This window comes from Pseudomonas sp. S3E12 (assembly GCF_001702295.1).
GTDB lineage: Bacteria > Pseudomonadota > Gammaproteobacteria > Pseudomonadales > Pseudomonadaceae > Aquipseudomonas > Aquipseudomonas marginalis.
In genome coordinates, this window is the sequence record NZ_MBDT01000003.1 from 56,511 (window position 1) to 110,858 (window position 54,348).

57 protein-coding genes and 1 pseudogene (2 of these 58 running past the window's edge) are annotated in these 54,348 nt (G+C 62.1%); 25 read left to right on the forward strand and 33 right to left on the reverse strand.

Annotated elements, in window-relative coordinates; all coding sequences use genetic code 11:
- From BB029_RS02235 to BB029_RS02260, 6 genes are all read left to right on the forward strand, one after another.
- A protein-coding gene (locus tag BB029_RS02235; protein ID WP_065938087.1) for a LysR family transcriptional regulator crosses the window boundary here: on the forward strand, positions 1-592 show its 3' portion. The gene continues 272 nt to the left of window position 1, outside the view; 592 of the gene's 864 nt are visible here — the last part of the coding sequence; its start codon lies beyond the left edge, outside the window; the stop codon is at positions 590-592.
- Positions 593-838: 246 nt separating this feature from the next.
- Entirely contained in the window at positions 839-1,903 is a 1,065-nt protein-coding gene (locus BB029_RS02240; RefSeq protein ID WP_065938088.1) for a putative 2-aminoethylphosphonate ABC transporter ATP-binding protein, read from the forward strand.
- Position 1,904: 1 nt separating this feature from the next.
- A complete protein-coding gene (locus tag BB029_RS02245) occupies positions 1,905-3,611 on the forward strand; it encodes a putative 2-aminoethylphosphonate ABC transporter permease subunit (protein ID WP_065938089.1) in 1,707 nt (568 codons plus the stop codon).
- Positions 3,612-3,633: 22 nt separating this feature from the next.
- A complete protein-coding gene (locus BB029_RS02250; RefSeq protein WP_065938090.1) occupies positions 3,634-4,656 on the forward strand; it encodes a putative 2-aminoethylphosphonate ABC transporter substrate-binding protein in 1,023 nt (340 codons plus the stop codon).
- Between the two features lie 125 nt (positions 4,657-4,781).
- On the forward strand, positions 4,782-5,915 hold the full coding sequence (locus tag BB029_RS02255; RefSeq protein ID WP_065938091.1) for a TIGR03364 family FAD-dependent oxidoreductase: 1,134 nt from the start codon (positions 4,782-4,784) through the stop codon (positions 5,913-5,915).
- Positions 5,915-6,469: a phosphonate degradation HD-domain oxygenase gene (locus tag BB029_RS02260; protein ID WP_065938092.1), complete on the forward strand. Its 555-nt coding sequence runs from the start codon at positions 5,915-5,917 to the stop codon at positions 6,467-6,469. The genes BB029_RS02255 and BB029_RS02260 overlap by 1 nt, the downstream gene beginning before the upstream one ends.
- On the opposite strand, the gene BB029_RS02265 is transcribed toward BB029_RS02260, so the two are convergent.
- Together BB029_RS02265 and BB029_RS02270 are read right to left on the reverse strand one after the other, a co-directional pair.
- Entirely contained in the window at positions 6,466-7,833 is a 1,368-nt protein-coding gene (locus BB029_RS02265) for a DUF3482 domain-containing protein (protein WP_065938093.1), read from the reverse strand. The genes BB029_RS02260 and BB029_RS02265 overlap by 4 nt on opposite strands.
- On the reverse strand, positions 7,826-9,205 hold the full coding sequence (locus BB029_RS02270; RefSeq protein ID WP_065938094.1) for a DUF2868 domain-containing protein: 1,380 nt from the start codon (positions 9,203-9,205) through the stop codon (positions 7,826-7,828). The genes BB029_RS02265 and BB029_RS02270 overlap by 8 nt, the downstream gene beginning before the upstream one ends.
- 69 nt (positions 9,206-9,274) lie before the next feature.
- On the opposite strand from BB029_RS02270, the gene BB029_RS02275 reads away from it, so the two are divergent.
- From BB029_RS02275 to BB029_RS02285, 3 genes and pseudogenes are all read left to right on the forward strand, one after another.
- Complete coding sequence (locus tag BB029_RS02275; RefSeq protein WP_065938095.1) at positions 9,275-9,787, forward strand: dihydrofolate reductase; 513 nt, start codon at positions 9,275-9,277, stop codon at positions 9,785-9,787.
- Between the two features lie 83 nt (positions 9,788-9,870).
- Entirely contained in the window at positions 9,871-10,110 is a 240-nt protein-coding gene (locus BB029_RS02280) for a type II toxin-antitoxin system RelB/DinJ family antitoxin (RefSeq protein WP_065938253.1), read from the forward strand.
- Positions 10,100-10,385: pseudogene (locus BB029_RS02285) on the forward strand (type II toxin-antitoxin system RelE/ParE family toxin). Before BB029_RS02280 ends, BB029_RS02285 begins: the two are co-directional and overlap by 11 nt.
- Before the next feature lie 31 nt (positions 10,386-10,416).
- Here BB029_RS02285 and BB029_RS02290 read toward each other — a convergent pair.
- The gene (locus BB029_RS02290) at positions 10,417-11,808 is read right to left on the reverse strand and encodes an L-cystine transporter (protein ID WP_065938096.1); all 1,392 of its coding nucleotides are present in this window, start codon (positions 11,806-11,808) and stop codon (positions 10,417-10,419) included.
- Between the two features lie 242 nt (positions 11,809-12,050).
- On the opposite strand from BB029_RS02290, the gene BB029_RS02295 reads away from it, so the two are divergent.
- Complete coding sequence (locus tag BB029_RS02295) at positions 12,051-13,109, forward strand: hypothetical protein (RefSeq protein WP_027606122.1); 1,059 nt, start codon at positions 12,051-12,053, stop codon at positions 13,107-13,109.
- Between the two features lie 179 nt (positions 13,110-13,288).
- Here the strand turns inward: BB029_RS02295 and BB029_RS02300 are convergent, their stop codons facing one another.
- The gene (locus BB029_RS02300; RefSeq protein WP_065938097.1) at positions 13,289-13,876 is read right to left on the reverse strand and encodes a putative adhesin; all 588 of its coding nucleotides are present in this window, start codon (positions 13,874-13,876) and stop codon (positions 13,289-13,291) included.
- A 157-nt stretch (positions 13,877-14,033) separates the two neighbouring features.
- Positions 14,034-15,875 carry a dihydroxy-acid dehydratase gene (ilvD, locus tag BB029_RS02305; RefSeq protein ID WP_027606118.1) on the reverse strand — a complete coding sequence of 614 codons (1,842 nt, stop codon included), beginning with the start codon at positions 15,873-15,875 and terminating at the stop codon, positions 14,034-14,036.
- A 277-nt stretch (positions 15,876-16,152) separates the two neighbouring features.
- Between ilvD and BB029_RS02310 the strand changes: the two genes are divergently transcribed.
- Positions 16,153-17,886, forward strand: coding sequence for a DUF4153 domain-containing protein (locus BB029_RS02310; RefSeq protein WP_027606117.1), 1,734 nt, complete (start codon positions 16,153-16,155; stop codon positions 17,884-17,886).
- Here the strand turns inward: BB029_RS02310 and BB029_RS02315 are convergent.
- Positions 17,861-19,036, reverse strand: a complete 1,176-nt coding sequence (locus BB029_RS02315) for an MFS transporter (protein ID WP_065938098.1) — start codon at positions 19,034-19,036, stop codon at positions 17,861-17,863. The two genes, BB029_RS02310 and BB029_RS02315, sit on opposite strands and share 26 nt — an antisense overlap.
- Positions 19,037-19,243: 207 nt before the next feature.
- On the reverse strand, positions 19,244-20,440 hold the full coding sequence (locus tag BB029_RS02320; RefSeq protein ID WP_065938099.1) for a class I SAM-dependent rRNA methyltransferase: 1,197 nt from the start codon (positions 20,438-20,440) through the stop codon (positions 19,244-19,246).
- A gap of 187 nt (positions 20,441-20,627) precedes the next feature.
- Between BB029_RS02320 and BB029_RS02325 the strand changes: the two genes are divergently transcribed.
- Both BB029_RS02325 and mutM read left to right on the forward strand, forming a co-directional pair.
- Positions 20,628-21,440: an HDOD domain-containing protein gene (locus tag BB029_RS02325; protein WP_174556990.1), complete on the forward strand. Its 813-nt coding sequence runs from the start codon at positions 20,628-20,630 to the stop codon at positions 21,438-21,440.
- Between the two features lie 21 nt (positions 21,441-21,461).
- Positions 21,462-22,274, forward strand: a complete 813-nt coding sequence (mutM, locus tag BB029_RS02330) for a bifunctional DNA-formamidopyrimidine glycosylase/DNA-(apurinic or apyrimidinic site) lyase (RefSeq protein ID WP_065938101.1) — start codon at positions 21,462-21,464, stop codon at positions 22,272-22,274.
- Between the two features lie 71 nt (positions 22,275-22,345).
- On the opposite strand, the gene BB029_RS02335 is transcribed toward mutM, so the two are convergent.
- The 5 genes from BB029_RS02335 to BB029_RS02355 all read right to left on the reverse strand — a co-directional run bounded on the left by BB029_RS02335 (position 22,346) and on the right by BB029_RS02355 (position 26,940).
- On the reverse strand, positions 22,346-22,597 hold the full coding sequence (locus BB029_RS02335) for a YfhL family 4Fe-4S dicluster ferredoxin (protein WP_003195146.1): 252 nt from the start codon (positions 22,595-22,597) through the stop codon (positions 22,346-22,348).
- Positions 22,598-22,711: 114 nt separating this feature from the next.
- Positions 22,712-23,191, reverse strand: coding sequence for a pantetheine-phosphate adenylyltransferase (coaD, locus tag BB029_RS02340; RefSeq protein WP_003176711.1), 480 nt, complete (start codon positions 23,189-23,191; stop codon positions 22,712-22,714).
- A 114-nt stretch (positions 23,192-23,305) separates the two neighbouring features.
- Positions 23,306-24,901: a GMC family oxidoreductase gene (locus BB029_RS02345; protein WP_065938102.1), complete on the reverse strand. Its 1,596-nt coding sequence runs from the start codon at positions 24,899-24,901 to the stop codon at positions 23,306-23,308.
- A gap of 37 nt (positions 24,902-24,938) precedes the next feature.
- The gene (locus tag BB029_RS02350) at positions 24,939-25,484 is read right to left on the reverse strand and encodes a twin-arginine translocation pathway signal protein (RefSeq protein WP_065938103.1); all 546 of its coding nucleotides are present in this window, start codon (positions 25,482-25,484) and stop codon (positions 24,939-24,941) included.
- Positions 25,485-25,512: 28 nt separating this feature from the next.
- Complete coding sequence (locus BB029_RS02355) at positions 25,513-26,940, reverse strand: coniferyl aldehyde dehydrogenase (RefSeq protein WP_065938104.1); 1,428 nt, start codon at positions 26,938-26,940, stop codon at positions 25,513-25,515.
- Between the two features lie 146 nt (positions 26,941-27,086).
- Here BB029_RS02355 and BB029_RS02360 point away from each other — a divergent pair, with 146 nt between their 5' ends.
- Both BB029_RS02360 and BB029_RS02365 read left to right on the forward strand, forming a co-directional pair.
- Positions 27,087-27,758: a TetR/AcrR family transcriptional regulator gene (locus BB029_RS02360; RefSeq protein ID WP_065938105.1), complete on the forward strand. Its 672-nt coding sequence runs from the start codon at positions 27,087-27,089 to the stop codon at positions 27,756-27,758.
- 33 nt (positions 27,759-27,791) lie between these two features.
- Positions 27,792-28,646: a sulfurtransferase gene (locus BB029_RS02365; RefSeq protein WP_065938106.1), complete on the forward strand. Its 855-nt coding sequence runs from the start codon at positions 27,792-27,794 to the stop codon at positions 28,644-28,646.
- 57 nt (positions 28,647-28,703) lie between these two features.
- Here BB029_RS02365 and BB029_RS02370 read toward each other — a convergent pair whose 3' ends face one another.
- From BB029_RS02370 to BB029_RS02385, 4 genes are all read right to left on the reverse strand, one after another.
- The gene (locus tag BB029_RS02370; RefSeq protein WP_027606108.1) at positions 28,704-29,699 is read right to left on the reverse strand and encodes a hydrolase; all 996 of its coding nucleotides are present in this window, start codon (positions 29,697-29,699) and stop codon (positions 28,704-28,706) included.
- Positions 29,700-29,760: 61 nt separating this feature from the next.
- Complete coding sequence (rsmD, locus tag BB029_RS02375) at positions 29,761-30,378, reverse strand: 16S rRNA (guanine(966)-N(2))-methyltransferase RsmD (protein WP_027606107.1); 618 nt, start codon at positions 30,376-30,378, stop codon at positions 29,761-29,763.
- Positions 30,378-31,868, reverse strand: a complete 1,491-nt coding sequence (locus BB029_RS02380) for a pitrilysin family protein (RefSeq protein ID WP_065938107.1) — start codon at positions 31,866-31,868, stop codon at positions 30,378-30,380. The genes rsmD and BB029_RS02380 overlap by 1 nt, the downstream gene beginning before the upstream one ends.
- On the reverse strand, positions 31,861-33,216 hold the full coding sequence (locus tag BB029_RS02385; protein WP_065938108.1) for a pitrilysin family protein: 1,356 nt from the start codon (positions 33,214-33,216) through the stop codon (positions 31,861-31,863). Before BB029_RS02385 ends, BB029_RS02380 begins: the two co-directional genes overlap by 8 nt.
- Before the next feature lie 232 nt (positions 33,217-33,448).
- Here BB029_RS02385 and ftsY point away from each other — a divergent pair, with 232 nt between their 5' ends.
- The 4 genes from ftsY (at position 33,449) to rpoH (ending at position 37,499) form a co-directional block, all read left to right on the forward strand.
- Complete coding sequence (gene ftsY, locus BB029_RS02390; protein WP_065938109.1) at positions 33,449-34,828, forward strand: signal recognition particle-docking protein FtsY; 1,380 nt, start codon at positions 33,449-33,451, stop codon at positions 34,826-34,828.
- Positions 34,825-35,496 carry a cell division ATP-binding protein FtsE gene (ftsE, locus tag BB029_RS02395; protein WP_003213784.1) on the forward strand — a complete coding sequence of 224 codons (672 nt, stop codon included), beginning with the start codon at positions 34,825-34,827 and terminating at the stop codon, positions 35,494-35,496. The genes ftsY and ftsE overlap by 4 nt, the downstream gene beginning before the upstream one ends.
- Entirely contained in the window at positions 35,493-36,515 is a 1,023-nt protein-coding gene (ftsX, locus tag BB029_RS02400) for a permease-like cell division protein FtsX (protein WP_065923857.1), read from the forward strand. The genes ftsE and ftsX overlap by 4 nt, the downstream gene beginning before the upstream one ends.
- Before the next feature lie 129 nt (positions 36,516-36,644).
- Positions 36,645-37,499 (forward strand): RNA polymerase sigma factor RpoH, encoded by an 855-nt coding sequence (gene rpoH / locus BB029_RS02405; RefSeq protein ID WP_003176698.1) that lies wholly within the window; start codon positions 36,645-36,647, stop codon positions 37,497-37,499.
- 40 nt (positions 37,500-37,539) lie between these two features.
- Here rpoH and mtgA read toward each other — a convergent pair whose 3' ends face one another.
- Positions 37,540-38,262 carry a monofunctional biosynthetic peptidoglycan transglycosylase gene (gene mtgA / locus BB029_RS02410; RefSeq protein WP_065938110.1) on the reverse strand — a complete coding sequence of 241 codons (723 nt, stop codon included), beginning with the start codon at positions 38,260-38,262 and terminating at the stop codon, positions 37,540-37,542.
- 74 nt (positions 38,263-38,336) lie between these two features.
- Between mtgA and BB029_RS02415 the strand changes: the two genes are divergently transcribed.
- From BB029_RS02415 to trmB, 4 genes are all read left to right on the forward strand, one after another.
- On the forward strand, positions 38,337-38,717 hold the full coding sequence (locus BB029_RS02415; protein WP_065938111.1) for a DUF423 domain-containing protein: 381 nt from the start codon (positions 38,337-38,339) through the stop codon (positions 38,715-38,717).
- A 71-nt stretch (positions 38,718-38,788) separates the two neighbouring features.
- Complete coding sequence (gene thiS / locus BB029_RS02420; RefSeq protein WP_065938112.1) at positions 38,789-38,989, forward strand: sulfur carrier protein ThiS; 201 nt, start codon at positions 38,789-38,791, stop codon at positions 38,987-38,989.
- 60 nt (positions 38,990-39,049) lie between these two features.
- A complete protein-coding gene (locus tag BB029_RS02425) occupies positions 39,050-39,844 on the forward strand; it encodes a thiazole synthase (protein WP_065938113.1) in 795 nt (264 codons plus the stop codon).
- Between the two features lie 9 nt (positions 39,845-39,853).
- Positions 39,854-40,579: a tRNA (guanosine(46)-N7)-methyltransferase TrmB gene (trmB, locus tag BB029_RS02430; protein ID WP_027606098.1), complete on the forward strand. Its 726-nt coding sequence runs from the start codon at positions 39,854-39,856 to the stop codon at positions 40,577-40,579.
- Between the two features lie 79 nt (positions 40,580-40,658).
- On the opposite strand, the gene BB029_RS02435 is transcribed toward trmB, so the two are convergent.
- The 9 genes from BB029_RS02435 to BB029_RS02475 form a co-directional block, all read right to left on the reverse strand.
- A complete protein-coding gene (locus BB029_RS02435; RefSeq protein WP_010207241.1) occupies positions 40,659-40,982 on the reverse strand; it encodes a DUF3392 domain-containing protein in 324 nt (107 codons plus the stop codon).
- An 18-nt stretch (positions 40,983-41,000) separates the two neighbouring features.
- Entirely contained in the window at positions 41,001-42,140 is a 1,140-nt protein-coding gene (gene hemW / locus BB029_RS02440) for a radical SAM family heme chaperone HemW (RefSeq protein ID WP_218188792.1), read from the reverse strand.
- Positions 42,141-42,199: 59 nt separating this feature from the next.
- Positions 42,200-42,796 (reverse strand): RdgB/HAM1 family non-canonical purine NTP pyrophosphatase, encoded by a 597-nt coding sequence (rdgB, locus tag BB029_RS02445; RefSeq protein ID WP_065938115.1) that lies wholly within the window; start codon positions 42,794-42,796, stop codon positions 42,200-42,202.
- The gene (locus tag BB029_RS02450) at positions 42,793-43,227 is read right to left on the reverse strand and encodes a DUF4426 domain-containing protein (protein ID WP_027606095.1); all 435 of its coding nucleotides are present in this window, start codon (positions 43,225-43,227) and stop codon (positions 42,793-42,795) included. Before BB029_RS02450 ends, rdgB begins: the two co-directional genes overlap by 4 nt.
- A gap of 21 nt (positions 43,228-43,248) precedes the next feature.
- On the reverse strand, positions 43,249-43,869 hold the full coding sequence (gene metW / locus BB029_RS02455; RefSeq protein ID WP_017735309.1) for a methionine biosynthesis protein MetW: 621 nt from the start codon (positions 43,867-43,869) through the stop codon (positions 43,249-43,251).
- Positions 43,870-43,876: 7 nt separating this feature from the next.
- Positions 43,877-45,016: a homoserine O-acetyltransferase gene (locus BB029_RS02460; RefSeq protein ID WP_065938116.1), complete on the reverse strand. Its 1,140-nt coding sequence runs from the start codon at positions 45,014-45,016 to the stop codon at positions 43,877-43,879.
- Between the two features lie 126 nt (positions 45,017-45,142).
- Positions 45,143-45,730 (reverse strand): YggT family protein, encoded by a 588-nt coding sequence (locus tag BB029_RS02465; protein ID WP_065938117.1) that lies wholly within the window; start codon positions 45,728-45,730, stop codon positions 45,143-45,145.
- A gap of 25 nt (positions 45,731-45,755) precedes the next feature.
- A complete protein-coding gene (gene proC, locus BB029_RS02470) occupies positions 45,756-46,574 on the reverse strand; it encodes a pyrroline-5-carboxylate reductase (RefSeq protein ID WP_027606092.1) in 819 nt (272 codons plus the stop codon).
- A 33-nt stretch (positions 46,575-46,607) separates the two neighbouring features.
- Entirely contained in the window at positions 46,608-47,294 is a 687-nt protein-coding gene (locus tag BB029_RS02475) for a YggS family pyridoxal phosphate-dependent enzyme (RefSeq protein ID WP_065938118.1), read from the reverse strand.
- Between the two features lie 57 nt (positions 47,295-47,351).
- On the opposite strand from BB029_RS02475, the gene BB029_RS02480 reads away from it, so the two are divergent.
- Positions 47,352-48,386, forward strand: coding sequence for a type IV pilus twitching motility protein PilT (locus tag BB029_RS02480; protein WP_065938119.1), 1,035 nt, complete (start codon positions 47,352-47,354; stop codon positions 48,384-48,386).
- 139 nt (positions 48,387-48,525) lie between these two features.
- Here the strand turns inward: BB029_RS02480 and BB029_RS02485 are convergent, their stop codons facing one another.
- Positions 48,526-49,161, reverse strand: coding sequence for a C40 family peptidase (locus BB029_RS02485; protein WP_065938120.1), 636 nt, complete (start codon positions 49,159-49,161; stop codon positions 48,526-48,528).
- A 250-nt stretch (positions 49,162-49,411) separates the two neighbouring features.
- Between BB029_RS02485 and BB029_RS02490 the strand changes: the two genes are divergently transcribed.
- Positions 49,412-49,840: a TM2 domain-containing protein gene (locus BB029_RS02490; RefSeq protein WP_065938121.1), complete on the forward strand. Its 429-nt coding sequence runs from the start codon at positions 49,412-49,414 to the stop codon at positions 49,838-49,840.
- A 126-nt stretch (positions 49,841-49,966) separates the two neighbouring features.
- On the opposite strand, the gene BB029_RS02495 is transcribed toward BB029_RS02490, so the two are convergent.
- The 6 genes from BB029_RS02495 to BB029_RS02520 all read right to left on the reverse strand — a co-directional run.
- Entirely contained in the window at positions 49,967-51,238 is a 1,272-nt protein-coding gene (locus tag BB029_RS02495) for a dihydroorotase (RefSeq protein WP_065938122.1), read from the reverse strand.
- Complete coding sequence (locus tag BB029_RS02500; RefSeq protein ID WP_027606086.1) at positions 51,235-52,239, reverse strand: aspartate carbamoyltransferase catalytic subunit; 1,005 nt, start codon at positions 52,237-52,239, stop codon at positions 51,235-51,237. Before BB029_RS02500 ends, BB029_RS02495 begins: the two co-directional genes overlap by 4 nt.
- 24 nt (positions 52,240-52,263) lie before the next feature.
- Positions 52,264-52,770 (reverse strand): bifunctional pyr operon transcriptional regulator/uracil phosphoribosyltransferase PyrR, encoded by a 507-nt coding sequence (pyrR, locus tag BB029_RS02505; protein WP_065923847.1) that lies wholly within the window; start codon positions 52,768-52,770, stop codon positions 52,264-52,266.
- A 153-nt stretch (positions 52,771-52,923) separates the two neighbouring features.
- Positions 52,924-53,361 carry a Holliday junction resolvase RuvX gene (gene ruvX, locus BB029_RS02510; protein WP_005792259.1) on the reverse strand — a complete coding sequence of 146 codons (438 nt, stop codon included), beginning with the start codon at positions 53,359-53,361 and terminating at the stop codon, positions 52,924-52,926.
- On the reverse strand, positions 53,361-53,930 hold the full coding sequence (locus BB029_RS02515; RefSeq protein ID WP_065938123.1) for a YqgE/AlgH family protein: 570 nt from the start codon (positions 53,928-53,930) through the stop codon (positions 53,361-53,363). Before BB029_RS02515 ends, ruvX begins: the two co-directional genes overlap by 1 nt.
- A gap of 88 nt (positions 53,931-54,018) precedes the next feature.
- Positions 54,019-54,348, reverse strand: the end of a protein-coding gene (locus BB029_RS02520; RefSeq protein ID WP_065938124.1) for an energy transducer TonB. It continues 576 nt past the right edge of the window; 330 of the gene's 906 nt are visible here — the last part of the coding sequence; the start codon falls outside the window, past its right edge; its stop codon occupies positions 54,019-54,021.

Genomic DNA, 54,348 nt, shown 5'->3' on the forward strand with positions numbered 1-54,348 from the left:
GCTGAGGATTGCCGCCACGGCGCCGTACTACATCCTCGACCTGGTCAAAGCCTTTCGCGAACGCCTGCCGCAGGTGGAGGTGTCGGTGGAAATCGGCAACTCCCAGCAGGTGCTTGAAGCCTTGGATGACTACCGCGTCGATGTCGCTGCGTCCTCACAGTTGCTCGAAGACCCGCGCCTGATCCGTCGTGTACTGGGCACCGACCCGTTGGTGCTGGCGGTACACCGCAACCACCCACTGGCCAAGCTCGACCATGTGCCCCTCAGTGCCTTGGCCGGGCATACGTTGTTGATGCGTGAAGCCGGCTCCACCACGCGGCGGCTCACGGAAGAGATGCTGCAAGGCGCCGGCGTGAGCTACGGGCCGCTGCTGGAAATCGGCAGCCGTGAATCGATCCGCGAAGCGGTGTTGCGCAATATCGGCATCAGCATCATCGCCCGCCAGGAAGTGCCCCATGACCCACAGTTGCGGGTGTTGACCATCGAGAACGCGCCGCAGATTCCCGAGTACCTGTACTGCCTCAAGGAAAGAAAAGGCGCTCGTCTGCCGGCGGCGTTTCTGGGGTTGGCGCAGGAAATGTCGCCGATCTAAAGCCTTGTAGTGGCTTTGGGGACCAATCGGGAGCAAGCCCCCTCCCACAGGTGACCGCATTTCCATGTTGGAACTCGGTCAAGTGTGGGAGGGGGCTTGCTCCCGATTGCGGTAGACCAGGCAGCTCACCGCTAAGCGTCCTACACAAATCTGCGAATACCACTATCGCCGCCTTTTGCCTTTCTGCCACAAGAGGGACGCATTGCCTGCCTAGCATGGCCTTCATCAGTTTGATGAGGTGCCACCATGAACACAGCCCTGACCCAACCCGGCGCGCCGATGAACGTGCGCGGTATCCAGAAACGCTTCGGCGCCTTTACGGCGTTGGACAATGTGTCCCTGGACGTGGCTGCCGGCGAGCTGGTGTGCCTGCTCGGCCCTTCCGGCTGCGGCAAGACCACGTTGCTGCGCTGCATCGCCGGCCTGGAACGCCAGGACAGCGGCGAACTTTACCTGGGTGATCGAGATGTTTCCCTGCTGCCGCCCCAGGCGCGGGACTACGGCATTCTGTTCCAGTCCTACGCGCTGTTTCCCAATCTCACCGTCGAAGCGAACATCGGCTACGGCCTCACCGGCAGCGGTCGCGATGAAGTGCGCCAGCGCGTCGGACAGATGCTTGAACTGGTGGGGCTGCTTGGCAGTGAAAAGAAGTACCCCGGCCAACTCTCCGGCGGCCAACAGCAGCGGGTTGCCCTGGCCCGTGCCCTGGCACCGGCGCCGTCATTGCTGTTGCTGGATGAGCCGATGTCGGCCCTCGACGCCCGCGTGCGCGAGCATCTGTGCACTGAGCTGCGCCAGCTGCAACGGCGCCTGGGTATCACCACCCTGATGGTCACCCACAACCAGGACGAAGCCATGTTGATGGCCGACCGCATCGCCGTGATGAACAACGGCAAGGTCGAGCAATACGCCACGCCCCAGGAAATCTACGACCGCCCGGCCACGCCGTTTGTGGCGGAGTTTGTCGGCCAGGGGAACTGGCTGCCGTTCAGTCGCAACAGTGCCAGCCATGCCCAGGTCGGCGGGATGAACATGCGCCTGGCCGAGGATGCCGGCGTGGCCAGGTCCGGCCGGCTGTTCTGTCGCCCGGAAGCGATCAGCGTCAACCCGGCGGTGCATGAGGAGAACCTGTTCCCGGCCAAGGTCCGCGAGATCACCTTCCTGGGCAACCGCTGCCGCATGAGCTTTGAGCTGGAGCAACTGCCCGGCCATCCGCTGCTTGCCGAGCTGGCCCCGGAAGCCATGCCGCGCCTGGGCGCCCAGGACATCTGGGTAGCCTTGCCGCCGCGCAGCCTGCAGGTGTTTGCCTGAGATGGCCGCGGTCATGACTCTGGCGCGTCAAGCGTCACGCGCCGAAATCGGCGACCGTATTTTCGTGGTCGGCGGCAAACTGCTCTGGCTGGTGCTGCTGGGCATCGCCGTATTGCTGCCACTGCTGGCGATCTTCTGGCGCGGTTTCAGCAGCGAGGCCGGGCAGGGCGGTGGCCTGGTGGCCGCACGGGCGTTGGTCACCAGCGCCAACTTCCACTGGCTGCTGGGCAATAGCCTGAAAGTCTCCCTCAGCGTGGCGGCCATCGTCGTACCGCTGGCCTACCTGTTTGCCTACGCCCTGCAACGTACGTTGATACCCGGCAAGGCCCTCTGGCGCGGTATGTCGCTGCTGCCGTTGATGGCGCCGTCGATGCTGCCGGGGATTGCACTGGTCTACCTGTTCGGTAACCAGGGCCTGTTGCGCGGGCTGTTCTCGGACAACATCTACGGCTTCTGGGGCATTGTCCTCGGTGAGGTGATCTACACCTTCCCACATGCCCTGATGATTTTGCTGTCGGCGCTGTCCCTGGCCGATGCGCGCTTGTTCGATGCGGCCTCGAGCATGGGCGCCAGCCCTGCCCGGGCGTTCCGCAGCATCACCTGGCCGGCCACGCGCCAGGCGGTGTTTGCTGCGTTCTGCCTGGTGTTCACCCTGACCATCACGGATTTCGGCGTGCCCGTGGTGGTGGGTGGGGATTACCAAGTGCTGGCGCTGGAAGCCTACAAGGCGGTGGTCGGCCAGCAACAGTTCGGTCGCGGTGCGTTGATCGGCATGGTGTTGCTGCTGCCGGCGCTGTTCAGCTTTGGCGTCGACGCCTGGTTGCGCCGTCGCCACGGCGATGCCATGAGTGGCCGCGCCCAGGTCTTCCAGCCGGCGCCGTCGCGCCTGAGGGATAGCGCCTATCTGCTTATCGTGCTGCTCATCAGTGCCGTGTTGCTGGTGGTGTTCGGCATGGCGGTGTACTCCTCGCTGGTGAAATTCTGGCCGTACAACCTGTCGCTGTCGTTCAGCCACTACCAGTTCGAAGACACGGCCGGCGGCGGTTGGCTGGCCTATCGCAACAGCTTGACCCTGGCGTTGTGCACGGCATTGATCGGCAGCGTATTGATCTTCACCGGCGCCTACCTGATGGAAAAGACCAAGGGCCAGAAGGGCCTGAACCTGGCGCTGCGCATGCTCAGCTTTGTGCCGATGGCCGTGCCGGGGTTGGTGCTGGGCCTGGGCTACGTGTTCTTTTTCAACCTGAGCGGCAACCCGCTGCATGTGTTCTACGGCACCATGACCCTGCTGGTGGTGTGCACCATTGCTCACTATTTGACCACCGCACAGATGACCGCCACCACCGCGCTGCGCCAGCTGGACGCCGAGTTCGAAGCGGCGGCGCTGTCGCTCAAGGCGCCGCTGTATCGCCATTACTTGAAAGTCACGGTGCCGATCTGCCTGCCGGCGCTGCTGGACATCGTGCGCTACCTGTTTGTGTCGGCGATGACCACCGTGTCCGCCGCGATCTTCCTCTACAGCCCCGACACCATCCTCGCCGCCGTCGCCGTGTTGAACATGGACGATGCCGGCAATGTGGGCGGCGCGGCGGCCATGTCGACCCTGATCCTGTTCACCTCAGGCAGCGTTTCGCTGCTGCTGGCGTGGGCTTCACGTGGCGCCTTGCGCCGCTCCCAAGCCTGGCGCCAGACCGCGCCCGGCCAATAACCATCCCTGAAGGAGGTGCTCCATGTTCAAGCCCCTGGCGCTGGTCGCTGCCGTACTCACTGCATTCAGCCTGAATGCCTTCGCCAAGACCGAGTTGACCGTGTACACGGCCCTTGAAGCCGAGCAGTTGAAGACCTACAAAAAAGCCTTCGAACAGGCCAATCCCGACGTCGAGATCAAATGGGTCCGCGACTCCACCGGCATCATTACCGCCAAGCTGCTGGCCGAAAAAGACCGCCCGCAGGCCGATGTGGTATGGGGCCTGGCCGCGTCGAGCCTGGCGATCCTCGATCAGCAAGGCATGCTCGATAACTACGCGCCGAAGGACCTGGACAAGATCGGCAAGAATTACCGTGACGCCGCCAACCCACCGGCCTGGGTCGGCATGGATGTGTGGGCGGCAACCATTTGCTTCAACACGGTCGAAGCCGAAAAGCAGGGCCTGACCAAGCCGGTGAGCTGGCAAGACCTGACCAAGCCCGAGTACAAGGGCAAGATCGTGATGCCCAACCCGGCCTCGTCCGGCACCGGCTTCCTGGATGTGAGCGCGTGGCTGCAAACCTTCGGCGAGAAGCAGGGCTGGCAGTACATGGACGACTTGCACCAGAACATCGGCCAGTACGTTCACTCCGGTTCCAAGCCGTGCAAGCTGGCGGCTTCCGGTGAGTTCCCGATTGGTATTTCCTTTGAGTATCCGGCCGTGCAGCTGAAGCGCCAGGGCGCGCCGCTGGACATCATCCTGCCGAAGGAAGGCCTGGGCTGGGACATCGAAGCCACCGCCGTGATCAAGGGCACCGCCCATGCGGACGCCGCCAGAAAGCTCGCGGATTTCTCCGCCAGTACAGCGGCAATGGACCTGTACAAGGACAACTTCGCCGTGCTCGCCCAGCCGGGGATCGCCAAGCCGCAGACCGAATTGCCGGCCGACTACGAGCAGCGGTTGATCAAGAACGACTTCGGCTGGGCCTCGAAAAACCGCGACAGCATCCTGGCTGAGTGGCGCAAGCGCTATGACGGCAAGTCGGAGAAGGTGGCGGGGCAGTAAGGTTTTCGTTAGGGCTACTGGCCTCATCGGGAGCAAGCCCCCTCCCACACTTGACTGCATTCACAAATCGAAATGTGGGAGGGGGCTTGCCCCCGATAGCGGTCTTGAAAACAGGACATCACTAAATGACACACCACAGCGACCTGCTCATCATCGGCGCCGGCATCCTCGGCCTGTCCCACGCCTACGCCGCCGCCAGGCGCGGGCTCAAGGTCAAGGTGTTCGAGCGCAGCGCCACACCCCTGGGCGCCTCGGTACGCAACTTCGGCCAGGCCCTGGTCACCGGTCAGCCGCCGGGGCCGATGCTTGAGCTGGCACGGCAAAGCCGTGATATCTGGGGGCAATGGGCTCGGGTTGCCGGCCTGCAGCTCAAGCGCAACGGCTCGTACCTGTTCGCCCGCACCGAAGCCGAAGAGCATCTGCTGGAAGCCTTCTGCGCCGGCCGCGCGCGTGAACACGGCTATAACGTCGACCTGTTGCAAGGCGCGGCGTTGAAGGATCTGTATGGCGGCCAGTTCCGCCATCACCGCGCCGCGCTGCATGGCCGGGACGACCAGCAACTGTATTCGCGCGAGGCGATACCAGTGCTGATCCACTACCTGAGCCAGCAACTGGGTGTGGAATTTTACTTCTCCACCCTGGTGCGCGATGTCGAACCGGGCCAGGTGCACAGCACGGCGGGCAGTTTTCGTGGCGAGCAGGTTATCGTCTGTTCCGGCCACGATTATCAAACCCTGTTGGCCGAGGCGATCGCCGAACTCAACCCGCAGATCTGCCGCCTGCAAATGCTGCGCGCCCGGCCTGCACTCAACCTCAACCTGCAACACGCGTTGCTCACCGGCCTCAGTTGCGTGCACTACGGCGCCTTTGCCGACCTGCCTGAAGCCGCGCCGGTACAGGCACAAATCCTGCGCGAGGCGCCGCACCTGCATGCACACGGGATTCACCTGCTGATCAGCCCGACGCCCCATGGCGAACTGATCATCGGCGACTCCCACGACTACGGCAGCGATGCCTCGCCGTTCAATGCCGAGCAGGTGGATGACTGGATGATCGAGTTGGCCGAACAGACCTTGGGTTGCAAGATCCAGGTGGTGGAGCGCTGGCAGGGCGTCTACGGTGCCAGGGGCCCGGCGCCGTTTTCATTTGTGCAGGCCGCACCTGGCGTGAGCGCCGCCTTGATGCACACAGGAGTGGGCATGAGCGTGGGGCCGGCGATGGCCGAGCGCAATATCACAACCCTGTGGGGAGACGCGTGATGAACCCGGAACGGGCGATTGCCGAAGTCTTTGCTTTGTACGAGCAGCACGGCACGGCGGATTACATCGGCGAGCCGGTGTCGCAGATCGAGCACATGTCCCAGGCCGCGCAGTTGGCCATGGCCGAAGGCTTCGATGATGAAGTGGTGCTGGCGGCGTTTTTCCACGATATCGGCCATCTGTGCGGCCAGGGTGGCGAGAACATGGGCGGTTATGGCGTGGCCAGCCATGAACGGTTGGGCGCGGATTATTTGCGTCGCGCAGGCTTCAGTGAGCGCCTGGCCAGGCTGGTGGAGTACCACGTCCAGGCCAAGCGCTACCTGACGTTCAGCCGGCCGGACTACTACGCATGCTTGAGCGAGGCGAGCCGCCGCACCCTGGGTTACCAGGGCGGCGTGATGACGGCCGAGGAGGCTCGGGCGTTTGAGCAAGACCCGCTGTGCCATATCAGCCTGCGCCTGCGCCACTGGGACGAACAGGCCAAGCAAATGCACGTGCCGGTGCTCGACCTGCAAGTGCTCAAGGCCAAGGCCCGGCAGCTGCTGGCGGCTTAAGTCTCGTCGAGGCGCTGGGCCAGGGCTTCGACCTGTTCCTGGCGTTCGGCCTGGCTCAGTCTGGCCTGGGAGTTGAGGGACGACCATTGCGGGTGGGCCCGGGCCTTGTGCAACGCGTCCGGCAATTTGCCTTCGCGCCAGGTCTTGTCCTGGGGCGTATCGACCTTGATGCTGTGCATCGCCGCATGGCCACGCAGGTTCAGGGCCTTGAGCAACTGGCGCTGGCGCAGGGCGAGCAGGCGCAGCACGCTGTCATCCACGGTCAGCTCGCGCTGGCCCTTGATCTTGCCCAGCAGGCGGCTGCCGTAGCTGCGTGCGGTCTGCAACGCGCCACCGGCGATGGCGCCCGCCAGGGCGGCGGCGCCGAGGGTCAGCCCGCCGACCAGCAGGTCCACACCGGCTCCGGCCGCTGCGCCTGCGGCGATGCCACCGCCGACGCGCACGCCGAGTTGCTTGAGGGTTTCCGGGTTGAACAGGTCATCACCCCAGCGGCCGTCGAGCAACGGCAAATCGCTGGCGGCGGCGTCCTGGGGGCGGAAGCCGAACAGCTTGAGCAGGGCCTCCACGCATTTTTGTTCGCGCTGACGCACCGCCTTGCGCACATCGCTGATGGCTTGTTGCTCATCTTCAGTCACCACGCTGCGTCGGCACGCGGCGCAGTCGATCAGCAATTCGGCAATCAACCGCGCGGCGCTCTGTTGACGGGCCTGGCGTTGGGCTTCCTGGTCGAGGATCAGGCGCTGCAACTGCGGCCGGGCGTTTTCCAGCAGCAGGGCGAGGCTTTCATACAGTCGGCGTTCGCCGTCTTCCGGCGGCGCGACGCTGTCGAAACGCACCAGCGCATGCAGGCCCAGGCGTGCCAGGGCTTCACGCCAGTCCGGCTCGCGGTGGTCGCTGCTGCTGACGAAGTTGAGCACCGGCAGCAACGGTTTGCCGCAACTGGCCAGCACTTGCAGCTCATCACGGTACTTGGCCAGCACCGGCTCGCGAGCGTCGATCACATACAGGCCGGCGTCCGAGGCCAGCAGTTGGCGCAGCACCTTGGCTTCCTGTTCGAAACGCTGGCGGGCTTCGCTGCCTTCCAGGAACCGCGCCAGGCGGGCCGGGCCGTCCAAGCGTTCGCCGGGGCGATCCAGGCGTTCCAGGTAGTCGAGCAGGGCGATAGCATCTTCCAGGCCGGGCGTGTCGTACAGCTCCAGCAAGGCTTCGCCGTCGACCGACAAGCGCGCACCTTCGACATGCCGCGTGGTGCTGGGGCGATGGGAGACTTCGCCGAACCCGACGTCACGGGTGAGGGTACGCAGCAACGAGGTCTTGCCGACGTTGGTGTGGCCGACCACCGCGAGTTTCAGTGGCTTAGTCATGACCGGTCTCCAGCCAGTTCAACGGCGCGCAATCGGCGAACGGCAGCTCCAGTTGTTGCAGCGCGCTGTGCCAGTCGCCCAGGCGCTCGGCATCCAGCGCCTGGCCGGGCGGGGCTTGCAACAGCCATACGCGAGTGGCGGCGGCGCTGCGTGCGAGTTCGGCGATCAGCGCCAGGCTGCCGCGGTCCGGCGAGCGGCGCGGGTCGCAGGCGATGGCCAGGCGCGCGGGCGGGAAGCGGCTGAGTTGCTCCAGGAGCTTGTTGCGCGATTCGCGGCTGTCGAGGATGCCGGCGTTCTTAACCTTCGCCGGCAACTTGGGCGGCCAGGGATGTTGATCGTCCAGTTCGATGGCGACGAGCAAGGCGCCGTCGCTGTCCAGCGCACTGACGCCGCCTGTGACGGGGTGCAGCTGTTCCGGCGCGGCGTCGTTGACGCCAAGGCGCTCGCTGCTGGGCATCAGGCGTTCGCGCAGTGGGCTGTAGCCGGGCAGGTTGAGGTCCAGGTGCAGGGCGGCGCGCCCGCGTTTCCAGCGCCACAGGCACAGCAGGGCGAGGATCAAGCGGGGCAGCAGGCCGTAGACCAGCAATACCCCGACCAGCCAGGCGGCCCACGCCTGGCGGGCGCTTTCGATGTTCAGGGCGGAATCGCCGCTGGCGCGGATCATCTCGACGGTCGGTACGTTGAAGCCCAGCAGGGCGGGCAGGGTGCCGAGGGCCTGGGTCACGGCGACGAAGGTGTCGGCGCCGAGGATAGTGGTTTCCCACACAAAGCCGTAACGGCGGGTGGCGAGCAGCGTCAGCAGAATCACCAGCGCGCTGAGCAGCGCCAGCAACCACAGGCTGTTGACCAGCACCCCGACCGCCCAGCGATTGAGTTTCTGCCGTTGCAGCAACAGCAGCAACGCCGGGGCCAACTGAGCGGCCTTGGCATCGCGCGCAAGCTTTTCACTGAGCCACAGCCACAGCCGCCCGAGACTGGCGCCGTGCTCGCCGGCAAACAGCAGCCCCAACGCCCAGCTCAACAGCAGGATCAGGTTCAGGCCGAGCAGGCTGCCCAGGGCCCAGAACACATTCACCGGGGTCAAGCCGTTGCCCAGCGCTGCAAAGGCCAGGCCCGCGCCGCTGATGACAGCCACCACCGCCAGCAGCACCAGGGCCAGGCGTGCGCCTTGCAGCCAGCGCGTGAGGGCGGCGGTCAGGCCATCGCGCTCGGCCAGGTGCAGGGCGCGCTGCTGGATGCGCGTCGGCAGATCGCCGCCCGCCGTGCGCGCGAGGCGATTGGCTTCCTGGTCTTCCAGGGGGCCGGCGTGTTCTTCACGCAGGCGCACGGTTTCCGTCAGCCAGAGTTTTTGCAGGGGGGTCAGTGCGGTCACGCGTCTTCCTGTCGTGCAAGTGAGCTTGGAGCATAACCGCTGGTTCGTGGCTCTGGTATTCTCGTCGCCATGAAAAAAACTCTCCCTTTAAGCCTGATCGCAGCCCTCGGTGAAAACCGCGTGATCGGCGTCGACAACAGCATGCCCTGGCATTTGCCGGGGGATTTCAAATATTTCAAGGCCACCACGCTCGGCAAGCCGATCATCATGGGGCGCAAGACCTGGGATTCCCTAGGCCGACCGCTGCCGGGGCGCTTGAACATTGTGGTCAGCCGTCAGACCGACCTGGCGCTGGAAGGTGCGGAAGTTTTTCCGTCACTCGATGCCGCCGTGGCGCGGGCTGAAGCCTGGGCGCTGGAGCAGGGCGTGGATGAGCTGATGCTCATCGGCGGCGCGCAGTTATATGCGCAGGGGCTGGAACAGGCGGATCGCCTGTACCTGACGCGCGTGGCGCTGAGCCCGGAAGGGGATGCGTGGTTTCCGGCGTTTGATGCGAGCCAGTGGAAGTTGGTGTCGAATGTCGAGAATCCGCCGGAAGGGGACAAGCCGGCGTACAGTTTTGAGGTTTGGGAAAAGGCCTGACAGGCACCAGATTAGTCAGACTTGCAAAAGAAGCCTCGATGCGCCACTGTAATGACCAATGTCTTTACAGTGAGGGCTGCCCCATGGCCTCTATCAACGTACGTATCGACGACGACCTTAAGGCTCGTGCTTATCACGAGTTGGAAAAGCTCGGCGTCACCCCATCGGAATTAATGCGTCAAGCCTTGCAGTACGTGGCAGACCGCGGCCAGTTACCTTTCAAGCCTGTCCTCATGACTGAAGATGATGAGGCATTGTTGGCAACAGTTCGGGAGCGGCTGGCTGCGCCCCAGCGGGTGAAGGTCTCACTGGATGACCTATGAACTGGGTTTCGATGCACGGGCTTTGAAGGAATGGCACAAACTGGGCGATACCGTTCGTCAACAGTTTAAAAAGAAGCTGGTCGAGATCCTGAACAATCCACGTATTGAAGCCAGCCGTCTGCATGGCTTGCCCGATTGACAAAATCAAGCTACGCAGCACCGGTTATCGGTTGGTGTATCAAGTCATTGATCAGGAGATCACGGTGTTTGTCGTGGCTGTCGATAAGCGTGAGCGTGATGAGGTTTACCGAAAGGCTGCTGATCGTTTGAGCTAGCAGGGAGTGAGGTCCCTACTAGCTTATTCCGTCAGGCCTGCGCCAACGCCCCATGCTCATCCGCATCCAACAACGCTTTATCCGTCTGCCCCATGATCTGGCTGGTAATGGCCCCCGCCGTCATCGAACCATTCACGTTCAGCGCCGTACGGCCCATGTCGATCAGCGGCTCCACGGAAATCAGCAGCGCCACCAGTGACACCGGCAAGCCCATGGCCGGGAGCACGATCAACGCGGCGAAGGTCGCGCCGCCGCCCACGCCCGCCACACCGGCCGAACTCAGGGTCACAATCGCTACCAGGGTCGCGATCCACAGCGGGTCCAGCGGGTTGATGCCCACGGTCGGCGCCACCATCACCGCCAACATGGCAGGGTAGAGGCCGGCGCAGCCGTTCTGGCCGATGGTCGCGCCAAATGAGGCGGCGAAGCCTGCGATGGAGTGCGGGATGCCCAGGCGGCGGGTCTGCGCTTCAATGCTCAGCGGGATGGCCGCCGCGCTGGAGCGGCTGGTGAAGGCAAAGGTCAGTACCGGCCAGACTTTGCGGAAGAAACGCAGCGGGTTGATCCCGGCCAGGGACAGCAGCAGGCCATGCACCACGAACATCAGGCCCAAGGCCAGGTACGACACCACCACAAAACTGCCGAGCTTGATGATGTCCTGCAGGTTGGAACCGGCGACGACCTTGGTCATCAGCGCCAGCACACCGTACGGCGTCAGCTTCATCACCAGGCGCACCAGGCGCATCACCCAGGCTTGCAGGGTGTCGATGGCGTTGAGCACCTTCTGGCCTTTTTCCACGTCATCCTTGAGCAGTTGCAGCGCGGCAACCCCAAGGAAGGCGGCGAAAATCACCACGCTGATGATCGACGTCGGCTTGGCCCGGGCCAGGTCGGCGAACGGGTTGGCCGGCACGAACGAGAGCAGCAACTGCGGGATATTCAGGTCGGCGACCTTGCCGGCGTAATCGCTCTGGATCACTTGCAGGCGGGCCATTTCCTGGGTGCCGGCCACCAGGCCTTCGGCGGTGAGGCCGAACAGGTTGGTCAGGCCGATACCGATCAGCGCTGCAATCGCGGTAGTGAACAGCAGCGTACCAATGGTCAGGAAGCTGATCTTGCCCAGGGACGAGGCGTTATGCAGGCGCGCCACGGCACTGAGGATGGAAGCGAATACCAGCGGGATCACGATCATTTGCAGCAGTTGCACGTAACCGTTGCCGACCAGGTCGAACCAGCCAATGGAGGCTTTGAGCACGGGGTTGCCGTCGCCGTAAATGGCGTGCAAGGCCGTACCGAACGCTACGCCGAGGACCAGGGCGAACAGAACCTTCTTGGCGAGGCTCCAGTGGGTGCGACGGGTTTGTGCCAGGCCCAGCAACAGGGCCACGAACACCAGCAAGTTGAGAATCAGGGGCAGATTCATTGAAGCTCCGTTGAGAAGGCAGCCAATCGCGTGAGCCTGCGATTGCGAACCGGAAATGCTAACAGCTTGAAATATATTGATTTAATACCAATATGGAATGGCGACTGTCGTTTTTGGAATAAGCTGCTGACGCTCCGGCGTATGCCCGTGACGGAATCAGGACGCACACCGTCGTGCTCGCGTTGGGAACTGTCACAGGGATTTGTTAGCGTCCATGTCTTTCACTCAGGGAGACAACGCCTATGAAGCTCGCGCCGAAATTACTAGCCGCCGCATTCTGCCTCGGACTCGCCAGCCAGGCGTTCGCCGCCACCGAGTTGAAACACTGGCCGGCACCCGCCGCCAAACAACTGAACGAGATGATCGCCGCCAACGCCAACAAGGGTAACTTCGCGGTGTTCGACATGGACAACACCAGCTACCGCTACGACCTCGAAGAATCCCTGCTGCCCTACATGGAAAACAAGGGCCTGATCACCCGCGACAGCCTCGACCCGTCGCTCAAGCTTATGCCGTTCAAAGACACCGCCGACCATAAGGAAAGTCTGTTCAGCTACTACTACCGCCTCTGCGAAGTCGACGACATGGTGTGCTACCCGTGGGTTGCGCAGGTGTTTTCCGGCTTCACCCTCAAGGAACTCAAGGTCCAGGTGGATGAACTGATGGCCTCCGGCAAACCGGTGCCGGTCAGCTATTTCGAAGGCGACGTGGTCAAGCAGTCCGAGGTACAGCCACCGAAGGTCTTCACCGGCCAGGCCGAGCTGTACAACAAGCTGATGGAAAACGGCATCGAGGTGTACGTGATGACCGCCGCGTCGGAAGAACTGGTGCGCATGGTCGCCGCCGATCCGAAGTACGGCTACAACGTCAAACCCGAGAATGTCATTGGCGTAACGACCTTGCTCAAGGACCGCAACACGGGCGAACTGACCACCGCACGTAAACAGATCGCCGCCGGCAAATACGACGAAAAAGCCAACCTCGGCCTGGAACTGACCCCCTACCTGTGGACCCCGGCCACCTGGATGGCCGGCAAGCACGCGGCGATCCTGACCTACATCGATGAATGGAAAAAACCGGTGATCGTCGGCGGCGATACGCCGACCAGCGATGGCTACATGCTGTTCCACGATGTGGACGTGGCCAAGGGCGGTATCCACCTGTGGATCAACCGCAAGGACAAATACATGACCCAACTCAACGGCATGATCGCCAAGCATGCAGCGGCGCAAGCCAAGGAAGGCTTGCCGGTGACGGCGGACAAGAACTGGGTGATCGTCAAGCCTGACGAGATTCAGTAACACCGAGTCGCCTGCATCCCAGGCAAGCCAGCTCCCACATTTGAAGGTGTGCACACATCAAAATGTGGGAGCAGCGACTCGGCAGATCCTCCTGCTCTATCATCTTGTTGCCACCCCCTTCAGCGGGTGGATCGTCAAGCCGAAAGCGCTCGAGTTCTCTGAGTTGTTTTGCCGCTTTCTTAACGCAAAGGCGCACGGTATAGAGGGGCAGCAGGATTAAGTACATTCGGGCGACAGAATGAAGCGTGAATCTCTTGATACTGCAGCCCTTTGTTATTCACCGCCGTGAGGGCGTCCTGCAAAGTGATAGCAATGTTCCTCAGGGTGAGTGAAGGTTTTTTCCGGTTGCGCACAGTCAGCACGTCGAAGTCCGAGTTGTTCACGGTATACCGAATGTTGTTATAAGACTCTTCCTGGTATTTGCCGAGCATGTAATTTCGGACGTTTCCACCAGAACGGGTTTTCTCGTAAATCTCGACGGTTTCCCCGGCTATCGCGCCCAGGGTGGGGTCTTGCAGCGAATGACCAGCCGGGCCATAAAAAATAAGAGATGCCTTCTCCGGCACTTTCAAGTTCATACCCGGAAAGTAGGCGGCATGGGCGCTGATGATCAACTTTCTGGGAGACTGTTGTGTGGGGCCCTGGAACAGGTAGAAATGCTCACCAAGGGACGTTGCCCCTTTTGGCGGCGGGTTTTCTGTGTGTTGTGGGGGATGCTGGAGGGGCGTGGAAACAGTGACAGGAGAGGGGCGCGCGATTCTGGGCATAAGCGTTACCTGTTAGAAAACTGAGATCACGAACTGGCCCTTGCAGTGCTGGGCTCGGTAGGGTCAGTTTATTTATTGGTAGCTGATGGCATTGGGTTCCAGCGGCGGACAAAAAATGCCCCGGAGATCGGGGCATTTTCGAGGCTACTGATGGGGCTTACAGCCCATCCAGCATTGCCTTATTACGCACGGCACCCTTATCGGCGCTTGTGGCCAGCAGGGCGTAAGCCTTCAACGCGGTAGTGACTTTGCGCGGACGCTTCTCCACCGGCTTCCAACCTTTCTTGTCCTGCTCGACCCGGCGCGCTGCCAGCTCTTCATCGCTGATCAACAGGTTGATCGAGCGGTTCGGAATGTCGATCAGGACCTTGTCGCCGTCCTGCACCAGGCCAATCGCACCGCCGGCAGCGGCTTCAGGTGACGCGTGGCCGATGGACAGGCCCGAGGTGCCGCCGGAGAAACGGCCGTCGGTGAGCAGGGCGCAGGCTTTGCCCAGGCCCTTGGACTTCAGGTACGACGTCGGGTAGAGCATCTCTTGCATACCCGGACCGCCTTTCGGGCCTTCGTAGCGGATGATCACGATGTCGCCTTCTTTGACTTCGTCGGCGAGGATGCCGCGTACCGAGCTGTCCTGGCTTTCGTAGATCTTGGCGCGGCCTTCGAAGACGTGGATGGATTCATCCACGCCGGCGGTTTTCACCACGCACCCGTCAAGGGCAATGTTGCCGTACAGCACGGCCAGGCCGCCTTCCTTGGAGTAGGCGTGCTCGACACTGCGGATGCAGCCGTTTTCACGGTCGGCGTCCAGGGTGTCCCAGCGGGTCGACTGGCTGAACGCGGTCTGGGTCGGGATACCGGCCGGGCCAGCCTTGAAGAAGGTGTGCACGGCTTCGTCGTCAGTCAGGGTGATGTCCCACTTGGCGATGCCTTCGGCCAGGGATTTGCTGTGCACGGTCGGCAGGTCGGTGTGCAGCAGGCCGCCACGGGCCAGCGAGCCTAGGATCGAGAAGATCCCGCCGGCGCGGTGCACGTCTTCCATGTGGTACTTCTGGATGTTCGGCGCGACCTTGCACAGTTGCGGCACATGGCGGGACAGACGGTCGATGTCGCGCAGGTCGAAATCGATCTCGGCTTCCTGGGCCGCGGCCAGCAAGTGCAGGATGGTGTTGGTGGAACCGCCCATGGCGATGTCCAGGGTCATGGCGTTTTCGAACGCCTTGAAGTTGGCGATATTGCGCGGCAACACCGACTCATCGTTCTCGCCGTAGTAGCGCTTGCACAGCTCGACGATGGTGCGGCCGGCCTGCAGGAACAGCTGCTCACGGTCGCTGTGGGTGGCCAGGGTCGAACCGTTGCCCGGTAATGCCAGGCCGAGGGCTTCGACCAGGCAGTTCATCGAGTTGGCGGTGAACATGCCGGAGCACGACCCGCAGGTCGGGCAGGCGCTGCGCTCGTATTCCGCAACCTTCTCGTCAGAAGCGCTGGAATCGGCGGCGATGACCATGGCGTCGACCAGGTCCAGGCCATGGGAGGCGAGTTTGGTCTTGCCGGCTTCCATCGGGCCGCCGGAGACGAAGATCACCGGGATGTTCAGGCGCAGGGCGGCCATCAGCATGCCGGGGGTGATCTTGTCGCAGTTCGAGATGCACACGATGGCGTCGGCGCAGTGGGCGTTGACCATGTACTCCACGGAGTCGGCGATGATCTCGCGGCTCGGCAGGGAATACAGCATGCCGTCATGGCCCATGGCGATGCCGTCGTCCACGGCGATGGTGTTGAATTCCTTGGCTACACCGCCAGCGCGCTCGATCTCGCGGGCGACCAGTTGGCCCAGGTCCTTGAGGTGCACGTGGCCGGGTACGAACTGGGTAAAGGAGTTGGCAATGGCGATGATCGGCTTCTTGAAGTCGTCATCTTTCATCCCCGTGGCACGCCACAATGCGCGGGCGCCGGCCATGTTGCGGCCGTGGGTGGATGTTTTCGAGCGGTAATCAGGCATTGGAGCACTCCGGGCGGCTAATCGGTATCAAAGGGGAGTGAGCTTCTATTGACGTCTGGAACACCCGAAAAATGGCACTGGTGTCCGGAAGTTGCCGCAAACGTGACGGGATCGCCGTGCGCATTGGCCTTGAGCTCATAAACCCGCCGGGGGATGACTGGCGATGAATAGGGCCGATTCTACACCGCTGGCGGCTGGAGGGAACGGGATACTCAGGGCCGCTGGCTTTGTTTAGACTGGCGGCCCTTTGCCCCGACCCCTCTCCAAAGGAATTGGAATGCCCGGTATCCATCGTTTTCTTGGGTTCTACCTGCTGATCGGTCTGATCCAGGGAATCGTCTTCTATTACTCCGATCAGCTCTATCGCTTGAGCGAAACCGTGTTTTTTGTCACCTACACCGTGGTGTTGGTGGGCGGTACCACCTTGCAACTGCTGGGGGAAAAAGCCCGACAGTGGCGGTCGTTGCTGCCTACGCTGGCATTCACCCTGTTGATGGGTGGCATGACGCTGTGGGTCTGCTACGGCCTCGACCATGTCGGCAATAACCGCTGGGCGATCAATTCCTGGTTTATCAGCGTGGTGGTGTTGAGCTATGTCTGTGCCACGTTTCTGTTCGCCTGGCCCGCCGAAAAAGGGCAACGCTGGCGTTATGAAGACCTGTTCCAGCAGGCCTGGAACAGCGTATTCATCGTGCTGTATGCCCTGATCCTGGTGGGGGTGTTCATGTTGCTGCTCAAGCTATGGGGCCGACTGTTCCTGATGCTGGGCATCGAATTTTTTGAGCGCCACTTCTGGAGCCAGCTATTCCTGTGCATCAGCTTGCCGTTGGTGTTCGCCTTGGGCATGTACCTGGCGGCGCGCAGCGAGAAAGTCATCGGCCAGATGCGCGGCATGCTGTTCAGCGCCTGTGGCTTGTTGTTGCCGTTGATCGCCCTGATCAGCCTGCTGTTTACCCTGACCTTGCCGTTCACCGGGCTCGGTCGGATTTGGGCGACGGGTTATTCCACGCCGATTCTGCTGGTGCTGGCGGGGGCGCAGCTGTTCTTGCTCAATGGTGTTTTTCAGGAGGGCGTTCAACCTCCACCGTACCCCAAATGGTTAACGCGGTTTATCGAATTGAGCCTGCTGTGCCTGCCGATTCTCGCCGCCCTGGCGTTTTATTCGAGCTGGTTGCGGGTCGAGCAATATGCCTTATCGCCACAGCGCTTCATTGCACTGGCGGCTGCGTTACTCTGTGGTTTGTATGGCCTGGCGGCCGTGTGGGCGGTGGTGTTGCGTTCGCCGGTCTGGCTGGCCAACCTGCGTGTTACCAACCCGGCCTTGGCGCTGCTGTTTTGTGGGCTGGTGGTGTTGGTCAACACGCCGATCCTCGATCCGGTGCGCCTGAGCGTCGACGATCAGGTCCGGCGTTTGCTCGACGGGCGTACCAAGGCTGAAGAGTTTGACGCGCACTACCTGCGTTTTGGCCTGGAGAAGGCTGGGGAGGCGGCGTATGCCAAGTTGCAGGTCGACCTGGACCAGGAGCGCATTCTGGACCCGGAATCGCGCCGTGCCTTGCGTGAGCGGATGGAAGACACCTCGCTGAGTTTCAGTGAGCAGTATGAAAAAGAGCGTGCCCGCCGGCCCAAGCCCGAGCTGGAATGGATCGGCCCTGAGCCCAAGGGCAGCGAGCAGTTTGCCGAGCTCAGCCTGAACACTGACTCTGGGTGCGAGCCTGGCTGTGTGTTGTGGGCGGTGGACTTCGATCAGGACGGGCAGCCTGAAGTGCTTGCGATACCCCGCACCAGTTATCGCCATGACTTCAAGCCGCCGCGCATTTTTGTCCTGGACGATAAGGGCGAATGGGACGATCGCGGCCCTCTCGTATGGACGCAACTGCCCGACGGCTATGTGGATACCGAGACCCTGATCCACGATATCCGTGAGGGCAAGATCTCGTTGGTCAAGCCTCGTTACCGGCAGTTGCAGTCCAGTGACATGTTGCTCACGCCGGTGGTTCGTGAACCGTAGTCCGCCGATTGGTCACCAGCCCCCAGAGGCTGAATCCGATAAAACTGAGGGCGATGCTCATCAATAGATGATCGCCGGCCTGGGCCAGTGCCGCGCTGCCGACAGCGGCAGTGAGAAACATGATGCTATTGCCCGCCGACGCTGCCGTGCCCGCGCTGCTCGAGAACAACAGCATCGCCGCGGAAATGGCCGCAGGCCGAACCAGGGTGACCGCGAGGGCGCTGATCAGCATTGGGATCAACAAGGTCACGGTGGTCATGGCTTCAATGCTGACGATCAGCGTTAACAGCGCGCCTGCGACGAGCAGCAAGCCAAGACCGATATTGATTTGCCGGGACAGCGCCATGCGTTTTTGCAGGTACGAGGCAGCAACACCGCCGAGCAGATAGGCCAGGCCGTACACCAACAGCACCAGCGCATATTGGTATTCGGACAGTTTCAGCGCATCCATGAAAATCAGCGGCGTTACGCTGATCAAGGCGAAGTAGCAGGCAAATACCAGGGCGGCGATCCACCAATAGCGCAGAAAGTCCCGATTGCGCGCCACGGCCTTGAGTGTGCCGATGATGGATACCGGTTCGCGGTGCGGGCTGGAGGACTTCGACGGCAGGATACAGAGCGCATGGATCAACATGCCCGATGCCATCAGCGCAAACCCATAGAAGCTCCCTTGCCAGTCGAAGGTGGTTTGCAGCCAGGAGCCGATCAGCGGCGACAGCGCGACAAACGAGCCGCTCAGGGTCATGTAATAGAGGCGCACCCGGGCTCGGTCCTGCTCGTCGAACAGGTCTTCCACCAGTGCATGGCCCAGTACGAAGAAGCCGCAGCCCATGGCCTGGACCGTGCGGAACAGCAGGAAGGTCAGGTAATCCGGCGCCATGGCGCAACCTATCGCCCCGAGGATCGACAGCGTGATGCAGCCGAGGAGGACTTCCTTGCGCCCCCATTTATCCGAAAGCGGACCGGCGAGCAGTTGGGAGATGGAAAAGACCAGGGTGAACAGGCTGATGGACAGTGCGATGTCTGCGCTGGGCGTGTCGAACCGGGCGGACAGGGCGGGGAACGACGGGAGCAGGATATTGATCGGGAAAAAGCTGATCAGTGAAATGCAGGTGATGAGGATGAAGCGGGAGAGGGGGGGCCCAGACATTGTTTTTGTTTTCCGGAGTAAAACCAGAAAACGATACTAGTCTGCGAAAAGTGGAATTCAATCAAAACTACTGTGGGAGGCTTCCCGTAGCAATGTAGGAGCGAGCTTGCTCGCGAAGAACGTCAACGATAACGCAGCGCTATCAGGTAGCCCGCGTTGTATATGCGTTTTTCGCGAGCAAGCTCGCTCCTACAGAGGGTTCACGTCTTAGCTATTGGGCAACAACCGGCACGTAATGCTCTTGATATACCGCGTCTCGACAATCGCCGGATGCACCGGATGATCCGGGCCCTGGCCGCCACGCTCGAGCATCTGGATATTGCGGTCCAGATGGCGGGCGCTGGTCAGCAGGATGTTTTGCAGGTCGTCTTCCGGCAGGTGCATGGAGCACGAGGCGCTGACCAGGATGCCGTCCTTGCTGAGCAGGCGCATGGCTTGCTCGTTCAGGCGGCGGTAGGCGCCTTCGCCGTTCTTCATGTCTTTTTTGCGTTTGATGAAGGCCGGTGGGTCGGCGACGATCACGTCGAAGCGCTCTTCGCTGGCTTTCAATTCCTTGAGGGCTTCGAAGACGTCACCTTCGATGCAGGTCATCTTCTCGGCAACGCCATTCAGCGCGGCGTTGCGCTCCACGCCATCGAGGGCGAAGGCCGAGGCGTCGACGCAGAACACTTCACTGGCGCCGAAGGCCGCGGCCTGCACGCCCCAGCCGCCGATGTAGCTGTACAGGTCGAGTACGCGTTTGCCTTTGGCATACGGGGCCAGGCGCGCGCGGTTCATGCGGTGGTCGTAGAACCAACCGGTTTTCTGGCCCTGGATCACCGGGGCTTCGAATTTCACGCCGTTTTCTTCCAGCGCGACCCACTCCGGCACCAGGCCGAACACGGTTTCGACGTAGCGGTTGAGGCCTTCGGCGTCGCGCGCGGCGGAGTCGTTCTTGAACAGGATGCCGCTCGGCTTGAGCACTTGGGTCAGGGCGGCGATCACGTCGTCTTTATGGGCTTCCATGGTCGCCGAGGCGATCTGCACCACCAGGATGTCGCCGAAACGGTCGACCACCAGGCCCGGCAGCAGGTCGGAATCGCCGTAGACCAGGCGGTAGAACGGCTTGTCGAACAGGCGATCACGCAGGGACAGCGCGACGTTGATGCGGTGCACCAGCAGCGACTTGTCCAGCGGCAACTTGATATCGCGCGACAGCAGGCGTGCGCAGATCAGGTTGTTCGGGCTCATGGCCACGATGCCGAGGGTCTTGCCGCCGGCCGCTTCCAGGATAGCCTGGTCGCCCGCCTGGAAGCCGTGCAGAGGGGTGGCGGCCACGTCGATTTCGTTGCTGTAGACCCACAGGTGGCCGTTGCGCAAACGACGATCGGCGTTGGCTTTGAGACGCAGGCTTGGCAGGGACATGACGTCGCTCCGGAAAAAAGAGCGGGAGTATACCTTGTTATGTAGGAAATGGCCGGGCTGCCGGATGTGCGGGGAGGTGTCAGCCGAGGGTTGATAAGGGTTAGAATCCCCACCTAGCCCAGAGTGTGTACTTATGTCCCAAGAGCTTTCCGCCGAACAGATCCAGCAGGCCCTCCAAGGCATCAGCGTGCCGCCCCAGCCGCAAATCATGGTGGATTTGCAGATGGAGCAGTACATGCCCGACCCGGACCTGGAAGTGATCGCGCGGTTGATCTCCCAGGACCCGGGCCTGTCCGGCGCGCTGCTGAAGATCGTCAACTCGTCCTATTACGGCCTGAGCAACAAGATCGCCTCGATCCAGCGCGCGGTGAACCTGCTGGGCAGCCGCTCGATCATCAACCTGATCAACGCCCTGTCGATCAGGGGCGAGATGAGCGACGACACCATCGTCACCCTCAACCGCTTCTGGGACACCGCCCAGGACGTGGCCATGACCTGCCTCACCCTGGCCAAGCGCACCGGCGCCCAGGCGGTGGACGAGGCCTATGCCCTGGGGCTGTTCCACGACTGCGGCGTGCCGCTGATGCTCAAGCGTTTCCCCAACTACATGACGGTGCTCGAAGAGGCCTACGCCAACGCCGGCCCCGACTGCCGCGTGGTCGACACCGAAAACAATGCGTTCAACACCAACCATGCGGTGGTTGGCTACTACACCGCCAAGTCCTGGCGCCTGCCGGAGCATGTGACCGACGCCATCGCCAACCACCACAATGCCCTGGCGATCTTCAGCGATGAGTCGTCGCGCAATCCACAGCTGAAAAACCTGCTGGCGATCCTGAAGATGGCCGAGCACATCTGCTCGTCCTATCGCGTGCTGGGCAACCAGTCGGTGGACCATGAGTGGAATGCCATCGGCCACTTGGTGCTGGACTACGTGGGCCTGTCGGACTACGACTTCGAAAGCCTGAAGTTGTCGATCCGCGAACTGGGCGCGCACTGATCCCCCCTTCACGAGGTACACATGCCCGAGTTACCAGAAGTCGAAACCACCCGGCGTGGGATTGCGCCGCACCTGGAAGGCCAGCGGGTCAGCCGCGTGGTGGTGCGTGAGCGGCGCCTGCGCTGGCCGATCCCGGAAGACCTGGATGTGCGCCTGTCCGGCCAGCGCATCGTGCTGGTAGAGCGGCGCGCCAAGTACCTGTTGATCAATGCCGAAGTGGGCACCTTGATCAGCCACCTGGGCATGTCGGGCAACTTGCGCCTGGTCGAAGTCGGCATGCCGGCGGCCAAGCATGAACATGTGGACATCGAGCTGGAGTCGGGCCTGGCCCTGCGCTACACCGACCCTCGGCGTTTCGGCGCGATGCTCTGGAGCCAGGACCCGCACAACCATGAACTGCTTATTCGCCTGGGGCCGGAGCCGTTGACCGAGCTGTTTGACGGTGAGCGGTTGTTCCAGCTGTCCCGCGGCAAGTCGATGGCGGTGAAGCCATTCATCATGGACAACGCGGTGGTGGTGGGCGTGGGCAATATCTATGCGACTGAGGCGTTGTTTGCGGCGGGGATTGATCCGCGTCGCGCGGCGGGCGGCATTTCACGCGGGCGTTATTTGAAGCTGGCGATCGAGATCAAGCGCATTCTGGCGGCGGCAATCGAGCGTGGCGGCACCACGTTGCGGGACTTTATCGGTGGCGATGGGCTGCCGGGGTATTTCCAGCAGGAATTGTTCGTCTACGGCCGTGGTGGCGAGGCGTGCAAGGTCTGTGGGACTGAGCTGCGCAATGTGGTGCTGGGGCAGCGGGCGAGTGTGTTTTGCCCCAGGTGCCAGAGCTGATTGCTGTGTAGTGGCTAATATCGCTATCGGGGGCAAGCCCCCGATGAGGTCTTTCCAGGCACTAAAGAAGCTCAAGCCTTACCGGTAATCTTCCGGTACTTCTCCATCAACTGCTCTTCCGTCTCCGGATGGGCTTCATCCAGCGGAATGCAATCCACCGGACACACCTGCTGGCACTGCGGCTCGTCGTAGTGACCGACGCACTGGGTGCACAGGTTAGGGTCGATCACGTAGATCTCTTCGCCCTGGGAGATGGCGGCGTTCGGGCACTCGGGTTCGCAGACGTCGCAATTGATGCAATCGTCGGTGATGATCAGGGACATGGAAACTCCTGCCAGGGCTGTCAGCCAAGGCATCTGAAAACTAATGCGCGCAATTGTGCCGCATTGGCGCCCGCAGTGCGAGCTGTGGTGAGCGGGGCAAGCCCGCTCACCACATTACTTCTTGAAGCGCAGCGTCAGCGCATCAGCCACGGCCGGATGCACGAACTTGGTGATATCCCCGCCCAAAGCGGCAATTTCACGGACCAACGTCGAGGAAATGAACGAATAACGTTCCGACGGCGTGAGGAACAGGCTTTCCACGTCCGGCGCCAGTTGGCGGTTCATGTTGGCCAGCTGGAATTCGTATTCGAAGTCCGACACCGCGCGCAGGCCACGCAGGAACACATTGGCGTTCTGCTCTTTGGCGAAATGCGCGAGCAACGTGGAAAAGCCCACCACTTCCACGTTGGGCAGGTGCTTGGTGACCTCACGCGCCAGCTCCACGCGCTGTTCCAGGGGAAACAGCGGGTTTTTCTTGGGGCTGGCCGCGACTGCGATGATCACATGGTCGAACAAACGAGAGGCGCGTTCGACCAGATCGCCATGGCCTTTGGTAATCGGGTCGAAGGTACCTGGGTACAACACTCGGTTCATCGCGTCGTCCTGGCGGAGTCCGTTGGGGAACCGGATGGTATCGCAGCCATCCCGGTCGGCCAAGTCAACTTATGCATAAGAAAGCCGTATAGACACCGTGAATAGCGTGTTTTTTCACGCTGTTTTCAGACGTTCGGCCAAGGCTGTCGCCAGTTGAGCGGTTAATCCGTACACCGATAATTGCGGATTGGCCCCAATACTGGTGGGGAATAACGAACCGTCGTGGATCGACAGGTTGCGCAATTGGTGATGCCGGCCAAGGCTGTCAGCTACCGCATTTTTGGGATCTTCGCCCATGGCACAGCCGCCCATCACATGGGCGCTGCCCAGGGTTGTCCGGTGCAATTCCAGATTCAAACCCTCAATGACGCTGCGTGCCTCGGCCAAGGTGTTCACGAACCGTGCGTCATGGTGCATGGGCTTGACCGACTTGGCGCCCGCCGCGAACTGGATTTCGGCCATGCTGTGGAAGGCCCGGCGCAGGCCATCCCAGGCGTAGGGCGAAACCTGATAGTCGAGCACCGGCGTACCGTCACCGCGTAAGTCCACGCTGCCGCCCTGGCTGTCGGGGTGAAAGCCGTCACGCAACAGTGCGAGCATGGCGTGGGTATGCGGCAATTGGCCCATGTCCAGGGCGTTCTGCGTGCCATAGCCGCCGAACAAGGTGCTGGCCAATGCTGGATGCAAGGGCGGCGCCTCAAGCTTGTAGGACATTTTGCCGGTGGTGCCGTCCTGCCACTGGAAATGGTCGGAGTAGATCGACTGCGGCGCGCCGTAGAACGGGTTGATCACCTCGTCGAACAATGCGGCGGAGAAGTTCACCAAGTGCAAAAAGGTCCGCTTGCCCAGCCGCGAATGCGGGTCGGGCGCATCCGAGCGCATCAGTAGCGCCGGGCTATTGATGCCGCCGCCCGACAGCACGTAATGCTTGGCCTTCACTGTGATCTTGCGCCCGGTAGGCGCCACGCAGCGCGCGTCCATCGCTACGCATTCCAGGCTGCTGATGGTGTCGCCGCTGTATTTGAGCTGCTCGGCGCGGGCCAGGTACAGCAGCTCGCCGCCTTTTTCCAAGGTGGACGGGATGGTGGTCACCAGCATCGACTGCTTGGCGTTGACCGGGCAGCCCATGCCGCAATAACCCAGGTTGAAGCAGCCACGGACGTTGCGTGGGATCACATGCCAGCTGTAGCCGAGCTTTTCGCAGCCTTTGCGGATCACATCATTGTTGGCATTCGGGGGGATGGCCCATGGTGCGATGCCCAGGCGCTGCTCCATCTTTTCGAACCACGGTGCCATCTCTGCACTGCTGTGGCCTTTTACCGCGTACTCGCTGGCCCAATGGCTGAGGGTGGCGTCCGGGGTGCGGAAGCTGGAGGTCCAGTTGATCAGCGTGGTACCGCCCACCGCGCGGCCCTGCAGGATGGTGATCGCGCCGTCCTTGCTCATGCGGCCGATGCCTTCCTGATACAGGCTGGCATAGGCCTCGTCCTCCAGCAGCTTGAAGTCGCTGCTGGTCTTGAGCGGGCCTTCTTCGATCAGCAGCACTTTGTAGCCGGCGGCGCTGAGGATCTCGGCAGTGGTGCCGCCACCGGCACCGCTGCCGATGATGGCCACGTCGGCTTCCAGGGTCAGGTCGCTGTCGAGGGCGGCGCCATTGTGGGTTTTCCAGCCGCGGGCCAGGCCGTCGCGGAACAGATCGGGTACGGGCATCAGGGTCGTCTCTTGTTTTTATTGTGAGGGATGCAAATCAGATCTTCGGCGGGCCGGGGTAGCCGCAATGCGCCCAGGATTCGGGCCGGAAGTACCAGGCCATGATCACCAGCTTGAGCAGCGAGCCCTGGCCCATGCGCAGCAGGTTCAGGTAGCTGTTTTCCCAGCGGTGCAGGAAGTTGCGGATCTGCTCCGCGCTGGCGTTTTCCCAGCTGCCCCAGATGCCGGTCAACGGTCCGCGCGTAATGCCCATGCCGAGCACATCGAACAGCTGCTGGGTGAGCTTGAACATCTCCGGCGACAGGTGCTGCAGGCTGTAGTCGAGTTTTTTCAACGTGTCTTCAATCCCGGCGACCACATCCTGGGCGCTGGCCACGCCTTCGAGCAGCACCGGGATCACCGCGCGCAGAAACGGCAGGTCGCTGCTGCGCAACATTGCAAAGCCGCTGGCCGGGGTGCTGCTGGAACAGCCGCTGAGGCTGGCGCCCAGCCCGGCCGTGGCCAGGAAAGCGCTGGCACACAGGCCGATTTTCAAGACGCCGCGCCGCGACAGCGCGGGTGAATCCGTGAGGCTAGGGTTCATTGTTATTGTTATCCCGTGGGTGGCGGTGTCAGCGGACAAACAGCTTCTGGATCAGTTTCTGGATCGATTTGCCGTAGGGCGGGTAGATCAATTTCGCCGCGTTCAGGCGCTGTTTCACCAGCACACCCTTGGCTTTGCTGAACGTCAGGAACCCTTCATGGCCGTGGTAGTGGCCCATGCCCGAGGGGCCGATGCCGCCAAAGGGCATGTCGTCCTGGGCCACGTGCAGGAGGGTGTCGTTCAGGCAGACACCGCCGGAATGGGTCTCGTGGAGGACCCGGTCCTGCTCGCGCTTGTTGTAGCCGAAGTAATACAGGGCCAGCGGGCGAGGGCGCTGGTTGATGTAGGCAAAGGCTTGGTCGATGCCGCGATAAGGCACGATCGGCAGCACCGGGCCGAATATTTCGTCCTGCATCACGGTCATGTCATCGCTGACATTCAGCAGCAGGCTATGGGCCATGCGCCGTGCCTGGCCCTGGTCGTACAGCGGGATCAGGGTGGCGCCCTTGTCGGTGGCGTCCTTGACGTAGGCATTGAGCCGGGCCAATTGACGCTCATTGATGATGGCGGTGTAGTCCGGGTTGTCGGCCAGCGTCGGATAAAACCCGCGAACCGCCTTGCTGTAGGCCTCGACGAAACCCTCCACGCGGTCCTCCGGCACCAGCACGTAGTCCGGTGCCACGCAGGTTTGCCCGGCGTTCAAGGCTTTACCGAAGGCGATGCGTTCGGCGGCGTCCTTGAGCGGTACGTCGGCGGAGACAATGGCCGGCGACTTGCCGCCCAGTTCCAGGGTGACCGGCGTGAGGTGTTCGGCAGCGGCGCGCATTACGTGCTTGCCGATACTGGTCGCGCCGGTAAACAGCAGGTGATCGAAGCGCAGCTTGGAAAACGCCATGCCCACCTCGGCCTCGCCGAGCACCACGCACACCAGGTCCTCGGGGAAAATCCTCGCCAGTAACGCCTTGAGCAGTTCGCCGGTAGCGGGCGTGGATTCGCTGAGCTTGAGCATCACCCGGTTGCCTGCCGCCAACGCACCGACCAGTGGGCCGATGGCCAGGTACAGCGGGTAGTTCCACGGCACGATCACGCCGACCACGCCCAGGGGTTGGTAAATGACTTTGGCTGACGCGGGTTGGAAGGCCAGGCCTACAGCGCGGCGGGAAGGTTTCATCCAGCCCTTGAGGTGTTTACTGGCGTAGTGAATGCCATGCAGGCTGGGCATCAGTTCGGCGAACAGGGTTTCGTCGGCGCTGCGCTGGCTGAAATCCTGGCTGATGGCATGGATCAGTGCCTGGCGCTCGTCACTGAGCACATCCCGCAAGGCCTTCAGCCATTGCTGGCGCTGTGCGGCTGGCGGCATCGGGTTGGCGGCGTAGGCGCGGCGTTGGGCGTCGAACAGGTCCTGGAGTTGATCCAGCACCTGGGCATCTTGCAGGTAGGCAACGTTGGCAGACATGGCGCAGCACCGATTGTTATTGGTCTGCGTGGATTTTTAGAGTCATTACTCTAAATTGTCAAATAACATTGCAGCAACATGCAGATTTATCCTGGCAAGGATAGGCCGTAAGATGCCCTATCACGTGTACAGAAGCTGATTCCCCTATGGCACCACGAGTAAAGACCAGCGAGCGTATTGTGCAAACCAGCCTGGAGCTTTTTAACCAGCAGGGCGAGCGCAGTATCAGCACCAACCATATCGCCGCCCATATGGAAATTTCGCCGGGCAACCTGTACTACCACTTCCCCAACAAGCAAGCGATCATCTCCGTGCTGTTTCGCGAATATGAAGCGTTGGTGGACAGTTTCCTGCGTCCGCCCCAGGGGCGGGCCATGGTGGTGGAAGACAAGCGCTTTTATCTCCAGGCCGTACTGGCCGGTATGTGGCGCTACCGTTTTCTGCACCGCGACCTTGAACACCTGCTGGAGAGCGACCCGGAGCTGGCCACCGGCTATCGGCGTTTTTCCCAGCGTTGCCTGATCCAGGGCGGCGCCATCTACCAGGGGTTTGTCGATGCGGGCATCCTGAATATGGACCCGGTGCAAACCGAAGCCCTGACCCTCAATGCCTGGATCATCCTCACCTCCTGGGTGCGTTTCCTGTGCACCACCAATGAAAATTCCACCCACCTGAGTGCCGAAGCCATCAAGCGCGGGGTGTATCAGGTGCTGGTGCTGGAGGCGGGCTTTGTCACGCCCCAGGCAAAAGAAGCGGTGGATGCACTGTTCAAAGAGTTTTACGTGCCGTTGAACCAGGCACTGGAAGAAGTGAAGTAGGACCTTTCCCGAATCTGTTCACAGGAGTCCGTCATGCCGCTTGCCCAACTGATCAGCCCCCAGCAATTGGCCGAGCGCCAGACGTCGGCGGGGCTGGTGATCCTGGATTGCCGTTTTGCCCTGGAAGACCCGGATTACGGGCGTTGCAGCTACGCCGAAGGGCATATCGAGGGTGCGCAATATGCCGACCTGGAGCGCAATCTCAGCGGGCCAGTGATCAAAGGTGTGACCGGGCGTCACCCGTTGCCGGCGGCGGGCACCTTCGCCGAGCAATTGCGAGCCTGGGGTATCCATGCTGACACCGATATCGTGCTGTATGACGACGGCCCTGGCGCCTATGCAGCTCGTGCCTGGTGGCTGCTGGCCTGGCTGGGCAAGCGTGACGGTGTGTTTATCCTGGACGGCGGCCTCAAGGCCTGGCATGCCGCGGGTTTCCCGTTGAGCCTGGACGCGCCGGTAACCGAGCGTGGGACTTTCGATGGCGCGCCGGACAATCACCTGCTGCTGGATGCCGAACATCTGCAAAAACGCCTGGGCCAACCCGGCCTGACCCTGATCGATGCCCGCGCCCAGGCGCGTTTTCGCGGTGAAGTTGAGCCCATTGATCCGATTGCCGGGCATATCCCCGGTGCGCAATGTGCGGCGTTCAACGAAAACCTGGGCAGTGACGGGCGTTTCCTGCCGGCCGAGCAACTCAAGCAGCGCTTCGCCGCGCAGTTGCAGGGGCGCTCGCCGGAGGAACTGGTGGCGTATTGCGGCTCGGGCGTGACGGCCTGCCACAACCTGTTCGCCCTGAGCCTGGCGGGTTACCCGTTGGGCAAGTTGTATGCGGGGTCGTGGAGCGAGTGGATTACCGATCCGACACGGGCAATTGCTACGGGGGACTGAGTTCCCGGCCGTGTAAACCCAATCCTAATATGGGAGGGGCTTATCCCTCCCACATGTTTAACCGTGTCGTGCCAATAACCATTGTGGGATGCGCCGCTCCAGGTAGTAGCCTGGGCGTTTCAGCGAGCCATCGACGAAGCCCACGTGCCCGCCCTTGGCCGTCAGCTCAAACTCGGTGCACGCCGACAGCTCACTGGCCTCGGGCAAGCTGTGGGCGAATACGAACGGGTCGTCGGCCGCCTGGATAATCAGCGTCGGTGTGCGGATCGCGCCCAGGTAGTAGCGACTCGACGCGCGACGGTAATAGTCCTCGGCACTCAAGAACCCATGCAGCGGCGCGGTAACCCGGCCGTCGAAGTCCCAGAAGGTGCGCATCTTCTCCAGCGAGCCAAGCGCTTCCAGGGTTTTCAGCCCGTCCGCGCGGCCATCCTGTAAAAAACGGCGTTGTTTGACGCGGATATACGCGAGCATTTCACCCATGAAGTGCTTTTGATAAATCCGCGAGAAACCTATCCCGATCCGGTCTGCACACTGATCCAGGCGAAATGGCACCGATACCGCCGCTGCGCCTTGCAGCCCGGACGCCTCGCCGGTTTCCCCCAGGTGCTTGAGCAGCACATTGCCCCCCAGCGAATAACCCACCGCATACAGCGGCGCCAACGGCCGCTTGGCGCGCAGGTGCGCAATCGCGGCGGCGAGGTCTTCGCTGGCGCCTGAGTGATAGCTGCGTGCCAACAGGTTGGGCTCGCCCGAACAGCCGCGCCAGTTCAAGGCCGCACTGGCCCAGCCTTGGGCGCCGAGGACTTTTTGCAGGCCGGCCACATAGGGGGAATTGGATGAGCCGGTCAGCCCGTGCAGCACCAGCACCAACGGCGCCTGCGCGTCATGGGGGCCATGCCAGTCGAGGTCGAGAAAGTCGCCGTCTTCCAGCCACAGGCGTTCGCGTTGGCGCTCGATATGGGTAGTCGGCCGCCACAGCGGCCCCCACAGCGTTTGCAGGTGAGGGTTGCCGAGGCCGAAGGCGGGGGTGAACTGGTCGGAGGACGGTGTCATGACACTCTCAGTTTTGAGCTGACTCACTGTCTGTGGTGAGCGGGCTTGCTCACCACAGATTTTAAGCGACGCTTTCGACCAATCGATGCCACAACGCGTAATACACACGACCGGATTTCTGCTCCCGGTGCAGGCGCCAGGCGCCCGGCAAACCCAGGGTAGACGGCGCGGTCTCGCTTTCAGTGTAGATCCACGCATCCGGCGCCAGCCATTGGCGCTCTTCGAGCAAGGCGCACACGGTCGGCAACAGGTTCTGGTTGAACGGTGGGTCGAGGAACACCACGTCGTAGGCGCTGGGCGCCTGGGTTTCCAGGTAGCGCAGGGCGTCGGCGGTCTGCACCTGGCCATTGGTGCAGCGCAGGGTGCCCAGGTGTTCCTTGAGGCTGGACACCGCGACATTGCTCGCATCCAGCGCCTGGGCCTGGGCCGCGCCACGGGACAGCGCCTCCAGGAACAGCGCGCCACTGCCGGCGAACGGGTCCAGCACCTTGGCGCCGGCAATGTACGGCGCCAGCCAGTTGAACAGGGTTTCACGCACGCGGTCCGGCGTCGGGCGCAGGCCCACGACGTCGGGGAAGCTCAGCTTGCGGCTGCCCCATTCGCCGCCAATGATGCGCAGTTGGCCCACACCGTTATGCACGTTGTGGACAGGTTTTTTCGGGCGAGATGAACTGGCCATTAATGCTCCGGAACCCCGAGCGGCTGCTCGGCAGGTTTATCAGTGGGGGGCGGTAGTGGCTTTTGCGCAGTCGTTGGGCCGGCGGTCACGATGACCATCTTGTCGGCGCTCAAGTGTTTGTTCAAGGCAGCCTTGACCTGCTCTACGGTCAGGGCCTGGGATTGTTTCATGAAATCTTCCAGATAGCTCAGCGGCAGGTTGTAGAAACCCATGGCGCCCAGCTGCCCGACGATGTCGGCGTTGCTGGCGGTGGACAGCGGGAAGCTGCCGGCCAGCTCGCGCTTGGCGTCATCCAGCTCCTTTTGCGTCGGGCCGGTCTTGAGATAGTCGGCCAGCACGTCTTCGACCAGGCGCAGGGTGCCGCCGCTCATTTCGGCGCGGGTCTGCAGGTTGATCATGAACGGGCCACGCACTTGCATCGGCGAGAAGCCCGAGTAAACACCGTAGGTCAGGCCGCGTTTCTCGCGCACTTCGCTCATCAAGCGGGTGCCGAAGCCACCGCCGCCGAGGATCTGGTTGCCCAGGGACAGGGCTGCGTAGTCCGGGTCGGCGCGGTCGATGCCCAATTGGGCGAACAGCAGGTGAGTCTGTTTGGACGGGAACTCGATATGGCTCAGGCCGGCCTTGGGCTCGGTTGGCTGGGCGATCTTCGCCATGGCCGGGCCCTTGGGCAGCGCGGCCGACACCTTGGCCGTCATTGCTTCGGCTTCGGCGCGGGTCAAGTCGCCGACCACGGCAATCACTGCATTACCCGCCGCATAAGCCTTGGCGTGGAACGCCTGCAACTGCGCGAGGGTAATCTTCGGAACGCTTTGCGGCGTGCCTTCACTCGGGTGAGCGTAGGGGTGATCGCCGTACAGGCGCTTGAACAGCTCCAGGCTCGCCAGCTTACCGGGGTTCTGCTTCTGGTATTCAAAGCCGGCGAGGATCTGGTTCTTGATCCGCGCCAGGGAGTCGGCGGGGAAGGTCGGCTTGCCGATCACCTCGTCAAACAGCGCCAGGGCGGCCTCGCGTTTAGCGCTGTCGCTGAGGCTGCGCAGGGACACCAACGCCATATCGCGATAAGCGCCATTGCCAAAGTCGGCGCCCAGGCCTTCAAAACCACTGGCAATCTGGCTCACATCCTTGCCCGGTACACCTTCGTTGAGCATGGCGTTGGTCATCAGCGCCAGGCCCGGCACGTTGCCGTCCTGGCTGCTACCGGCGGCGAACAGGATGCGCATGTCGAACATCGGCAGTTCATGGGCTTCGACAAACAGCACCTTGGCGCCTTCGGCGGTGGTCCAGGTTTGCACGTCGAGCTTGCGGTTGGTCGGCGCCTTGCCGTCCAGCTCCGCCAGGGATTGCAGTTTGTTGGTCGATTGAGCCTTGTCCAATGCCTGGCTGGCGACGGAGTCACTCGGGCGCAGGAAGTACACGGCGCTCGCCGCGATCAGGGTGACGACGATCAGGCCCGGCAGGATCAGGCGGCTGCTTTTGCGATCACTCATGAGCGGTCTCCTCAGGCAAAACATGGGCGACGCTCAGACGTTCGCGGGTGAAATAGGTGCGCGCGGCCTTCTGGATATCTTCCGGGGTCACGCTTTGCAGGTCGGCCAGTTCGGTGTCCATGAGTTTCCAGGACAGGCCCACGGTTTCCAGGGAGCCAATGGCCGTGGCCTGGCTGGTGATGGAATCGCGTTGGTACACCAGGCCGGCGATGACCTGGGCACGGATGCGTTCCAGTTCTTCGGCGGTCGGTGGCTTGGCCTTCAGCTCTTCCAGCAGGCGCCACAGGCCGGCTTCGGCTTGGGCAACGGTTTTCTTCTTTTGCTGGTTCGGGGTGGCCGAGAGGGTGAACAGGCTGTCGCCCCGGGTGTAGGCGTCGTAGTTGGTGGACGCGGCGGATACCAGCTCTTCGCCACGCTCCAACTGCTCGGAGATCCGTGCGCTGTAGCCACCGTCCAGCAGGGCCGAGATCAGGCGCAGGGCCTGGACCGAACGCTTGTCTTCGGCGGTGGCCAGGCCAGGTACGTTGAAGCCCAGGATCACGCTCGGCAATTGGGTCTGCACATGCATGGTCAGCAGGCGCTCGCCGGGCTCGGCCAGCTCCATCGGAACCTTGGCGGGCGGTACCTCACGCTTGGGGATCGGGCCGAAGTAGCGCTGGGCCAGGTTTTTTACCTCGTCCGGGGTGACGTCGCCGACCACCACCAACGTGGCGTTGTTCGGTACATACCAGGACTGGTACCAGTGGCGCAGTTCCTCGACCTTCATGCGGTCGAGGTCGGCCATCCAGCCGATGGTCGGGGTGTGATAGCCGCTGGCCGGGAAGGCCATCGCCTTGAAGCGCTCGAAGGCCTTGGACATCGGGTTGTCGTCGGTGCGCAGGCGGCGTTCTTCCTTGATCACCTCGATTTCGCGGCTGAACTCGTCGGCCGGCAGGCGCAGGCTGGCCATGCGGTCGGCTTCCAGCTCAAAGGCAACGCCCAGGCGGTCACGGGCCAGCACCTGGTAGTAGGCGGTGTAGTCATCGCTGGTGAAGGCGTTTTCTTCGGCGCCCAGGTCACGCAGGATCAGCGAGGCTTCGCCGGGGCCGACCTTGGCGCTGCCCTTGAACATCATGTGCTCCAGGGCGTGGGATAAACCGGTCTGGCCCGGGGTTTCATAGCTCGAACCGACCTTGTACCAGACCTGGGAAACCACCACCGGCGCGCGATGGTCTTCGCGCACGACCACCTTGAGGCCGTTATCCAGGGTGAATTCATGGGTGGGTTGTGGGTCGGCAGCCAAGGCTGAAAGGGGCAGACAAACTGTACTGAACAGCAGGCCTGCGGCGTGGCGGGCTAGAGCATTCATTCGTTTTTAAACCTGTTGGGCTGCCCGCTTGGTCTTAGCGTCGGCGGGCGAGGAGGTGCTAGGATACTGATCCGACCTAGGGACGGCCACTATGGCTGTCTTGTTAAGGCCCTATTTAGGCCTTACAAAATGTTGCGCATGAACGAGCTGGCTAAAAAACAGTCTGTTACGCATCGAATTTTATTTACCGATGCGCCCCTTGGCGCGTCGCTACCTTGAGATAGCCGTCTCCATGTTTGGTTCCAACGACGACAAGAAGACCCCAGCTGCGGCTGGCGAGAAGAAAGGCCTGTTCGGATGGCTGCGCAAAAAGCCGCAGGAAACCGTCGCTGAACAGCCACAGGTTCAAGCTGAGCCGATCCCCGAGCCTATAGTAGAAGCCGAGCCCGTTGCCGAAGCGCCGGCGCCGGTGGTGTTGCCGATGGCTGAGCCGGTGTTGCAGCCGGTGGCCGAGGTGGAGCCTGAGCCCGAACACAAGCCGTGGCCTGAGCTGCCGGTGCCCGAAGAGCCTGTGGCGCTGGTTGAAGATGTGCAGGCCGAGCATGTGGTGCCGCCGATTCCGGTGACCGTTGAGCCACAGCCGGTCGTTGTCGAAGCTCCCGCCCCCGTGCCCGCGCTCGTCGAGCCGGTGGTTGCCGCTCCCGCCGTCGTCGAAGCGCCCGTCGCCTCCACCGAAACCAGCAAGACCGGCTTCTTCGCCCGCCTCAAGCAAGGCCTGAGCAAGACCAGCGCCAGCATCGGCGAAGGCATGGCCAGCCTGTTCCTCGGCAAGAAGGTGATCGACGATGAGCTGCTGGAAGACATCGAAACCCGCCTGCTGACCGCCGACGTGGGCGTCGAAGCCACCGCCGTGATCATCCAGAGCCTGACCCAGAAGGTCGCGCGCAAGCAGTTGACCGATGCCGACGCCCTCTACAAATCCTTGCAGGCCGAACTGGCTGCGATGCTCAAGCCTGTTGAGGCGCCGCTGGTGATCACCCCGAACAAGCCGTTCGTGATCCTGGTCGTGGGCGTCAACGGCGCCGGCAAGACCACCACGATCGGCAAACTGGCCAAGAAGCTGCAGTCGGAAGGCAAGAAAGTCATGCTCGCCGCCGGCGATACCTTCCGCGCCGCTGCCGTCGAGCAATTGCAGGTCTGGGGGGAGCGCAACACGATCCCGGTCATCGCCCAGCACACCGGTGCCGATTCCGCCTCGGTGATCTTCGACGCCGTGCAAGCCGCCAAGGCTCGTAACATCGACGTGCTGATCGCGGATACCGCCGGTCGCCTGCACACCAAAGACAACCTGATGGAAGAGCTGAAGAAAGTCCGCCGCGTGATCGGCAAGCTCGACGCAGACGCCCCGCACGAAGTGCTGCTGGTGCTTGACGCCGGTACCGGGCAGAACGCCATCAGCCAGGCCAAGCAATTCAACCAGACGGTCCAGCTGACCGGCCTGGCCTTGACTAAGCTCGACGGCACGGCCAAGGGCGGCGTGATCTTCGCCCTGGCCAAGCAGTTCGGGTTGCCGATTCGTTATATCGGCGTCGGTGAAGGCATCGACGACCTGCGCACCTTTGAAGCCGAACCCTTTGTCCAGGCACTGTTTGCCGAGCGGGAGCGTTCATGATTCGATTCGAACAGGTCGGTAAACGCTATGCCAACGGGCATGTGGGCTTGCATGAGCTGAGCTTTCGAGTGCGTCGCGGCGAGTTCTTGTTTGTCACCGGTCACTCGGGGGCCGGCAAGAGTACGCTGTTGCGCCTGCTGCTGGCCATGGAACGCCCGACCACGGGCAAGTTGCTGCTGGCGGGCCAGGACCTGGCTACCATCAGCAATGCGCAGATCCCGTTCCTGCGCCGCCAGATCGGCGTGGTGTTCCAGAACCACCAGTTGCTGTTCGATCGTACGGTGTTCAACAACATTGCCCTGCCGTTGCAGATTCTTGGGCTGTCCAAGGCCGAAATCGTCAAGCGTGTGGATTCGGCCCTGGAGCGCGTGGCGCTGTCGGACAAGACCGACCTCTACCCCGGCGACCTGTCCACCGGCCAGCAACAGCGCGTCGGCATTGCCCGCGCCATCGTCCATCGCCCGGCCTTGCTGCTGGCGGACGAACCCACCGGTAACCTCGACCCGCGCCTGGCGGCCGAGATCATGGGCGTATTCGAAGACATCAACCGTCTGGGCACCAGCGTACTGATCGCCAGCCATGACCTGGCGCTGATCGCCCGCATGCGCCATCGCATGCTGACCCTGCAACGCGGTCGCCTGATCGGTGACGGGGAGGCTGGCGTATGAGTGCAACACGTAGCCCCAAGGTTTCCGAGCGCGTGGCGCCGAAACCGGCTGATCCGCAGCCGAAAAAGAAAAAACATGACGATGACGATGGCCCGGACTTCAGCACCCTGCTGCGCGCCTGGATCGAAAGCCATCGCGCCAGCCTGCTGGACAGCCTGCGTCGCCTGGGCAAGCAGCCGATCGGCAGCTTTTTTACCTGCCTGGTGATGGCCGTGGCCCTGAGCCTGCCGATGGGCTTGTCGCTGCTGCTTAATAATGTCGAGCGCCTGGGCGGTTCGTGGCAGCGTGCGGCACAGATTTCCCTGTACCTGAACCTGGATGCCAGCACCAAGGAAGGCGAAGCGCTACGGGACGATATCAAGAACATGCCGGGCGTCGCGGACGCCGAGTACGTCAGTCGCGATCAGGCACTTGAGGAGTTCCAGCAGCAGTCCGGCCTGGGCGAAGCGCTCAAGGAGCTGCCGCAGAACCCGTTGCCGGGCGTGGTGCTGGTGACGCCGAATGAAGTCGACAAGGCGGGCCTTGAAGCCCTGCGACAAAAACTCGCAGAGATGCCGAAGGTGCAACAGGCGCAACTTGATCTAGTCTGGGTGGAGCGCCTGGCGGCGATCCTCAAGCTGGGCGATCGGTTTGTGTTCGGCCTGACAGTGCTGTTGGTGTCTGCATTACTTTTGGTGATAGGTAATACCATTCGTCTTCATATTGAAAACCGTCGCACCGAGATAGAAGTGATTAAACTGGTCGGCGGCACGGACAGCTATGTGCGTCGGCCTTTTCTGTACATGGGCGCGCTTTATGGCCTGGGTGCGGGGATTTTGTCCTGGGGCGTGCTGGCGTTCGGCCTTAACTGGCTGAACGACGCGGTTGTCGGGCTTGCCGGCTTGTACGGCAGCGATTTTGCCCTGGCCGGGGTGCCGGTTGCCGATGGTCTGTCGCTCTTGCTTGGCGCGGTATTGTTGGGTTATATCGGTGCCTGGATTGCGGTCGCACGGCATTTACGCGAGCTGGCACCGAAGTAGTTAATGTCAGGGTAATGTGGTTTCGTTTGTATTGACCGTATCAGTGGTTTAGGGAACTTGTCCTACGGTTCCCGGTCAATTTTCGCAGTGCTGAACTGCACGAGTTATGTGAGTCGGAGGTTTTTTCGTATGACCACTTCTTTGCAACCTGCTTATGCCTTGGTCCCGGGTGCGAACCTGGAAGCCTATGTGCACACGGTCAACAGCATTCCATTGCTGACGCCCGAGCAGGAGCGTGAACTGGCCGAGAGTCTCTACTATGAGCAGGATTTGGGGGCGGCTCGGCAGATGGTGCTCGCCCACCTGCGTTTTGTCGTACATATCGCCCGTAGCTATAGCGGCTACGGCCTGGCCCAGGCTGACCTGATCCAGGAAGGCAACGTCGGCCTGATGAAGGCTGTAAAGCGCTTCAACCCTGAGATGGGCGTGCGCCTGGTGTCGTTTGCCGTGCACTGGATCAAGGCGGAAATCCACGAGTTCATCCTGCGCAACTGGCGCATCGTGAAAGTCGCGACCACCAAGGCCCAACGCAAGCTGTTCTTCAACCTGCGCAGCCAGAAAAAACGCCTGGCGTGGCTGAACAACGAGGAAGTCCACCGCGTGGCCGAAAGCCTCGGCGTGGAGCCCCGTGAAGTGCGCGAGATGGAAAGCCGCCTGACCGGCCATGACATGGCCTTCGACCCGGCCGCCGAAGCGGACGACGACAGTGCTTTCCAATCGCCGGCCAACTACCTGGAAGACCACCGGTACGACCCGGCGCGTCAACTGGAAGACGCCGACTGGAGCGACAACTCCAACCACAACCTGCACGAAGCGCTGGAAGTGCTGGACGACCGTAGCCGTGACATCCTCTACCAGCGCTGGCTGGCGGAAGAAAAAGCCACGCTGCACGACCTGGCGCAGAAGTACAACGTGTCGGCCGAGCGCATTCGTCAGCTTGAGAAAAGCGCAATGAACAAGCTGAAGTTGTCGATCGCCGCCTGAACATGTGGGAGGGGGTAAGCCCCTCCCACATTTGTTTGTATCAGTCGGACCAAGGTGCTTTGCGGGAATTGTTCAGTTCCACCAGGTAACCCTCTCCGCCCAGCTGGCTCATCTGCTGGCGAATCCATGCCGCCCTTCGCGCCACATACGCGGTCGGATGGCTGGCACTCCACACCCGTGGATTAGGCAACACCGCCGCCAGGTAGCTGGCCTGCTGCCGGGACAACCCCTTGGCACTCACGCCAAAGTGATGTCGCGCCGCCGCTTCTGCGCCAAACACGCCTTCATCCCATTCCACGCTGTTGAGGTACACCTCAAGAATCCGCTGCTTGGGCCACAACACCTCGATCAGCCCGGTAAACCAGGCTTCCAGGCCTTTGCGCAAATAACTGCGACCCGCCCACAGGAACAGGTTTTTCGACACCTGCTGGCTCAGCGTGCTCGCGCCCCGGATCGAACCGCCGCGCTCGTTGTGCAGGAGCGCCGCCTGGATCGCGCCGAAATCAAAGCCCCAGTGCTGTGGGAAACGTTGGTCTTCACCGGCCATCACCGCCACTTTCAGGTCGTCGGAGATCTCGTCCCACGGCACCCAGGTGCGTTGCAGGTCAATGGGTTCGCCGTCGAACCAGGATTCGACCTTGCGTTCCACCATCAGCGCGGTAAAGGGCGGCGGGACGACACGGAACAGCAGCACCAGCAGAACACTGCCAATGGCAAACCATTTCACGACGGTGAGAAAGCGTTTGAAGAGGACACGCAGCATAGAGATGGCTTGGCCGAACCCGTTGAGCGGGCCATTATACAGACCCTGTCCAATGAGTCTGACTGGAGTTCCTCATGCTGCGTAGCTTTCTGATGCTGGCTGCCTTTTTCGGCTTCACCGGTGTCGCCCTCGGTGCGTTCGCCGCCCATGGCCTGAAAAGCCGCCTCAGCGCCGAGTACCTGGCGATCTTTCACACCGGCGTGACCTATCAGTTGGTGCACACCTTGGCGCTGTTCGGCGTTGCGCTGCTGCTGGCGCATATTCCGGGGCGCCTGGTGACGTGGGCGGGCGTGTCCTTTGTCGTCGGTATCCTGCTGTTCTCCGGCAGCCTGTACGTGCTGACCACCACGGGGATCAGCAAACTCGGCATCATTACGCCCTTCGGCGGGTTGGCGTTCCTGCTGGGTTGGTTCTTCCTGGGCCTGGCTGCCTGGCGCATGCAACTGACCGCTTGACGCTTGGAGCTGACCTGCAGGTGCCAATCGAGCTAGAATGCTGGCCCCTAAAATCGATGGCGGCCCGTGGCATGCGCATTCAGTTGAACGGCGAATCCCTTGAACTGCCCGACGGTGAAACCGTTGCGGCCCTGCTGACCCGCCTGGACCTGACCGGGCGTCGCGTCGCAGTGGAACTCAACCTGGATATCGTCCCGCGTAGCCTGCATGCCGAGACCACGCTCACCGAGGGTGACCAGGTCGAGGTGGTCCACGCCATCGGCGGCGGCTAGTCCCGCGCTTTTATGTAGCCCCGGATTCTGCAGAACCTCACCCCATTTCGAGGATTTCCCATGAGCATCGTTCGTAGCGACAAGCCCTTCGTCCTGGCCGGTCGTACCTACCAGTCCCGTCTGCTGGTCGGCACCGGCAAGTACCGCGACATGGAAGAAACCCGCCAGGCCATCGAAGCCTCGGGCGCCGAGATCGTGACCTTCGCCGTGCGCCGCACCAACCTCGGCCAGATCGAAGGCGAGCCGAACCTGCTCGACGTGCTGTCGCCGGATCGCTACACCTTCCTGCCGAACACCGCCGGGTGCTACGACGCCATCGAAGCCGTGCGCACCTGCCGCCTGGCCCGTGAACTGCTCGACGGACACAACCTGGTCAAGCTGGAAGTGCTGGCCGACCAGAAAACCCTGTTCCCCAACGTGATCGAAACCCTCAAGGCCGCCGAGACCCTGGTCAAGGAAGGTTTTGACGTGATGGTCTACACCAGCGATGACCCGATCATCGCCCGCCAACTGGCCGAAATCGGCTGTATCGCCGTGATGCCGCTGGCCGGCCTGATCGGTTCCGGGCTGGGTATCTGCAATCCGTACAACCTGCAGATCATCCTCGAAGAAGCCAAGATCCCGGTCTTGGTGGACGCCGGTGTCGGTACCGCCTCCGACGCCACCATCGCCATGGAACTGGGCTGTGAAGCGGTGCTGATGAACTCGGCCATCGCTCACGCACAGCAACCGGTGCTGATGGCCGAAGCCATGAAACACGCCATCGTCGCCGGCCGCCTGGCCTACCTCGCCGGGCGCATGCAAAAAAAACTCTACGCCAGCGCCTCTTCGCCGCTGGATGGTCTGATCAAGTAAGAGCCATTGATGACTGAATCAAACGAAACGCCGAACACCGTGGAAGAAGGCGACGAGTCCAAGCACCGCCGCATCAAGAGTTTTGTGATGCGCGCCGGCCGCATGACCGAGGGCCAGCAAAAGGGCCTGGAGCAAGGTACGCCGCTGTTCGTCCTGCCCCTGGCCGATGCGCCGGTGGACTATGACCAGGTGTTCGGCCGTTCGGCCCCGCGTTCCCTGGAAATCGGTTTCGGCATGGGCCACTCCCTGCTGGAAATGGCCGCAGCCTCGCCGGAACAGGATTTCATCGGCGTGGAAGTTCACCGCCCAGGTGTCGGTGCACTGCTGAATGGCGTGCTGACTCAAGGCCTGACCAACCTGCGGGTCTATGACTGCGACGCGATCGAAGTGCTCAACCGCTGCATCGCCGACAACAGCCTCGACCGCCTGATGCTGTTCTTCCCCGATCCATGGCACAAGAGCCGTCACCACAAGCGCCGCATCGTCCAGGCTTCTTTCGCGGAACTGGTGCGCAGCAAGCTGAAAGTCGGCGGTATCCTGCATATGGCTACCGACTGGGAACCCTATGCCGAATACATGCTGGAAGTGATGGACGTTGCCCCTGGCTACCGCAACCTGGCGCAAGACGGCAAATGCGTACCACGCCCGGCCGAACGCCCGATCACTAAGTTCGAGCGTCGTGGCGAGCGCTTGGGGCATGGGGTTTGGGATTTGAAGTTCGAGAAGCTGGCGTAACTCGCCACTGACTTTAAATGCAATTCAATGTGGGAGGGGGCAAGCCCCATCCCACAGTTGTTTTGTGTTGGATTTGAGGTCAGCGGCGATCGGCGACGACGCCAATCAGCACCAGCACCACCACCAACACCGGCGCCAGGCTGTAGTTATTGAACTGGCTCAATCCCCGCACAATCCACGGCGTGGCGTAGATCAGCGCCGCACCGCTGCCGATCATGCACAGCAGGGCCATCAACGGTACGCGCAACGCGCCGGCAACGCTGCCCAGGCGTGCTTCGACCCAGCCCTTGATGTCGGCGCCAAACAGCACCAGCAAACAGCCCACAAGGGCCAGGGAGATTTCCGACAGGTTGCTGCGGCTCCAGCGGGATACGGTGGCGAGCAGGTCGAGTACCAGATCCATTCGATTTCCTTAGAGCGATCAGCTCAAAAACTTCTGCAACAGGTCATTGAGAAAGAGTTGCCCGCGATCGGTGGCCGCCAGGCGTGACGGTTCGACCTGCATTAAGCCACTTTGTTCTGCCTCGCGCCGCGCCTCGTCGAGGCTCGCCAGGTCGAGGCCGGTGCGCTCGGCATAGAGCGTGGCGTCGACGCCCTCGGTGAGGCGCAGGGCGTTCATCAGGAACTCGAACGGCAACTCTTCGTTGGTCAGCTCCTTCGCCCCGGCCTGGAAGCTTTTGGCCGGGTTGAGGTAGTCCTTCGGCGCGCGGGTCTTCCAGGTGCGCACAATGCGTCCGTCCGGATGGCTGAGCTTGCCGTGGGCCCCGGCGCCGATGCCGATAAAGTCGCCGAAGCTCCAGTAGTTGAGGTTATGTCGCGCCGGGCGCCCTGGCTGGGCGTAGGCCGACACTTCGTATTGTGCGTAACCGTGCTCGGCCAGCAGCGCCTGGCCGGCTTCCTGGATGTCCCACAGGGTGTCGTCTTCCGGCAGCGCGGGCGGCTGGTTCCAGAACACGGTGTTGGGTTCCAGGGTCAACTGGTACCAGGACAGGTGTGTGGGTTTGAGCGCGATGGCCTGGCGCAGGTCACTCAACGCATCGTCCAGGGACTGATCGGGCAAGCCGTGCATCAGGTCCAGGTTGAAGTTGTCGAACCCGGCCTGGCGCGCCATTCCGGCGGCGCGTACGGCCTCGTCGCCGTTGTGGATACGGCCCAGGGCCTGGAGCTTTTCCTGCTGGAAGCTCTGGATGCCGATGGACAGCCGGTTGATCCCCAGCGTGCGGTAGGCGACGAACTTCTCTTGCTCGAACGTGCCGGGGTTGGCTTCCAGGGTGATCTCGATGTCGGCGGCAAACGGGACGCGTGCTTCCACGCCTTTGAGCAATCGGCCCAGCGCCGCAGCGCTGAACAGGCTTGGCGTGCCGCCGCCGAAGAAGATCGAACTCAGTTCGCGCCCATACACCGCGTGCAAGTCCTGATCGAGGTCGGCCAGCAAGGCGTCCACATACTCTTCTTCCGGCAGCACCTTGCTGGCGGTGTGGGAGTTGAAGTCGCAGTAAGGGCATTTGCGCACGCACCACGGGATGTGGATGTACAGCGCCAGGGGCGGCAGCACCGGCATGGCCGCCCGTGGTGTTTGCGCGCCACCGTGGATCAGCGGCTGCGCGGAGGTATTCCGGGTCATTTCAAGCCCAGGTGCTGGCGCAGCAAATCCATTGCGCGGGCGCGGTGGCTGATCTGGTTCTTGTCGGCCGGGCTCAATTCGGCGCTGGAGACATTGCGCTCCGGCACCCAGAACAACGGGTCATAGCCAAAACCGTGCTCACCGCTGGCAGCGTGCAGGATGCGCCCGTGCCACAGGCCTTCGCAGAGGATCGGCAGCGGGTCATCGGCATGCCGCACCAAGGCCAGCACGCAGACGAATTGTGCACCGCGTTCGTTATCCGGTACGCCTTTGAGGGCGTCCAGCAACTTGGCGTTGTTGGCCGCGTCGCCCTTGCCGTCGGCATAACGCGCCGAATAGATGCCAGGGGCGCCGCCAAGAAAGTCCACTGCCAGCCCCGAGTCATCCGCCAGCGCCGGAAGGCCCGAGATGCGTGCGGCATTGCGCGCCTTGAGGATGGCGTTCTCGACGAACGACAGGCCGGTCTCTTCGGGTTCGACCTGGCTGAACTCGCCAATCGAGCGCAGTTGCACGGACTCGCCGAGCATGGCCTGGAGTTCTTTGAGCTTGCCGGCGTTATGGCTGGCCAATACGAGTTGAGTAAGGTTCATCATTCCGCCGGAAACAGTTCCTGGTTGAATTGGAAGCTATGGGCTTTGCCGCCGGTTTCAACATTGATGGTAAACGTCTTGTATTCCCGCTGCGTCACGGAGTATGGCGCGAGGTAATTGATCCCGCCTTTCTCGTCGATTTGCTTGAACGTCAGGATCTCGCTCTTGCCGCCCAGGTCCTTGATGGTGCCTGTCACCTGCGCTGCCACCGGGGTTACGCCCTTGATCACGGTCACATTGATCAAACCCTTCTCCTTGCTGCGCACCACGCCGACTTTCTGGGCGGTTTCCGGCTGCAGGAAGCTGGAGGTGAAGGTGTTGTAATGAACGGTGATATCACCGAAGTCTTTCTTGCGATTAGCGTCGATAGTGTCCGCCGCCATGGCGCTGGCGCCCAGGCATGCAGTCAGTAGAAAAATAGCCAAGCGACTCATGATCGTCCCTCTTGAAAATGATTAGACGGCAATCTTGTGATCCGTCAGGCCAGGGCTGCTGACCCGATAGATACCAATTTCGCCCAACAGATTGGGCCATAGCTTGCTTGCCCAGCCGTGACGATGCTGTTGATCGACGGCCAGGCGGTTGATCACCTTGGCTTCACGCTCGCCACACAGGGCTTCGAAGTCTTCGAAGGTGCAGAAGTGGATGTTCGGCGTGTTGTACCAGGTGTACGGCAGGAAATCCGAGACCGGCATGCGGCCCTTGGTCGCCAGGTACCAGCGGCAGCGCCAGTGCCCGAAGTTGGGGAAGGTGATGATGCACTGGCGGCCCACGCGCAGCATTTCGTCGAGGATACGGTCCGGGTAGTGCACCGCTTGCAGGGCCTGGGTCATCACCACGATATCGAAGCTGTTGCTGGCGAAGTTGCCCAGGCCCTTGTCCAGGTCCTGCTCGATTACGTTGATGCCCTTGGCCACGCACTGGGCGATGTTGTCCGGGTCGTTTTCCAGGCCGTAGCCGGTGACTTGCTTGTTGTCGCGCAGCCAGCTCAGCAGTTCGCCATCGCCGCAGCCCAGGTCGAGCACGCGGCTGCCGGCGGGGATCCAGTCTTGGATGATGTCCAGGTCGGCTCTCATGGCGTTCTCACAAAGTAATGCGGTTCATGTAGTTGCTGAAAGCCTGGAGGTAGCGCGGGATCGGAATCAGGAAGGCGTCATGGCCTTGCGGTGCATCGATCTCCAGGTAGCAGACGTCTTTCTTGGCCGCCATCAGCGCATCCACCAGCTCTCGGGAGCGGGCCGGCGAGAAGCGCCAGTCGGTGGTGAACGACATGACGCAGAACTTGGCGGTGGCGCCCTCGAAGGTTTTCGCCAGGTCATCGTTGTGGTTGGCTGCCGGGTCGAAGTAGTCCAGGGCCTTGGTCATCAGCAGGTAGGTGTTGGCGTCGAAACGCCCGGAGAACTCCTCGCCCTGATAACGCAGGTAGCTTTCCACCTGGAACTCGACGCTGTGGAAGTCATAGTTGAGCTTCTCGCTCTTGAGGCCACGGCCGAATTTCTCGCCCATGGAGTCATCGGACAGGTAGGTGATGTGCCCGACCATTCGCGCCAGCATCAAGCCGCGCTTGGGGATCACGCCGGCTTCCTGGAACGAACCGCCGTGGAATTCGGGGTCGGTGAGGATGGCCTGGCGTGCTACTTCGTTGAAGGCGATGTTCTGTGCCGACAATTTGGGCGCCGAGGCGATGGCCAGGCAATGACGCACCCGATCCGGATACGTGATGGTCCATTGCAGGGCCTGCATGCCGCCCAGGCTGCCGCCGATCACCGCGGCCCATTGCCGGATGCCCAACAGGTCGGCGAGGCGAGCCTGGCTGTGCACCCAGTCTTCCACGGTGAGCACCGGGAAGTCGGCGCCGAACGGCTTGCCGGTTTCCGGGTTGAGGCTGCTGGGGCCGGTGGAGCCATTGCAGCCGCCGAGGTTGTTCAGGCTGACGACAAAGAACTTATTGGTGTCGATGGGCTTGCCGGGGCCGATGCAACTGTCCCACCAGCCAGGCTTGCGTTCGTCAACGCTGTGGAAACCAGCGGCGTGATGATGGCCGGAGAGGGCGTGGCAGATCAGCACGGCGTTGCTCGCCGTGGCGTTCAGTTGGCCGTAGGTTTCATAGATCAGGTCGTAGGCGGGCAACGAACGGCCGCAGGCCAAGGCCAGCGGTTCGCTGAAGTGCGCCACTTGGGGCACGACCAGTCCAACAGAATCGGGGGGGAAGGCAGCTGGCATCGACCCTGCTCTCGTTTAAATGAGGCGTAAGTCTAAAGACCGATGCACCCAGCGGCAAGCAAAGGCCAAATGTGGGAGGGGGCCGGTCGAATCGTCGCACCGCCCCTCCTGCATTTGCTTCGCCTGTCAGATCAGCCCGAACAGTAACTTGGGCATGTTCGCGAAGTCAGCCAGGTACGGGATGCCCCAGCCTTGTATCAGCTGGATCGCGATAAACGCGAAGATCGGCGAAATATCCAGGCCGCCGAGGTTGGGCACCCAGCGACGGAACGGCGCGAGCACCGGCTCGGTGATCTGAGACACCAGCTCGGCACCTGGGCTGCGGCTACCCGGTGCGACCCAGGACAGGATCACGCTGATGATCATCGACCAGAAGATGATCTTCAAAAACAACGAGAAGATCCCGATCAGTGCCCACGGCAACAGCAGCACGGTGTAAGGCAGGTAGCCCTTGAGCATCAGGACCAGCGCGAACAGCAGGATCTGCAGCAGCAGCGCCAGCACCAGCGACGACATGTCCAGGCCGAACATGCTCGGGACCACTCGACGCAGGGGCTTGAGCAGCGGTTGGGTGGCCTTCACCACGAATTGGCACAGCGGGTTGTAGAAGTTCGCCCGCACCAGTTGCAGGATAAAACGCATCAGCACGATCAGCAGGTACAGGCTGCCCAAGGTCTGGATGATGAAGATGACGGCGTCATTGAGTCCAAGCATCATTTATTCCTTCGTAGGGGTACGACTATTTGCCCAGCTGCTCGGCCATTTCAGCCGAACGATGTGCTGCGGCACCCAGTGCTTTTTCCACCAGGGCTTCAAAGCCCCCGGCCTGGAACGATTCGATGGCAGCCTGCGTGGTGCCGCCGGGGGAGGTGACGCGGCGGCGCAACTCGGCAGCGTCCACTTCACTGGAGACAGCCATTTTCGCGGCGCCCAGGGCGGTTTGCTCGGCCAGTTGCTCGGCGACTTGCTGTGGCAGGCCCAGTTTCACGCCGGCGGCGGTCATGGCCTCGATCAGTAGGAAGAAGTAAGCCGGGCCGCTGCCCGACACGGCGGTGACCGCGTCCAGTTGCTGCTCCTGTTCCAGCCACAGGGCGATGCCCACGGCGGACAGCAGTTCCTGGGCTTGGTCACGTTGCTCGGCGGTCACCTCGTGGGTGGCGTACAAACCGCTCACGCCCTGGCGCAGCAGCGCCGGGGTGTTGGGCATGCAACGTACGATCGGTTGCGCGCCGAGCCAGTTGTTCATGCTGGCGCAGGTGATGCCGGCGGCGATCGACACCACCAGTTGGTGCGGCTGCAGGCTTGGGCGCAGGCTTTCGCACACGGCCTTCATGGCCTGTGGCTTGACCGCCAGCACGATCACATCGACACCTTGGATGGCTTCGGCGTTATCGGCGAAGGTTTCGATACCGTGCTCGGCGCTGACGCGGGCACGGGTCTCGGCGCCCGGGTCGCTGGCGCGGATCTGCGCCGCTTCCAGGCCCTTGGCCCGCAGGCCGCCGATCAGGCTGGCCGCCATGTTGCCGGCGCCGATAAAGGCAATACGCGTGTTGCTCATGACAGGTCCTTACTTAGATGGATGTCAGCCATTTCATGGCTGGCCGTAGTCGCGGGCGCCAAACAGGGCGGTACCGATCCGCACCCAGGTGGCGCCCTGGGCGATGGCCGACTCAAGGTCGTGACTCATGCCCATGGAAAGTGTGTCGAGCGGCAGGTTCAGGCTGTTTTGCAGGTCGCGCACGCTGGAAAACGCGGCGTCTTGTTCGGCACGATCGTCCGTCGGCTCGGGAATCGCCATCAGGCCCCGTAGCTTCAAGCGCGGCAGGGCGCTGATGGCGTTGGCCAGGGCCGGCAGGTCGGCGGGGGTGCAGCCGGACTTGCTGGCCTCGCCACTGACATTGACCTGGATGCAGATATTCAGCGGTGGCAGGTCGGCCGGGCGTTGCTCGGACAGGCGTTGTGCAATTTTGAGACGGTCCACGGAATGCACCCAAGCGAAATTCTCGGCGATGGCGCGAGTCTTGTTCGATTGAATGGGGCCGATGAAGTGCCAACTCAAGGGCAGGTCGGTTAATTCGGCCTGCTTGCCCAGGGCTTCCTGCAGATAGTTTTCGCCAAAATCACGCATCCCGGCGGCATAGGCTTCACGCACGGCTTGGGCGGGTTTGGTCTTGCTCACGGCCAGCAGGTGGATGCTGTTTGCGTCACGTTGCACGGCGTCGGCTGCGGCGCGGATGCGCTGGCTAACCTGGCCGATGTTGTCTGCTATCGTCGACATTCAAGATGCGCCCGTGGATATGGAGTCCGCGGCATTCTACTGGAAATGGAAAGCCCTATGGATATCACTGAATTACTGGAGGCGGGCGTGCGTCGCGGCGCTTCCGACCTGCATTTGTCGGCCGGTGTGGCACCCATGCTGCGCATTGATGGCGAAGTCTGGCCGTTGGATTGGCCAGTGCTTTCACCCCCGCAAGTGGCAGATTTATTGAGCCCGTTGCTCAACCGCTACCAACAAAAGGATTTCGAAACATCTCTTGAAACGGATTTTGCCTTCGAGTTGCCGGGCGTGGCGCGGTTCCGGGCGAATGTGTTCCAGCAGGATCGCGGCATGGGTGCGGTGTTTCGCACCATCCCGGCCGAGGTCCAGAGCCTGGAAAACCTCGGTCTGGGGGAGGTGTTCCGGCGTATTGCCCAGTTGCCGCGTGGCCTGGTGTTGGTGACGGGCCCCACCGGCTCCGGCAAGTCCACTACCCTGGCGGCGATGATCGATTACCTCAACCAGCATCGGCGCCAGCACATCCTCACGCTGGAAGACCCCATCGAGTTTATCCACACGCCGAAAACCGCCCTGATCAACCAGCGCCAGGTGCATCGAGATACCCACAGTTTCTCGCTGGCCTTGCGTTCGGCGCTGCGCGAAGACCCCGACGTGATCCTGGTGGGCGAACTGCGCGACCTGGAAACCATCCGCCTGGCCCTGACGGCGGCTGAGACCGGGCATCTGGTATTTGGCACCCTGCACACCACCTCGGCGGCAAAGACCGTGGACAGGCTGGTGGACGTGTTCCCGGCGGGGGAAAAGGCCATGGTCCGCTCGATGCTGTCGGAGTCGTTGCAGGCGGTGGTGTCCCAGGTGCTGGTCAAGAAGGTTGGCGGCGGGCGGGTGGCGGCCCATGAGATCATGCTGGGCACGCCGGCTATTCGTAACTTGATCCGCGAAGACAAGGTGGCGCAGATGGTCTCGGCGATTCAGACCGGCGGCGCGTTGGGCATGAAGACGTTGGATATGAGCTTGAAGGCGTTGGTCACGGAAGGCGTGATCAGCCGGGAAGAGGCGCGGGAGAAGGCGAGGGTGCCTGGGGATATCTGAGGGGTTGTGGACGACACAAATCGAATGTGGGAGGGGGCTTGCTCCCGATAGCGGTGGATCAGTCAGCTTATCTGTACCTGGCCCACTGCTATCGGGAGCAAGCCCCCTCCCACATGTACTACTGCATTCCAGCTTCAGATCAGCGTTGTACTACCCGCAAGGTATTCTGCTCTTTCGGCAGAACCCGCTTGGCAATCACGTAGTTCTTGTCCCAGAACGGCTTTTTCAGCGTGTCGATGCTGACCGACTTGCCACGACGCGGTGCGTGGATGAAGCGGTCGTTGCCCAGGTAGATGGCTACGTGGTTCACCTGGCGGCTCTTCAGTTTGAAGAACAACAGGTCACCCGGTTTCAGGTCCTTGCGCTCAACCTTCTGCCCGTGACCGGCGGCCATGGCGTTGGAGGTGCGCGGCAGATCCACGGCCGCTACGTCGTTAAACGCATATTTCACCAGGCCGCTGCAGTCGAACCCTTTACTTGGGCTGCTGCCGCCCCAACGATAAGGAGTGCCGAGCACGTTTACGGCGCGGCTGAGGACGGTGCTGCTTTGCTTGGTGTTGACTGCCATCAGGCCTGGAACTGCTTTACCGTGGGCCTTGCTCAGTTGAGTCGGGCGGCTGACGGTCGGCTTTGCCGATTTGGCAGTGCTGGGCGCGCTGTGGACTTTAGGGGTGAAACCGTTGACGTTCGGAAGTCGTTGCTCACGATTGGTGGCGTGGGCGGCCAGTGGCATTAATAGGCAAATGGTTAGCCATGTCTTTAAAAATGGTCGCATTAGGCGTGGCTCTTATGGGTTTGCGCGCAACTTTATAACAGCTTTTTGTGTCGTTCTCAGGCCGTTTGTCGACTGAACCTTGGGGTCAAACTCAGGAAAAACGCGACGATTCGCCGCGATTGTCCTACACAAGTCAGGTGGCATAAGGCTTTCAGGGGAGGGAAGATACCATTTGCCGTACGTCGGTCGCCTGTAAAAAAGTCACAAAGAAAGTGAAAAAATTTATCTATCGAAGCAAAAGAGGTACGCCATGAACACCTATCAACAGGTTGGTCCGCAGCAAGACACTCACAGCAAGGTGATCGGTTACCTGCTCTGGATTTTCGGGTTTACCGGTGCCCATCGTTTCTATTACGGCAAACCGGTCACTGGAACGATCTGGTTTTTCACCCTCGGCTTGCTGGGGATCGGCTGGCTGATCGACCTGTTCCTGATTCCGGCCATGGACCGTGAAGCGGACCTGCGTTTTACCGCTGGGCCTATCGAATACAACGTGGCGTGGATTCTGTTGGCGTTTCTGGGGGTGTTCGGCGTGCACCGCATGTACCAGGGCAAATGGATCACTGGCCTGATCTACCTGCTGACCGGCGGCTTGTTCCTGGTGGGGGTGCTGTATGACTTCTGGACCTTGAATACGCAGATTTCGATCCGCAATGCCGAGCGCAATGGCGGCCGGTAGATCATAAATAACCTGTAGGGGCGAGCTTGCTCGCGAAGAACGAATAGACAATGCGGGCTACCTGATAGCGCTGCGTTATCGTTAACGTTCTTCGCGAGCAAGCTCGCTCCTACAGTTTTTAATGGCTCAAGCCTGATAGCTGATGCGCCCATCCACCAAGGTGTAGCGCACGCTCGCCGGCAGGCTATGGCCGATGAACGGGCAGTTCTCACCCTTGGACAGCCAGTGCTCGCCCGCAACTGTGGAGCCGGCCGGGTCAAACAGCACCAGATCCGCCGCCGACCCCACCGCCAGCTTGCCCGCCGGCAGGCGCAAGGCCTCGGCCGGGCCTGCGCTCAGGCGCGCCAGCAGTGTCGGCAGGTCCAGCAAACCGTCTTCCACCAGCGTCATCGCCAGCGGCAGCAACAGCTCCACGCTGCTGATGCCCGGCTCTGTCGCGCCGAACGGCGCCAGCTTGGCATCGCGCTCATGGGGCTGGTGGTGGCTGGAAATCGCCGAGACCACACCGGATTTGACTGCCGCACGCAAACCGTCACGATCGGCCAATGTGCGCAGCGGCGGTTGCACGTGGTAAAGGCTGGAGAAGTCGATCAGCGCCTCATCCGTCAGCAGCAGCTGATACAACGCCACGTCTGCCGTCACCGGCAGGCCGCGGGCCTGGGCCTGGGCGATCAGGGCTACGCCCCGGGCGCTGGTCAGCTGGCTGAAGTGCGCACGCACGCCGCTTTGTTCCACCAGCAGCAGGTCACGGGCCAGGGCTACGGTTTCAGCGGTTTCCGGAATGCCCGGCAAGCCGAGGAAGCTGGCGACCGCACCTTCATGGGCCAAGCCGCCTTCGGCCAGGTCGCGGTCCTGGGAGTGGAAGATCACCGTCAAGTCGAAGGTGGCCGCATATTCCAAGGCGCGACACAGGGTGCGAGTGCTGCGGAAACTCTCCAGGCCGTTGCCGAACGCCACGCAACCGGCGTCGCGCAGGGCGATCAGTTCGGCAAGTTGTTCGCCCTCCAGGCCTTTGCTCAGGGCGCCGATGGGGAACACTTTGCAATTGCCGGCTTCACGGGCGCGGTCGAGGATCAGCTCGGCCACGGCCGACGTGTCGAGCACCGGCTTGGTGTGCGGTGGGCAGCACAGGCTGGTGACGCCACCGGCTGCGGCCGCGCGGGTTTCGCTGTTGATAGTGCCTTTGCGGCTGTAGCCCGGCTCGCGCAGGGCGACGTTCAGGTCCACCAGGCCAGGTGCGGCCACCAGGCCTTTGGCATCGATGGTCTCGCTGGGGCTGAAAGCACCGGGCGCGGCGCCGATGGCGATGATCCGGCCGGCCTCCAGGTGCAGATCGGTAACCTGATCCAGGCCGCTGGCCGGATCGATGACTCGGGCGCCGAGAATGCTGAGCTTCACTGGGCCTTCTCCTGCTCGAATTGACGTTGCGCGGTTTGCCCGCTCATGGCCATGGACAACACCGCCATGCGCACGGCGATGCCATACGTGACCTGGTTGAGAATCACCGACTGGCTGCCGTCGGCCACCGCCGACTCAATCTCCACGCCTCGGTTGATCGGCCCCGGGTGCATTACGATGGCGTCGGGCTTGGCGCCGGCCAGGCGTGCGGTGGTCAGGCCGAACAGGCGGTAGAACTCGCCTTCGCTCGGCAGCAGGCCACCCGACATGCGTTCGCGTTGCAGGCGCAGCATGATCACCACGTCCACATCCTTGAGGCCTTCGGTCATGTCGGTGTAGACCTTCACGCCGTATTGCTCGATGCCGATGGGCAAGAGGGTTTTCGGTGCGATCACGCGGATGTCCGGGCAACCCAGGGTTTTCAGGGCCAGCATGTTCGAGCGTGCCACCCGCGAGTGCAGGATGTCACCGACGATGGCCACCGAGAGGTTTTCGAAGCTGCCCTTGTGCCGACGTATGGTGAGCATGTCGAGCATGCCCTGGGTCGGGTGGGCGTGACGGCCGTCGCCGCCGTTGATGATCGCCACCTGCGGGCACACGTGCTCGGCAATGAAGTGGGCGGCACCGGAGTCGCCGTGGCGCACCACGAACATGTCGGCGGCCATCGCTTCCAGGTTGCGCAGGGTGTCGAGCAGGGTCTCGCCCTTGCTCGCCGACGAGGTGGACACGTTCAACGTGATCACGTCGGCCGACAGCCGTTGGGCCGCCAGTTCAAAGGTGGTCCGTGTACGGGTGGAGTTCTCGAAGAACACGTTGCAGATGGTCTTGCCGCGCAGCAACGGGACTTTCTTCACCGCCCGGCCGCCAACCTCGAGGAACGAGTCGGCGGTGTCGAGGATTTCGGTGAGCAGTTCGCGGGGCAAACCGTCGAGGGACAAGAAGTGTTGCAACTGGCCCTGAGCATTGAGCTGCAGCGGGCGCTTGGCATCTAGAGGCGTCATCGCGGGGACTCTTTACAAGGCGGTTTAAAGGGCAAGGTCTTGCAGTTCGAGTTCGAGCGGCGTGGGACCGGACAATTTTACTCGCTGGCTGGCCTCAAGGGACAGCGTGGCGCCGACCACGTCCGGGCTGATGGGCAGTTCGCCTGCGTCCAGGTCCAGCAGGCAGACCAGGGTGATGCTGGCCGGGCGCCCGTAATCGAACAATTCATTCATGGCGGCGCGGATGGTACGGCCGCTCATCAGCACGTCGTCGATCAGCACCAGGTGCTGGCCTTCAATCTCGAACGGCAGGGCGGACGGGCGCACTTGCGGGTGCAGGCCGTTCTGGCTGAAGTCGTCGCGGTAGAAGGACACGTCCAGGGTACCCAAGGGTGAGTCGCTGCCGAGTTCGTCCAGCAACGCTTGGGCGACCCACACACCACCGGTGCGAATGCCGATAAAGCGCGGTTCGCTGATGCCACGGTGTTCCAGGTGCGTCTTGAGGCTAACCGCCATCTGGCGGATCAGTTCGGCGGGGTTTGGCAGACTCATGGTGGCTCCTTCAAGGCAGGCGATAGTGTGTAGGAGCGAGCTTGCTCGCGAAGAACTCACAGGCACCGTGTTCATCCAGGTTTCATGCGTTATCGTTTACGTTTTTCGCGAGCAAGCTCGCTCCTACAAAAAGCGACAGGCAAGCCGCGTCAGTCAGGATTCAAATAAAGCAGTGTTTTCGTCCAGCCAGCCCTGCAACAGCAAGGCGGCGGCGATGGCGTCCACCGGGTTGTCGCGGTAGCTGCCTTTCTGGCCGCCACGGTCGCGGCGTTCGCCCTTGGCTTCAAAGGTGGTCAGGCGTTCATCGTGGGTATAGAAGGGCAGGTTGTAGCGGCCGTTAAGACGGCGGGCGAACTTTTCGGCGCGCAGGCACATGTCGCTGGGGGTGCCGTCCATGTTCAGGGGCAGGCCGACCACTACGGCATCGGGCTTCCACTCTTTGATCAGGGCTTCGACCTGGTTCCAGTCCGGTATGCCGTTCTGGGCCTTGAGGGTGCACAGCTCGCGGGCCTGGCCGGTGATGACCTGGCCGACCGCTACGCCGATCTGCTTGGTGCCGTAGTCAAAGCCGAGGATCAAACGCAAGGCCATCAGGCGTGCCCCGCCTGGCTGGTCAGCAGGCTGAGGTTGACCCGCAGCTTGGCCGCGGCGGCTTCCAGGCGCAGTTCGCTTGCGGTGCTGAACAGGATGTCGGCATCGAACGGGCAGGTCAGCCAGGCATTGCTGGCCAGTTCGGCTTCCAGCTGCCCGGCTTCCCAGCCGGCGTAACCCAGGGTGATCACACTTTGCTCAGGGCCCACGCCGTCGGCGATGGCGAACAACACGTCCTGGGAGGTGGACAGCGAGACTCCGTCCAGGTCCACCGTGGCCTGGAACTTCGGCCCGGTGGGGTGCAGCACAAAGCCACGATCGGTCTGCACCGGCCCGCCGATGTAGATCGGCACGCCCTGGCAACGGGCCGGCGGGTCGACCTCCGGGCGCAGTTGTTCAAGGATATCGGCCAGGTTCAGCGCCTGCGGGCGGTTCACCACCAACCCCATGGCACCATTGGCCGTGTGCTCGACGATGTAGGTCAAGGTCTGCGCAAAGTTCGGGTCGGCCATATGGGGCATGGCGATCAGGAATTGGTGCTTGAGGTAGGTCGGGCTGACATTTTTCATGTCCGCTAGTGTGGCGTTGGAGGGGCGAACTGACAAGCTGGACGTGACCCGAATACAGTGCTGTCGGCTTTTCTGTAGGACGGCGCGTTCAGTTGCTGGAAAGGCGATCACCCTTGGCAAACTTCCAGGTGCGGATGATTTCCAGGCGGTCCACATCGTTCAAGTCCCCGGTAAACGGGGCAAAGGGCGCGGCCAGGCGCACGATGCGTTGGGCCGCCTGGTCCAGCAGCGGCTGACCGGACGACTCCAGCACCTGCACTTCATATAAGGTGCCGTCGCGGTTGATCGACACCAAAAGACGCAAATTGCCGTAGATCTGCTGGCGCCGTGCCTCTTCCGGGTAGTTGAGGTTACCGATGCGCTCGACCTTCTTACGCCACTCGTCCTTATACCAGGCGCCCTTGTCGCGCATGGTCGA

Bases quoted from the DNA above. Each gene is read 5' to 3' on its own strand.
- BB029_RS02335 (WP_003195146.1), bottom strand. From the start codon at position 22,597: ATGTCCCTGATCATCACCGACGATTGCATCAATTGCGACGTCTGCGAA.
- BB029_RS02385 (WP_065938108.1), bottom strand. From the start codon at position 33,216: ATGAATGCTCTAGCCCGCCACGCCGCAGGCCTGCTGTTCAGTACAGTT.
- BB029_RS02465 (WP_065938117.1), bottom strand. From the start codon at position 45,730: ATGCTTGGACTCAATGACGCCGTCATCTTCATCATCCAGACCTTGGGC.
- pyrR (WP_065923847.1), bottom strand. From the start codon at position 52,770: ATGAGTCTGCCAAACCCCGCCGAACTGATCCGCCAGATGGCGGTTAGC.
- proC (WP_027606092.1), bottom strand. From the start codon at position 46,574: ATGAGCAACACGCGTATTGCCTTTATCGGCGCCGGCAACATGGCGGCC.
- BB029_RS02365 (WP_065938106.1), top strand. From the start codon at position 27,792: ATGCCGCTTGCCCAACTGATCAGCCCCCAGCAATTGGCCGAGCGCCAG.
- BB029_RS02260 (WP_065938092.1), top strand. From the start codon at position 5,915: ATGAACCCGGAACGGGCGATTGCCGAAGTCTTTGCTTTGTACGAGCAG.
- BB029_RS02425 (WP_065938113.1), top strand. From the start codon at position 39,050: ATGAGCATCGTTCGTAGCGACAAGCCCTTCGTCCTGGCCGGTCGTACC.
- hemW (WP_218188792.1), bottom strand. From the start codon at position 42,140: ATGCCGGTGCTGCCGCCCCTGGCGCTGTACATCCACATCCCGTGGTGC.
- rpoH (WP_003176698.1), top strand. From the start codon at position 36,645: ATGACCACTTCTTTGCAACCTGCTTATGCCTTGGTCCCGGGTGCGAAC.
- BB029_RS02490 (WP_065938121.1), top strand. From the start codon at position 49,412: ATGAACACCTATCAACAGGTTGGTCCGCAGCAAGACACTCACAGCAAG.
- mtgA (WP_065938110.1), bottom strand. From the start codon at position 38,262: ATGCTGCGTGTCCTCTTCAAACGCTTTCTCACCGTCGTGAAATGGTTT.
- BB029_RS02485 (WP_065938120.1), bottom strand. From the start codon at position 49,161: ATGCGACCATTTTTAAAGACATGGCTAACCATTTGCCTATTAATGCCA.
- BB029_RS02290 (WP_065938096.1), bottom strand. From the start codon at position 11,808: ATGAATCTGCCCCTGATTCTCAACTTGCTGGTGTTCGTGGCCCTGTTG.
- BB029_RS02435 (WP_010207241.1), bottom strand. From the start codon at position 40,982: ATGGATCTGGTACTCGACCTGCTCGCCACCGTATCCCGCTGGAGCCGC.
- rdgB (WP_065938115.1), bottom strand. From the start codon at position 42,796: ATGATGAACCTTACTCAACTCGTATTGGCCAGCCATAACGCCGGCAAG.
- ftsY (WP_065938109.1), top strand. From the start codon at position 33,449: ATGTTTGGTTCCAACGACGACAAGAAGACCCCAGCTGCGGCTGGCGAG.
- BB029_RS02275 (WP_065938095.1), top strand. From the start codon at position 9,275: ATGAAAAAAACTCTCCCTTTAAGCCTGATCGCAGCCCTCGGTGAAAAC.
- BB029_RS02320 (WP_065938099.1), bottom strand. From the start codon at position 20,440: ATGTCCCTGCCAAGCCTGCGTCTCAAAGCCAACGCCGATCGTCGTTTG.
- BB029_RS02355 (WP_065938104.1), bottom strand. From the start codon at position 26,940: ATGTCTGCCAACGTTGCCTACCTGCAAGATGCCCAGGTGCTGGATCAA.
- BB029_RS02240 (WP_065938088.1), top strand. From the start codon at position 839: ATGAACACAGCCCTGACCCAACCCGGCGCGCCGATGAACGTGCGCGGT.
- metW (WP_017735309.1), bottom strand. From the start codon at position 43,869: ATGAGAGCCGACCTGGACATCATCCAAGACTGGATCCCCGCCGGCAGC.
- BB029_RS02475 (WP_065938118.1), bottom strand. From the start codon at position 47,294: ATGTCGACGATAGCAGACAACATCGGCCAGGTTAGCCAGCGCATCCGC.
- ilvD (WP_027606118.1), bottom strand. From the start codon at position 15,875: ATGCCTGATTACCGCTCGAAAACATCCACCCACGGCCGCAACATGGCC.
- BB029_RS02460 (WP_065938116.1), bottom strand. From the start codon at position 45,016: ATGCCAGCTGCCTTCCCCCCCGATTCTGTTGGACTGGTCGTGCCCCAA.
- BB029_RS02350 (WP_065938103.1), bottom strand. From the start codon at position 25,484: ATGAACCCTAGCCTCACGGATTCACCCGCGCTGTCGCGGCGCGGCGTC.
- rsmD (WP_027606107.1), bottom strand. From the start codon at position 30,378: ATGGCCAGTTCATCTCGCCCGAAAAAACCTGTCCACAACGTGCATAAC.
- trmB (WP_027606098.1), top strand. From the start codon at position 39,854: ATGACTGAATCAAACGAAACGCCGAACACCGTGGAAGAAGGCGACGAG.
- BB029_RS02370 (WP_027606108.1), bottom strand. From the start codon at position 29,699: ATGACACCGTCCTCCGACCAGTTCACCCCCGCCTTCGGCCTCGGCAAC.
- ftsE (WP_003213784.1), top strand. From the start codon at position 34,825: ATGATTCGATTCGAACAGGTCGGTAAACGCTATGCCAACGGGCATGTG.
- BB029_RS02280 (WP_065938253.1), top strand. From the start codon at position 9,871: ATGGCCTCTATCAACGTACGTATCGACGACGACCTTAAGGCTCGTGCT.
- coaD (WP_003176711.1), bottom strand. From the start codon at position 23,191: ATGAACCGAGTGTTGTACCCAGGTACCTTCGACCCGATTACCAAAGGC.
- BB029_RS02295 (WP_027606122.1), top strand. From the start codon at position 12,051: ATGAAGCTCGCGCCGAAATTACTAGCCGCCGCATTCTGCCTCGGACTC.
- BB029_RS02310 (WP_027606117.1), top strand. From the start codon at position 16,153: ATGCCCGGTATCCATCGTTTTCTTGGGTTCTACCTGCTGATCGGTCTG.
- BB029_RS02265 (WP_065938093.1), bottom strand. From the start codon at position 7,833: ATGACTAAGCCACTGAAACTCGCGGTGGTCGGCCACACCAACGTCGGC.
- mutM (WP_065938101.1), top strand. From the start codon at position 21,462: ATGCCCGAGTTACCAGAAGTCGAAACCACCCGGCGTGGGATTGCGCCG.
- BB029_RS02300 (WP_065938097.1), bottom strand. From the start codon at position 13,876: ATGCCCAGAATCGCGCGCCCCTCTCCTGTCACTGTTTCCACGCCCCTC.
- ruvX (WP_005792259.1), bottom strand. From the start codon at position 53,361: ATGGCCTTGCGTTTGATCCTCGGCTTTGACTACGGCACCAAGCAGATC.
- BB029_RS02500 (WP_027606086.1), bottom strand. From the start codon at position 52,239: ATGACGCCTCTAGATGCCAAGCGCCCGCTGCAGCTCAATGCTCAGGGC.
- BB029_RS02315 (WP_065938098.1), bottom strand. From the start codon at position 19,036: ATGTCTGGGCCCCCCCTCTCCCGCTTCATCCTCATCACCTGCATTTCA.
- BB029_RS02415 (WP_065938111.1), top strand. From the start codon at position 38,337: ATGCTGCGTAGCTTTCTGATGCTGGCTGCCTTTTTCGGCTTCACCGGT.
- BB029_RS02450 (WP_027606095.1), bottom strand. From the start codon at position 43,227: ATGAGTCGCTTGGCTATTTTTCTACTGACTGCATGCCTGGGCGCCAGC.
- BB029_RS02480 (WP_065938119.1), top strand. From the start codon at position 47,352: ATGGATATCACTGAATTACTGGAGGCGGGCGTGCGTCGCGGCGCTTCC.
- ftsX (WP_065923857.1), top strand. From the start codon at position 35,493: ATGAGTGCAACACGTAGCCCCAAGGTTTCCGAGCGCGTGGCGCCGAAA.
- thiS (WP_065938112.1), top strand. From the start codon at position 38,789: ATGCGCATTCAGTTGAACGGCGAATCCCTTGAACTGCCCGACGGTGAA.
- BB029_RS02380 (WP_065938107.1), bottom strand. From the start codon at position 31,868: ATGAGTGATCGCAAAAGCAGCCGCCTGATCCTGCCGGGCCTGATCGTC.
- BB029_RS02250 (WP_065938090.1), top strand. From the start codon at position 3,634: ATGTTCAAGCCCCTGGCGCTGGTCGCTGCCGTACTCACTGCATTCAGC.
- BB029_RS02515 (WP_065938123.1), bottom strand. From the start codon at position 53,930: ATGAAAAATGTCAGCCCGACCTACCTCAAGCACCAATTCCTGATCGCC.
- BB029_RS02360 (WP_065938105.1), top strand. From the start codon at position 27,087: ATGGCACCACGAGTAAAGACCAGCGAGCGTATTGTGCAAACCAGCCTG.
- BB029_RS02245 (WP_065938089.1), top strand. From the start codon at position 1,905: ATGGCCGCGGTCATGACTCTGGCGCGTCAAGCGTCACGCGCCGAAATC.
- BB029_RS02255 (WP_065938091.1), top strand. From the start codon at position 4,782: ATGACACACCACAGCGACCTGCTCATCATCGGCGCCGGCATCCTCGGC.
- BB029_RS02345 (WP_065938102.1), bottom strand. From the start codon at position 24,901: ATGCCCGTACCCGATCTGTTCCGCGACGGCCTGGCCCGCGGCTGGAAA.